The organism is Streptomyces sp. NPDC006430, from assembly GCF_040612395.1.
Lineage (GTDB): Bacteria > Actinomycetota > Actinomycetes > Streptomycetales > Streptomycetaceae > Streptomyces.
Genome location: NZ_JBEXQA010000016.1, coordinates 57,672 through 115,342, shown reverse-complemented (window position 1 = coordinate 115,342; position 57,671 = coordinate 57,672). Strand labels below are relative to the sequence as shown.

43 protein-coding genes (2 of these 43 cut by a window edge) are annotated in these 57,671 nt (G+C 71.6%); 12 read left to right on the top strand and 31 right to left on the bottom strand.

Annotation, left to right across the window (positions count from 1 at the left end; all coding sequences use genetic code 11):
• Together ABZZ20_RS22785 and ABZZ20_RS22780 are read left to right on the top strand one after the other, a co-directional pair.
• Window positions 1–430 carry the final stretch of a DNA topoisomerase IV subunit A gene (locus ABZZ20_RS22785; protein ID WP_356872304.1) on the top strand. 2,027 nt of this gene lie to the left of the window's left edge, so 430 of the gene's 2,457 nt are visible here — the last part of the coding sequence; its start codon lies beyond the left edge, outside the window; its stop codon occupies window positions 428–430.
• 100 nt (window positions 431–530) lie between these two features.
• Window positions 531–2,615, top strand: coding sequence for a restriction endonuclease (locus ABZZ20_RS22780; RefSeq protein ID WP_356872302.1), 2,085 nt, complete (start codon window positions 531–533; stop codon window positions 2,613–2,615).
• Window positions 2,616–2,697: 82 nt separating this feature from the next.
• Here ABZZ20_RS22780 and ABZZ20_RS22775 read toward each other — a convergent pair whose 3' ends face one another.
• A complete protein-coding gene (locus tag ABZZ20_RS22775) occupies window positions 2,698–3,795 on the bottom strand; it encodes a GTP-binding protein (protein ID WP_356872376.1) in 1,098 nt (365 codons plus the stop codon).
• Between the two features lie 71 nt (window positions 3,796–3,866).
• The gene (locus ABZZ20_RS22770; RefSeq protein ID WP_356872300.1) at window positions 3,867–5,033 is read right to left on the bottom strand and encodes a citrate synthase/methylcitrate synthase; all 1,167 of its coding nucleotides are present in this window, start codon (window positions 5,031–5,033) and stop codon (window positions 3,867–3,869) included.
• A gap of 55 nt (window positions 5,034–5,088) precedes the next feature.
• On the opposite strand from ABZZ20_RS22770, the gene ABZZ20_RS22765 reads away from it, so the two are divergent.
• The 4 genes from ABZZ20_RS22765 (at window position 5,089) to ABZZ20_RS22750 (ending at window position 9,922) form a co-directional block, all read left to right on the top strand.
• Window positions 5,089–6,327, top strand: a complete 1,239-nt coding sequence (locus ABZZ20_RS22765) for a citrate synthase (protein ID WP_356872298.1) — start codon at window positions 5,089–5,091, stop codon at window positions 6,325–6,327.
• Window positions 6,328–6,847: 520 nt separating this feature from the next.
• Window positions 6,848–7,342, top strand: coding sequence for a cupin domain-containing protein (locus ABZZ20_RS22760; RefSeq protein WP_356872296.1), 495 nt, complete (start codon window positions 6,848–6,850; stop codon window positions 7,340–7,342).
• A 253-nt stretch (window positions 7,343–7,595) separates the two neighbouring features.
• Window positions 7,596–9,227: a sensor histidine kinase gene (locus ABZZ20_RS22755; RefSeq protein WP_356872294.1), complete on the top strand. Its 1,632-nt coding sequence runs from the start codon at window positions 7,596–7,598 to the stop codon at window positions 9,225–9,227.
• Window positions 9,224–9,922 carry a response regulator gene (locus tag ABZZ20_RS22750; RefSeq protein WP_356872292.1) on the top strand — a complete coding sequence of 233 codons (699 nt, stop codon included), beginning with the start codon at window positions 9,224–9,226 and terminating at the stop codon, window positions 9,920–9,922. Before ABZZ20_RS22755 ends, ABZZ20_RS22750 begins: the two co-directional genes overlap by 4 nt.
• A gap of 68 nt (window positions 9,923–9,990) precedes the next feature.
• Here ABZZ20_RS22750 and ABZZ20_RS22745 read toward each other — a convergent pair whose 3' ends face one another.
• The 3 genes from ABZZ20_RS22745 to ABZZ20_RS22735 all read right to left on the bottom strand — a co-directional run bounded on the left by ABZZ20_RS22745 (window position 9,991) and on the right by ABZZ20_RS22735 (window position 14,331).
• Window positions 9,991–11,583, bottom strand: a complete 1,593-nt coding sequence (locus ABZZ20_RS22745) for a cation acetate symporter (protein ID WP_356872290.1) — start codon at window positions 11,581–11,583, stop codon at window positions 9,991–9,993.
• Window positions 11,580–12,071 (bottom strand): DUF485 domain-containing protein, encoded by a 492-nt coding sequence (locus tag ABZZ20_RS22740; protein ID WP_356872288.1) that lies wholly within the window; start codon window positions 12,069–12,071, stop codon window positions 11,580–11,582. The genes ABZZ20_RS22745 and ABZZ20_RS22740 overlap by 4 nt, the downstream gene beginning before the upstream one ends.
• Before the next feature lie 139 nt (window positions 12,072–12,210).
• Window positions 12,211–14,331, bottom strand: coding sequence for a DNA topoisomerase IV subunit B (locus tag ABZZ20_RS22735; RefSeq protein ID WP_356872286.1), 2,121 nt, complete (start codon window positions 14,329–14,331; stop codon window positions 12,211–12,213).
• Between the two features lie 444 nt (window positions 14,332–14,775).
• On the opposite strand from ABZZ20_RS22735, the gene ABZZ20_RS22730 reads away from it, so the two are divergent.
• Complete coding sequence (locus tag ABZZ20_RS22730) at window positions 14,776–15,009, top strand: hypothetical protein (RefSeq protein WP_356872284.1); 234 nt, start codon at window positions 14,776–14,778, stop codon at window positions 15,007–15,009.
• A 175-nt stretch (window positions 15,010–15,184) separates the two neighbouring features.
• Here ABZZ20_RS22730 and ABZZ20_RS22725 read toward each other — a convergent pair whose 3' ends face one another.
• The 7 genes from ABZZ20_RS22725 to ABZZ20_RS22695 all read right to left on the bottom strand — a co-directional run bounded on the left by ABZZ20_RS22725 (window position 15,185) and on the right by ABZZ20_RS22695 (window position 25,696).
• Window positions 15,185–16,165 carry a serine protease gene (locus tag ABZZ20_RS22725; protein ID WP_356872282.1) on the bottom strand — a complete coding sequence of 327 codons (981 nt, stop codon included), beginning with the start codon at window positions 16,163–16,165 and terminating at the stop codon, window positions 15,185–15,187.
• Between the two features lie 100 nt (window positions 16,166–16,265).
• The gene (locus ABZZ20_RS22720; protein ID WP_356872280.1) at window positions 16,266–17,846 is read right to left on the bottom strand and encodes an RNA polymerase sigma factor; all 1,581 of its coding nucleotides are present in this window, start codon (window positions 17,844–17,846) and stop codon (window positions 16,266–16,268) included.
• 441 nt (window positions 17,847–18,287) lie between these two features.
• Entirely contained in the window at window positions 18,288–19,175 is an 888-nt protein-coding gene (locus ABZZ20_RS22715) for a FadR/GntR family transcriptional regulator (RefSeq protein WP_356872278.1), read from the bottom strand.
• Window positions 19,176–19,380: 205 nt separating this feature from the next.
• Window positions 19,381–21,189, bottom strand: a complete 1,809-nt coding sequence (locus tag ABZZ20_RS22710) for an ATP-binding cassette domain-containing protein (RefSeq protein ID WP_356872276.1) — start codon at window positions 21,187–21,189, stop codon at window positions 19,381–19,383.
• A 227-nt stretch (window positions 21,190–21,416) separates the two neighbouring features.
• Window positions 21,417–22,163 (bottom strand): NUDIX domain-containing protein, encoded by a 747-nt coding sequence (locus ABZZ20_RS22705; RefSeq protein ID WP_356872274.1) that lies wholly within the window; start codon window positions 22,161–22,163, stop codon window positions 21,417–21,419.
• A gap of 69 nt (window positions 22,164–22,232) precedes the next feature.
• Window positions 22,233–24,200 (bottom strand): glycogen debranching N-terminal domain-containing protein, encoded by a 1,968-nt coding sequence (locus ABZZ20_RS22700; RefSeq protein WP_356872272.1) that lies wholly within the window; start codon window positions 24,198–24,200, stop codon window positions 22,233–22,235.
• Window positions 24,201–24,433: 233 nt separating this feature from the next.
• Window positions 24,434–25,696 (bottom strand): DUF4192 domain-containing protein, encoded by a 1,263-nt coding sequence (locus tag ABZZ20_RS22695; protein WP_356872270.1) that lies wholly within the window; start codon window positions 25,694–25,696, stop codon window positions 24,434–24,436.
• Between the two features lie 122 nt (window positions 25,697–25,818).
• Between ABZZ20_RS22695 and ABZZ20_RS22690 the strand changes: the two genes are divergently transcribed.
• On the top strand, window positions 25,819–27,978 hold the full coding sequence (locus tag ABZZ20_RS22690) for a RecQ family ATP-dependent DNA helicase (RefSeq protein ID WP_356872268.1): 2,160 nt from the start codon (window positions 25,819–25,821) through the stop codon (window positions 27,976–27,978).
• 215 nt (window positions 27,979–28,193) lie between these two features.
• The gene (locus ABZZ20_RS22685; protein ID WP_356872266.1) at window positions 28,194–28,823 is read left to right on the top strand and encodes a hypothetical protein; all 630 of its coding nucleotides are present in this window, start codon (window positions 28,194–28,196) and stop codon (window positions 28,821–28,823) included.
• Between the two features lie 192 nt (window positions 28,824–29,015).
• Here ABZZ20_RS22685 and ABZZ20_RS22680 read toward each other — a convergent pair whose 3' ends face one another.
• The 9 genes from ABZZ20_RS22680 to nrdR all read right to left on the bottom strand — a co-directional run bounded on the left by ABZZ20_RS22680 (window position 29,016) and on the right by nrdR (window position 40,079).
• The gene (locus tag ABZZ20_RS22680; RefSeq protein ID WP_356872264.1) at window positions 29,016–29,642 is read right to left on the bottom strand and encodes a hypothetical protein; all 627 of its coding nucleotides are present in this window, start codon (window positions 29,640–29,642) and stop codon (window positions 29,016–29,018) included.
• Between the two features lie 59 nt (window positions 29,643–29,701).
• Window positions 29,702–30,412 (bottom strand): ribonuclease HII, encoded by a 711-nt coding sequence (locus ABZZ20_RS22675; protein WP_356872262.1) that lies wholly within the window; start codon window positions 30,410–30,412, stop codon window positions 29,702–29,704.
• A gap of 614 nt (window positions 30,413–31,026) precedes the next feature.
• Window positions 31,027–32,871 (bottom strand): DUF4173 domain-containing protein, encoded by a 1,845-nt coding sequence (locus ABZZ20_RS22670; protein ID WP_356872260.1) that lies wholly within the window; start codon window positions 32,869–32,871, stop codon window positions 31,027–31,029.
• Between the two features lie 305 nt (window positions 32,872–33,176).
• Window positions 33,177–34,106, bottom strand: a complete 930-nt coding sequence (locus ABZZ20_RS22665; protein WP_356872258.1) for an ADP-ribosylglycohydrolase family protein — start codon at window positions 34,104–34,106, stop codon at window positions 33,177–33,179.
• 11 nt (window positions 34,107–34,117) lie between these two features.
• On the bottom strand, window positions 34,118–34,777 hold the full coding sequence (locus ABZZ20_RS22660; RefSeq protein ID WP_356872256.1) for a histidine phosphatase family protein: 660 nt from the start codon (window positions 34,775–34,777) through the stop codon (window positions 34,118–34,120).
• A gap of 72 nt (window positions 34,778–34,849) precedes the next feature.
• Window positions 34,850–35,455: a YdbC family protein gene (locus ABZZ20_RS22655; RefSeq protein ID WP_356872254.1), complete on the bottom strand. Its 606-nt coding sequence runs from the start codon at window positions 35,453–35,455 to the stop codon at window positions 34,850–34,852.
• Between the two features lie 33 nt (window positions 35,456–35,488).
• On the bottom strand, window positions 35,489–36,349 hold the full coding sequence (locus ABZZ20_RS22650; protein ID WP_356872252.1) for an arylamine N-acetyltransferase: 861 nt from the start codon (window positions 36,347–36,349) through the stop codon (window positions 35,489–35,491).
• Window positions 36,350–36,525: 176 nt separating this feature from the next.
• Window positions 36,526–39,414 (bottom strand): vitamin B12-dependent ribonucleotide reductase, encoded by a 2,889-nt coding sequence (locus ABZZ20_RS22645; protein ID WP_356872250.1) that lies wholly within the window; start codon window positions 39,412–39,414, stop codon window positions 36,526–36,528.
• Between the two features lie 152 nt (window positions 39,415–39,566).
• The gene (gene nrdR / locus ABZZ20_RS22640; protein ID WP_356872248.1) at window positions 39,567–40,079 is read right to left on the bottom strand and encodes a transcriptional regulator NrdR; all 513 of its coding nucleotides are present in this window, start codon (window positions 40,077–40,079) and stop codon (window positions 39,567–39,569) included.
• Window positions 40,080–40,550: 471 nt separating this feature from the next.
• Here nrdR and lexA point away from each other — a divergent pair, with 471 nt between their 5' ends.
• A complete protein-coding gene (gene lexA / locus ABZZ20_RS22635) occupies window positions 40,551–41,342 on the top strand; it encodes a transcriptional repressor LexA (RefSeq protein WP_356872246.1) in 792 nt (263 codons plus the stop codon).
• A gap of 132 nt (window positions 41,343–41,474) precedes the next feature.
• Here the strand turns inward: lexA and ABZZ20_RS22630 are convergent, their stop codons facing one another.
• The 3 genes from ABZZ20_RS22630 to ABZZ20_RS22620 all read right to left on the bottom strand — a co-directional run bounded on the left by ABZZ20_RS22630 (window position 41,475) and on the right by ABZZ20_RS22620 (window position 46,460).
• On the bottom strand, window positions 41,475–43,445 hold the full coding sequence (locus ABZZ20_RS22630) for an ATP-dependent DNA helicase (RefSeq protein WP_356872244.1): 1,971 nt from the start codon (window positions 43,443–43,445) through the stop codon (window positions 41,475–41,477).
• 237 nt (window positions 43,446–43,682) lie between these two features.
• Window positions 43,683–44,366, bottom strand: coding sequence for a GNAT family N-acetyltransferase (locus tag ABZZ20_RS22625; protein WP_356872242.1), 684 nt, complete (start codon window positions 44,364–44,366; stop codon window positions 43,683–43,685).
• Between the two features lie 6 nt (window positions 44,367–44,372).
• Window positions 44,373–46,460, bottom strand: coding sequence for an IucA/IucC family protein (locus tag ABZZ20_RS22620; RefSeq protein WP_356872240.1), 2,088 nt, complete (start codon window positions 46,458–46,460; stop codon window positions 44,373–44,375).
• A 37-nt stretch (window positions 46,461–46,497) separates the two neighbouring features.
• Between ABZZ20_RS22620 and ABZZ20_RS22615 the strand changes: the two genes are divergently transcribed.
• The gene (locus tag ABZZ20_RS22615; protein WP_356872238.1) at window positions 46,498–46,797 is read left to right on the top strand and encodes a hypothetical protein; all 300 of its coding nucleotides are present in this window, start codon (window positions 46,498–46,500) and stop codon (window positions 46,795–46,797) included.
• Between the two features lie 133 nt (window positions 46,798–46,930).
• On the opposite strand, the gene ABZZ20_RS22610 is transcribed toward ABZZ20_RS22615, so the two are convergent.
• Window positions 46,931–48,400: a diaminobutyrate--2-oxoglutarate transaminase family protein gene (locus ABZZ20_RS22610; RefSeq protein WP_356872236.1), complete on the bottom strand. Its 1,470-nt coding sequence runs from the start codon at window positions 48,398–48,400 to the stop codon at window positions 46,931–46,933.
• Between the two features lie 246 nt (window positions 48,401–48,646).
• On the opposite strand from ABZZ20_RS22610, the gene ABZZ20_RS22605 reads away from it, so the two are divergent.
• Window positions 48,647–49,825, top strand: a complete 1,179-nt coding sequence (locus tag ABZZ20_RS22605) for a hypothetical protein (RefSeq protein WP_356872234.1) — start codon at window positions 48,647–48,649, stop codon at window positions 49,823–49,825.
• Window positions 49,826–49,936: 111 nt separating this feature from the next.
• On the opposite strand, the gene hflX is transcribed toward ABZZ20_RS22605, so the two are convergent.
• From hflX to miaA, 6 genes are all read right to left on the bottom strand, one after another.
• Complete coding sequence (gene hflX, locus ABZZ20_RS22600; protein WP_356872232.1) at window positions 49,937–51,442, bottom strand: GTPase HflX; 1,506 nt, start codon at window positions 51,440–51,442, stop codon at window positions 49,937–49,939.
• Between the two features lie 231 nt (window positions 51,443–51,673).
• Window positions 51,674–53,122 (bottom strand): M1 family metallopeptidase, encoded by a 1,449-nt coding sequence (locus ABZZ20_RS22595; RefSeq protein ID WP_356872230.1) that lies wholly within the window; start codon window positions 53,120–53,122, stop codon window positions 51,674–51,676.
• An 87-nt stretch (window positions 53,123–53,209) separates the two neighbouring features.
• Entirely contained in the window at window positions 53,210–55,297 is a 2,088-nt protein-coding gene (locus ABZZ20_RS22590; protein WP_356872228.1) for an HD domain-containing protein, read from the bottom strand.
• 140 nt (window positions 55,298–55,437) lie between these two features.
• Window positions 55,438–56,313, bottom strand: a complete 876-nt coding sequence (gene dapF, locus ABZZ20_RS22585) for a diaminopimelate epimerase (RefSeq protein WP_356872226.1) — start codon at window positions 56,311–56,313, stop codon at window positions 55,438–55,440.
• 43 nt (window positions 56,314–56,356) lie between these two features.
• Window positions 56,357–56,869: a hypothetical protein gene (locus ABZZ20_RS22580; RefSeq protein ID WP_356872224.1), complete on the bottom strand. Its 513-nt coding sequence runs from the start codon at window positions 56,867–56,869 to the stop codon at window positions 56,357–56,359.
• A gap of 131 nt (window positions 56,870–57,000) precedes the next feature.
• Window positions 57,001–57,671 carry the 3' portion of a tRNA (adenosine(37)-N6)-dimethylallyltransferase MiaA gene (gene miaA, locus ABZZ20_RS22575; RefSeq protein ID WP_356872222.1) on the bottom strand. It continues 268 nt past the right edge of the window, so the window shows 671 of its 939 coding nt (coding positions 269–939); the start codon falls outside the window, past its right edge; its stop codon occupies window positions 57,001–57,003.

Here is a 57,671-nt window from a genome sequence, read left to right as displayed (position 1 = left end):
CGACGCCCAGCTGCTGCGCTACCCGGCCGGTCAGGTACGTCCGCAGGGCCGCCCGGCGGGCGGCATGGCGGGCATCAAGCTGTCCGAGAACGCCAAGGTGATCCACTTCTCGGCGGTGGACCCGGCCCGGGACGCGCTGGTGTTCACCGTGGCGGGCTCGCACGGGACGCTCGACGACTCGGTGCTGTCCGGAAAGCTGACGCCGTTCGACCAGTACCCGCGCAAGGGCCGGGCCACCGGTGGCGTGCGCTGCCAGCGGTTCCTGAAGGGCGAGGACCTGTTGGTGCTGGCCTGGACGGGCAACGCTCCGGTCCGCGCGGCGGCGGTGAACGGCACCCCGGCCGAGCTGCCGGCCGTGGACCCGCGCCGCGACGGCTCGGGGGCCGCACTGCCCGCGGTCGTCGCCGCTCTGGCGGGGGCCGCGCTGTAGGACGTACGAGGGCGTTCGGGTGGTACGACCCGCGGGACGTACCACCCGAATGCCGACTAGTGTTTTCCCTCTTGGTGTTGGTGGGGGGAGTGCACAGCTGATGAGTCGTCGGTCGGGCGGATTGATCGGGGACTGGGCCGAGGCCCAGCGGCGACAGCAGCGGACGCAGCTGGTCCAACAGCGGGAGGCCGAGCGGCGACAGCGGGCGTACGAACGGGACGTGGCGCGCAGCGAGCGTGAGCAGCAGGCCGCCTACCGGCAGCACCGCGAGGCGCAGGCACGGCGGCGGACCGAGTTGATCGAGGCGGAGGTCGCCCGGCTGCAGGGCCTGCTGGCCGAGGGCTGCCGGGCGCCGGCGTTCCGGATGGCTTCGCTGGTCCGCTCCGAACGGCTCGAACCCTTCGCTCCGGGCGCCCTGGCGCACCCCGTAGCGATGCCGCAGCTGGAGCAGTTCCAGCAGCAGAGTGGCTGGACGCTCGGCTCGAACCGGCGGGCGCAGGCCGAGCGAGAGGCCCACGCCCGGTACACCGAGGCCTGGCAGGCGGCCCACGCAGCGGAGGCCCGGCGCCGGCAGCAGCTGGCGGAGTACCGCCAGCAGTACGACCGCTGGGCAGCCGAACAGTCGGCCGCGATCCGCCGCCACAACGGAGGGCTCGACGAACTGGCCGGCGCCCTGAGGGCCGGGGACGCCGAGGCCGCGGTCGAATACTTCTGCGCCGCCCTGTACGCCTCCACCGCCTGGCCCGAGGAACTGCCGAGGCAGGTGGCCGCCGCCTACGACCCGATGCTGCGCCAGCTGGTGGTGGACTGGGAGCTGCCGCGGTACGCGGTGGTACCGGAGGCCAAGTCCGTCCGCTATCTGCCGAGTACGGACCAGGACAAGGAGGCGGCCCGCCCGGCCACCCAGCGGCGGGCTCTGTACCGGGACCTGCTGGCCCAGTGCGTCCTGCTGGTACTGCGCGAGTTGTACGCGGCGGACGAGTTCGGCGTGCTGGACTCGGTGGTCGTCAACGGGTTCGTGGACGACCACGATCCGGTGACGGGCCGGGAGGCGCAAATCGTCCTGGCCACGGTGTCGGCGGCGCGCACCGACTTCTCCGGGCTCCGCCTGGAGCAGGTGAGCGCCGTCGACTGCCTGGTGGACGGCCTGCACGGGCAGCTGTCGGCACGGCCCGACCAGCTGACCGCGGTACGCCCCGGACGCAGGCCGGGCGAGGTCGGCGGAGGGGTCGTCAGCCACGGCGGGCACGCCGGCGACGATGAGGACGAGCCGGACCTCTTCTCGATGGACCCGATCGCCTTCGAGGATCTGGTCGCCGAGCTGTTCCGGGCGATGGGCATGGAAGCGGTGACCACGCAGCGGTCGGGCGACGGCGGGGTGGACGTGGAGGCTCTGGACCCGGCACCGATCCGGGGCGGGCGGATCGTGGTGCAGGTCAAGCGCTACCGGAACACGGTGCCTCCGACGGCCGTGCGTGATCTGTACGGCACGGTCCAGGACAAGGGGGCGAACAAGGGGGTACTGGTCACCACCGCGTCCTTCGGACCCACGTCGTACACCTTCGCCAACGGCAAGCCGCTGGAACTGGTTCCCGGGGCCGAGCTCGTGGAGCTGCTCCACCAGTACGGGTTGCGGGGGCGGCTGGGCGGCGGCGCGGCGACTCCCGCGGTCCCGGCGCCACGGGCTCCCGGGCCCGCGGCGGAGCACAACGTACTCGGCATGTACTGGTCCGGGTCCGTCGCACTGGACGTGTGCGCACTCGTCTGCGAGGGCGGTCGGGTGCTCAGCGAGGAGCACTTCGTCTTCTTCAACAACCCGCAGACTCCCGACGGGTCGGTGCGGGCCCGTGCGCACGCGGCGCCCGACCGGGCCGCGCTGGAGGTGTCCTTCGACGCCCTTCCGCAGCCCGCGGACCGTTTGATCCTCGTCGCCGCGATCGACCCGGAAGCCGACCCGCACGCCGACCTGGCCGGGTTCACCGACGCGCACATCCGCCTGCTGTCCGCAGGCGGCGAGGAACTCGGCCGGCTGGACGTCTCCGACGGCCGCGCCGGCGAGACGGCCCTGGTCCTCGGTTCGTTCCGGCGCCGCGCCAACGGGGACTGGGACTTCGTGATCGGCGGCAAGGGCTACCGCGGGGGCCTGGAGGACCTGCTGCGCGAGTACGGGGTCGAGGTCGCCTGAGCAGCGCGGCCTCGGAGCGGGGACGGGGCGGGTGTCCGGCCGGTCGTGTCGGGCTGGGCCGGTGCCGCGTGGGTGCCGCGTCCTACACGTCTTCGCAATCGGGCTCGGCGTAGGGCTCGGGCTCGGTGCCGGCCGCCACGGGGCGGTCGACGTAGCGCAGCACACCCCACATGCTCTCCGGCGGTGCGAGCTGCGGAGCCCGTTCGCGGCAGGCCTCCAGTTCGCGGAGCAGGGCGGGGCCGTCGGTGCCGGAGCCGATCAGGACCAGCTGGCTCCGGCGCGGCTCGCCCCGGCCCCAGGGACCCGGCACGAAGCGGAGGAATCGGCCGACCGCGTGGACCTCATAGCGCTCCTCGTGGCCGGGGACGCCGAAGTGGACGAAGCCCTTGATCCGGTACAGCCCGGTAGGGCGACGGTCCAGGAAGTCGATGAACCTGCGCGGGCTCAGGGCCTGCTCGGACACGAACTCCGTGCTCTCGTAGAGGGTGTGCGCATGTCCGGAGTGGTCCGCCTGGTCATGGTCCGCGGCCTGTGAGAGCAGGTCCTCGAAGGACAGTTGGCCCCGGGTCTCGGTCCACGGGCGCCGGTCGAAGAGCAGCTCCGGGTCGATCCGGCCGTGGTCGGCGGCCACCACTGGCGTGCCGGCGCAGAGCGCGGTCAGCTCGGACTCGATCCTGGCGAGTTCGGCCGTGTCCACCCGGTCGGCCTTGTTCAGCACCACCAGGTCCGCGACGGCCAGGTGGCGGTCGGTCTCCGGATGTGCGGCCCGGGTCGCATCGAACTCCGCCGCATCCAGGACCTGCACCAGTCCGCCGTACCGGATCGACGGGTTCTCGTTGGCCACCAGCATCCGGATCATCTCCTGGGGCTCGGCCAGCCCGCTCGCCTCGATGACGATGACATCGATCCGGTGGACGGGCGCGGAGAGCTTCTCCAGGTAGGCGTCGAGCTCACTGCCGTCGACCGCGCAGCACAAGCAACCGCCGCCGAGCGAGACCATCGAGTCGCCGACCTGACCGGCCACCGACATCGCGTCGATCTCGATCGAACCGAAATCGTTGACGACGACCCCGATCCGAGTGCCTCCCCGATGGGCGAGGAGGTGGTTGAGCAGCGTCGTCTTGCCGGATCCGAGGAATCCGGCCAGGACGACGACGGGAATGGGCTGGACGGACGGCACGGACGGCGTCGCTGGCTGAACGGACGGGAGCGGCTGCACGGGCTGACTGCTGTTCACGCCGCCGATGGTAGTCAGCCGAGCAGCGGAACCGGCTGCGGTGGGGGCGGGCCGACGTACCGGGCGGCCGGACGGATGATCTTCGAATCGGCGGCCTGTTCGAGGATGTTCGCGCTCCAGCCGACCACGCGGGCCGCGCAGAAGGTCGGGGTGAACATCTCGCGCGGCAGCCCGCACAACTCCATGACCACGCCCGCGTAGAACTCCACGTTCGTGTGCAGCTCACGGCCCGGTTTGAGCTCGGCGAGGATCGCCTCGACGTGCCGCTCCACCTCCACGGCGAAGTCCACCAGGGGGCCACCGAACTGGAGGGCGATGTCGCGCAGCATCCGCGAGCGCGGGTCCTCGGTCCGGTACACGGGGTGGCCGAACCCCATGATCCGGTCCCCGGCGAGCACCCGCTCGCGGATCCACGGATCGATGCGGTCCGCCGTGCCGATGGCGTCGAGGGTGTCCAGCGCCCGGCTGGGTGCGCCGCCGTGCAGCGGGCCGGAGAGCGCGCCGATCGCCCCGACCAGGCAGGCCGCCACGTCCGCGCCGGTGGAGGCGATCACCCGGGCGGTGAAGGTCGAAGCGTTGAACCCGTGGTCGACCGTGGCGATCAGGTACTGCTCGACGGCCCGTGCCTTGGCCGGGTCGGGCTCCTCTCCGGTCAGCATGTACAGGTAGTTGGCGGCGTACGGCAGGTCCGCGCGCGGCTCGACCGGTTCGAGCCCCTGGCCCAGTCGGTGCAATGCGGTGAGCAGGGTGGGTACGGCGGCACAGGCGGCCAGCGCGTCGGCGGCCCGCCGCTCGGGGTCGAGGTCGTACACCGGGCGGAAGCCGGCGGAGGCGCCGAGCAGTGAGAGCGCGGTCCGCAACCCGGCGAGCGGGCCGGAGAGGGCTGTCGCCCGGGCGAGTGCGGGCAGGGCTTCGCGCACCGTGTCGGGCAGCCGGCGCAGGGGGCCGATCTCAGCCGCGAAGGCGGCCCGCTCGGCGGCGTCCACCGGCAGGGCTCCGCGGAACAGCAGGTGCCACACGTCCTCGAAGCTGCGGCTGCCGGCGAGTTCGACGGCCGAGTACTGACGGTAGTGGTAGAAGCCCTCACGGCCTCGGACGTCACCGAGTTCGGTTTCGGTGACCACGACTCCCGCAAGACCGCGGGGCACATCGATGGTGGTGTTCATGAATGGACCATCCATGATGGATTGAATCCTTGTCAATATTGATTGAATCAATATATGTAGGGTGTTCGTCATGAACGACGACAGGGACGGCGGGCGCAGGCTCAGCACCCAGGAAGCGGCCAGGCTGCTGGGAGTGAAGCCGGCAACGGTGTACGCCTACGTCAGCCGCGGCCAGCTCAGCAGCCGCCGCGACACCGTCGGGCGGGGCAGCAGCTTCGACGCGGCCGAGGTGGAGGCGCTGGCCCGGCGCACCCGGCGCGAGGCAGCCGCCCCGGCCGGAGACCTCTCGGTTCGTACGTCCCTCACGCTCATCGAGTCCGACCGGTACTACTACCGCGGCGTGGACGCCGTGGACCTGGCCTCGCATTACCCCTACGAGGAAGTCGCCGAGTGGCTCTGGACGGGAACGATCCCCCGCGGGGCCCGGTTCACCGCTCCCCCGGAGGCCCTCGCCGCGGCCCGGCGGGCGGTGGACGCCCTGCCGGAGCACAGCGGGCCGGTCGACCGGCTGCGCGTGGCGGTCGCCGCCGCCGCGGTGGTCGATCCGCTGCGCTTCGACCTCTCCGAGGAGGCCGTACTCGGCTCCGCCCGCTGCCTGGTCCCCACCCTGGTCGGCTCCCTGCCGGTCCTGGGTGCCGAGCCGTGGGCCGGGGACGGGCGCACGGCCCGGCAGCTATGGCCCCGGCTGACGGCGCACGCGCCGGATCCGGACGCCCTGGACGTCCTCGACCTGGCTCTGGGACTGCTGGTCGACCACGACCTGGCGGCTTCGACACTGGCCGTACGGGTGGCCGCCTCGGCCAGGGCCCATCCGTACGCGGCCGTATCGGCCGGGCTGGGAGTGCTGGAGGGTCCTCTGCACGGCGCCGCCGGACGGCTCGCGCACAGGATGCTGACGGAGGTGCTGGAGCGCGGCGGGGCCGCCCCGGTGGTGGCGGAGTACCTGCGGGCGGGACGGCGGGTGCCGGGACTGGGCCACCGGCTGTACCGGGGCGAGGACCCGCGGGCCGCGGCACTGTTCACCCGCCTGGAAGGGCTGACGCAGGCCGCCGGCGCCCTTGGCGCGGCGCGCGAGGTGGCGGCCGTAATGGCCCGGCAGGGCGCAGGACTGCAGGCCAACGTGGATCTCGCGCTGGCGGTGCTGACGGTGTCCTGCGGGATGCCCGCGGAGGCCGGGGAGATGGTGTTCGCCGTGGCCCGTACGGCCGGCTGGATCGCGCACGCGTTGGAGGAGTACCAGGAGCGGCCGCTGCGCATGCGGCCGAGCGGCCAGTACCAGGGGGCACGCCCGCCACAGCCAATGCCGTGACGGGCGGCGGCTCCTTGGGTACGGGCACCCCGGGGCCGGGGGAGGGAGCCCGGGCCGTGCGCCGCAGGGTGTGCTCATGGCTGGAGTGGAGTGCTGACGGTCCTACTGCGGCCTGAGGCCGGTGGCCGGCGCAGGCCGCGCACGAAACACCGAGTTCCGCGTCGGACCTCGCCGTCGGACGGACGTACGTGCGGGCAGCGGACGGTGGTGCCCGGGCGGGGCGGCGGCCCGGGTGTCCGCGGACTCGCGAGCGGTCCGGTCGTTCCGGCGCTCCTGTGGCCCGGGCACCGGCGGGCCCTGGGCCGGGCGATGGCGGTGCTCGCCCTCGTACCGGCCGGCGGCAGGTGAACTTTCCGAGCCGCGGCGAGCCTGCCGGCGCCGCATACGGCGCCACTGCGGCGGCTGGCACCGCCGTCCTGCTGCTGTGAGCGCCCGGCGTCAGTTGTTTGCCCGGGGCGTTTGCGAGTTCGCCTCCGCCTGAAATCCTTCTTCCCCGCAACCGAGCCCGGGAGATGAAGACGTGTCCTTGATCATTCCTTCCTTCGACGACTCCGTGATCGTGCGTGCGGCCGATGCCGAGACTGTCGGTGCCGGCCCGGTCACCCTGCGCCTGCTCGCCGACAGCAGTTCCACCGGCGGCGCGCTGTCCACCCAGCGGGTGACCCTGCTTGACGGTGCGAACGGCGCCGCTCCCCACCACCACTCCCGTTCGGCCGAGCTGTTCTACCTGCTCGACGGCACCGCCCAGTTGCTGTCGGGCGAGCAAGTGGTGACAGCAGGGCGCGGCGACCTCGTCGTCGTGCCGCCCGGCCTCGATCACGCCTTCGCTGCGGCGCCCGGGGAGAACGCGGACATCCTGATCGTCATCACACCGGGCGTCGAGCGCTTCGAGTACTTCCGCCACCTGGAGCGCATCGCCTACGGGAAGGTTCCGCCGGAGTCCCTCCTGGACGTCCAAGAGCTCTACGACACCTACTTCACGAGCAGCGAGACGTGGAACCTGGCACGGAAGTGACCGGGGCGGGGCTTCCCGGGACGGCTCGGGGCGCCCCGCCTCCCCACCGGGCGGTGCGGCGGTGTTCCACCGGAGGCGCTCGGCCGCCGGCCCGGTCCGTGGACGTACGCACGATGGCGGAGCCGGCAGGGGTCGCCGTCCGTGGTGACGTTGCCCGGGGCGGGCCGATCCGACCTGGTGTGCGACCGGCTCGGCGGAGGTATTGCGTTGGAGACATTCCGCTTGGGCCGAAGCCGACCTACGGTTGCTGGTCATGCGGTTCCACCTCATGAGCGCTCGGCGCCTCGGGCTGCCCAGACGGGCCGTCTCTCAGATCCTGCTCACCCAGCTGGCCATCGCCGCCGGGGTCGCCGTGCTGGCCACCGGCCTCTTCCTGGCGCCGCTCGGGGCGCAGCTCGACGACCAGGCCATGCGCCGCGCCTTGGCCATCGCCCAGAGCGCGGCGGCCGACCCGTCGCTGGCAGCCGATCTCCTGGACACCGATGCATCGGGCGGCGGCCCGGGGGTGGACAGCCCCGTGCAGGCTTCGGCCGAGCGGATCCGCCGGGCCACGGGTGCGGAGTACGTGGTCGTGATGGACCTGAACGGAATCAGGCGCTCGCACCCCAACGCCGACCGGATCGGGCTACCCGTCTCCACGGATCCGAGCGATGTCCTCGCGGGCCGCGAAGTGATGGAGATCGACGAGGGCACCCTCGGCCGCTCCGCGCGCGGCAAGGTCCCGCTCGTCGCAGCCGACGGCGAAATCGTCGGCGCCGTCTCCGTGGGCATCGCCTACGACAGCGTCCGTGACCGGCTGCTCGGCGCCATCCCGGGCCTCCTCGCCTATGCGGGCGCCGCCCTGGCAGCGGGTGCGCTCGCCGCCTACCTGCTGTCCCGCCGGATCCAGCGGCAGACCCATGACCTGGCCTTCTCCGATATCGCCGGCCTTCTCGCCGAGCGCGAGGCGATGCTGCACTCCATCCGCGAGGGCGTGATCGCCCTCGACCGCGACGGCCGGGTCCGACTGGTCAACGACGAGGCGGCCCGGTTGCTGGGGCTCGCTGCACATTCCGTCGAAACCCTCGCGGGGCGTCCCCTGAACGAGGTGCTGGGCGCGGGCCGCACCACCGACGTCCTCACCGGCCGGGTCACCGGCTGCGACCTGCTCGCCGTCCAGGGTTCCCGGGTGCTGGTCGCGAACCGGATGCCGACGGAGGACGGCGGCGCCGTAGCCACCCTGCGCGACCGCACCGAGCTGGAGCACCTCGGTCGCGAGCTGGACTCCACCAAGGGCCTGATCGACGCACTGCGCGCGCAGGACCACGAGCACGCCAACCGGCTCCACACCCTCCTCGGCCTGCTGGAGCTGGGCCTGCACGAGGAGGCAGTGGAATTCGTCACCGAGGTCGTCGGTGTGCACCGCAGCACCGCCGAACAGGTCACCGAGAAGGTCCAGGACCCTCTGCTGGCCGCCCTCCTGGTGGGCAAGGCAACCGTCGCGGCCGAGCGCGGGGTCCCGCTGCGCCTGGCCGACACCACTTTCCTGCCCGACCGCCTGGTCGACCCGGGCGGCCTCGTCACGATCACGGGCAACCTGGTGGACAACGCCCTGGACGCCGCCGCGGGCTCCACCACGCCCCTGGTGGAGGTCGAATTGCGCTCCGAAGGCCGTACGGCCATCCTCCGGGTGCGGGACAGCGGCCCCGGCGTCCCGGCCGGCCGCCGCGAGGAGATCTTCACCGAGGGCTGGTCGACGAAGCAGCCCAAGGCCCACCGCGAACGCGGTCTGGGTCTCGCGCTCGTCCGCCGCCTCGCGGAGCGACAGGGTGGCACGGCCCGGGCCGGCGAAGCAGCGGACGGAGGGGCGGAGTTCTCCGTCGTACTCCCGGAGGCCCTGCGATGAACGAGACCCCGATTCACGTATTGGTCGTCGACGACGACATGCGTGTTGCCCTGATCAACGCGGCGTACGTGGCGAAGGTTCCCGGATTCCACGTCTGCGCCCAGGCCCATTCGGCGGCGGAGGCCCTGTCGTACATCGACGCCCACCCCGTGGACCTGATTCTCCTCGACCACTACCTCCCGGACGAGAATGGCCTGGGCCTGGTACGCCGACTGCGCCAGCTCGGCCACCGCACCGATGTGATCATGGTGACGGCCGCGCGCGACCTGGCCACGGTCCAGGCCGCCATGCGCCTCGGGGCCCTCCAGTACCTGGTCAAACCGTTCACCTTCGCGGGCCTGCGCACCCGGTTGGAGGCTTACGGCTCCCTACGTCGCGCCCTGGAGACGGGTGGCGAGGCCGAACAGGCCGAGGTGGACCGCATCTTCGGCGCTCTCGCCGCGGCCGGCGCCCCCAACGAGCTGCCCAAGGGGCACTCCCCCACCACCGCGGAACTGGTCCGACAGGTCCTGCGCTCGGCCGAAGGCCCCCTCTCCACCCAGCAGATCGCCGACCGCGGCGGCATCAGCAGGCAGACCGCCCAGCGCTATCTGAAGCTTCTGGAACGCACCGCCCGCGTCACCCTGTCCCTCCGCTACGGCGAAACGGGCCGCCCGGAACACCGCTACTCCTGGCTCCCGTCCGACGCCGCGTAGTGCTGTGACCGGAAGGGTTCACCGACCCGCGCCGCCCGGCCACAGCACCAACCGGAACGGGAGCACGGTCAGACGGCCCCGGCTCCGGTCAAGGAGCGGACCTCCGTCTCCGCGTGCTTCGCCGCATCCGGCTCCTCCTTCGAGGTGACCGTCCCCATCCAGCCCGCCAGGAAGCCCAGCGGGATCGAGATCAGGCCCGGGTTCTGCAAGGGGAAGAACTGGAAGCTCACGCCCGGGAAGAGGGAGTCCGGGCTACCTGAGACCACCGGCGAGAGGAGGACCAGCACCACCGCGGGGATCAGCCCGCCGTAGACCGACCAGACCGCGCCCCGTGTGGTGAAGCCGCTCCAGAACAGCGAATAGAGAAGCACCGGGAGATTGGCCGAGGCCGCCACCGCGAAGGCCAGACCCACCAGGAACGCGACGTTGAGGTCCTCGGCGAGCAGCCCCAGGGCGATCGCCGCCGCCCCGATGCCGACGGCCGCGACCCTCGCCACCGCCACCTCACTTCGCTGGCGTGCGTGGCGGCGCTTGAGCGAGGCGTACAGATCGTGAGCGACCGAGGCCGAGGACGCCAGCGTGATCCCGGCGACCACGGCCAGGATCGTGGCGAAGGCGATCGCCGCCACGAAGGAGAACAGCACGGCGCCTCCGGCCGAGCCGACCCCGCCGCCCAGGAAGGCCGCGAGCAGCGGAACCGCCGTGTTCCCCGAGGCGTTGGAGGCCCGCACCTCGTCAGGGCCCACCAGCGCGGCGGCCCCGAAACCGAGCACGATGGTCATCAGGTAGAAGCCGCCGATCAGCGCGATCGCCCACACCACCGACCGGCGGGCCGCGCGCGCGGTCGGCACCGTGTAGAAGCGCGACAGGATGTGCGGCAGACCGGCCGTCCCGAGCACCAGCGCGAGGGCGAGGCTCATGAAGTCGAACCGGGCGGTCCAGTCGGCGCCGTACTTGAGCCCCGGGCTCAGGAACTGCCTCCCGTGCCCGCTGCGCTCGGCGGCGCTGGTGAGCAACTGGTCGAAGTTCCCGTGGACGCGTAGCAGTACGAGCACGGTGAGGGTGACGGCCCCGCCCATGAGCAGCACGGCCTTTACGATCTGGATCCAGGTGGTGGCCCGCATCCCGCCGAAGGACACGTAGACCACCATCAGCGCCCCGACGCCGATGACGGTCAACCTCCGGGCCGCGGTCCCCGAGTCCCCGAGCAGCAGGCCCACGAGACTGCCGGCGCCGACCATCTGTGCCACGAGGTACAGCACCGACACGGTGACCGAGGAGATGCCGGCGGCGATCCGGACCGGCCGCTCGCTCATCCGGGCTGCGACCACGTCGGCGAGGGTGAAGCGCCCGCAGTTGCGGACCAGTTCGGCGACGAGGAACAGCACGACGAGCCAGGCGACGAGGAAGCCCACCGAGTACAGCAGCCCGTCGTACCCGAAGAGTGCGATCAGGCCTGAGATGCCGAGGAAGGAGGCGGCGGACATGTAGTCACCGGCGATGGCGAAACCGTTTTCCATCGGGGAGAACAGTCGGCCGCCCGCGTAGAACTCCTCGGCCGAGCCTCGCCGGTTGCGGCTGACCCAGGTGGTGATGCCCAGGGTGACCGCGATGAAGAGGCTGAACAGGACCAGCGCGAGGGTCTGGTGCTCGGTGGTCACCGGCCGGCCCCCCTGGTCCGCATCCGCTCCTGGCCGCGCTCCTGCTCGAAGATCGTCCAGCGCAGGTCCAGCGCGGCACGGTCCCTACGCAGCCGCGCGTGCCGAGCGTACGCCCACGTCAGCAGGAAGGTGCTGAGGAACTGACCGAGGCCCGCCAGAAGGGCCACGTTGACCGCCCCGACGACCGGCCGGGCCATGAAGCCGGGTGCTGCGGTGGCGGCGATCACGTAGGCGACGTACCAGATGAAGAATCCGGCGGTGGCGGGGACGACGAATCCGCGGTAGCGGCTGCGTACCTCCTGGAAGGCGGCGCTGCGCTGCACTTCGAGGTAGATGTCGGACGCCACGGGCTCGGCTCGGCCGTCGGCGGCCGGGCGTGGGGGCGCCGGGTCCTCGCCCTCGTCCTCCCCCCAGCCGACGGCGAGCGCGTCGTACCAGGGGTCGTCGAACCGGATCGTTCCGGCATCGGGACCTTCGTGCTTGTCCACCGAACTCTCCTTGTCCGCAGCCGCATTGGCCGCGTGCCCACAAGGATGTGCGGTATGGACGCTTACCGGACTGGTGTCCCGGTGCTCTTCACTCCAAAAGGTGATGGAGCGAAGAGCACCGGTGAGCCGGTGAGCCGGGTCAGGCGTCGATGCGCGAACGGTCCAGGGTCGCCGCGGAGCTCGTGATGAACTCCTTGCGGGGCGCCACCTCGTTGCCCATCAGCAGGTCGAAGATCTGCTCGGCCGAGTCCAGGTCGCCGATGTTGATGCGGCGCAGCGTACGGAAGCGGGGATCCATGGTGGTCTCCGCCAGCTGGTCCGCATCCATCTCGCCGAGACCCTTGTAGCGCTGGATGGAGTCCTTGTAGCGAATGTTCTTGCGCTGGAATTCGAGCAGCGTCTGACGGAGTTCGTTGTCCGAATAGGTGTAGACGTACTTGTCCTGGCCCTTCTTGGGCTGGACGAGTTCGATCCGGTGCAGCGGCGGCACCGCGGCGAATACCCGGCCCGCCTCGACCATCGGTCGCATGTACCGCTGGAAGAGCGTCAGCAGCAGGCAGCGGATGTGCGCGCCGTCCACATCGGCGTCGACGAGCAGGACGATCTTCCCGTACCGGGCGGCGTCGATGTCGAAGGTACGGCCCGAGCCGGCTCCTATGACCTGGATGATCGCGCCGCACTCGGCGTTCTTGAGCATGTCGGAGACGGACGACTTCTGAACGTTCAGAATCTTGCCGCGGATCGGCAGGAGTGCCTGGAACTCCGAGTTCCGCGCGAGCTTGGCGGTACCGAGGGCGGAGTCCCCCTCGACGATGAAGAGCTCGCTGCGCTCCACGTCGTCGCTGCGGCAGTCGGCCAGCTTCGCGGGCAGCGAGGAGGTCTCCAGCGCGGTCTTGCGGCGCTGCGCCTCCTTGTGCTGGCGGGCGGCGATGCGGGTCCGGGCCGCCGCGACGATCTTCTCCATCACGGCGCGGGCCTGCTGCTTGTCGTCGCGCTTGGTGCTGGTCAGGAAGGCCTTGAGCTCCTTGGTGACCACGGCAGCGACGATCCGGGCGGCTGCCGAGGTGCCGAGCACCTCCTTCGTCTGCCCCTCGAACTGCGGCTCGGCCAGCCGGACGGTGACGACCGCCGTCAGTCCCTCCATCGCGTCGTCCTTGACGACGTCGTCCTCGGCGACCCGCAGCAGCTTCGCCGAGCGCAGCACCTCGTTCACCGTCTTGGTGACCGAGCGCTCGAAGCCGGTGATGTGGGTGCCGCCCTTGGGGGTGGCGATGATGTTGACGAAGGACTTGACCGTGGTCTCGTACCCGGTGCCCCAGCGCAGGGCGATGTCGACACCGAGCTCGCGGGTGACCTCGGTGGGGGTCATGTGGCCGCGCTCGTCGAGGACGGGGACGGTCTCCTTGAAGGTGCCCTGGCCGGTCAGGCGCAGGACGTCGCAGACGGCCTTGTCCTGGGCAAGGTAGTCGCAGAACTCGCTGATGCCCCCGTCGAAGCGGAAGGTCTCCTCGGTCTTGCCCGCCCCGTCGATGCCCCGCTCGTCGCGGACGACCAGGGTCAGGCCGGGCACGAGGAAGGCGGTCTGGCGGGCGCGCTGGTAGAGCGTCTCCAGGGAGAGCCGGGCGTCCTTGAGGAAGATCTGCCGGTCGGCCCAGTAGCGGACCCGGGTGCCGGTCTTGCCCTTGGCGACCCGCTTGATCTTGCGCAGGCCGTTGGCGGGGTCGAACGGGCTGTCGGGGCCCTGCTCCGTGAACATGCCCGGGACGCCGCGGCGGAAGCTGATCGCATGCGTGGAACTGTTCCGGTCGACCTCGACGTCCAGGCGGGCGGAGAGGGCGTTGACCACGGAGGCGCCGACGCCGTGCAGGCCGCCGGAGGCCGCGTACGAGCCGCCTCCGAACTTGCCACCGGCGTGGAGCTTGGTCATGACGACCTCGACGCCGGACAGCCCGGTCTTGGGCTCGACGTCGACGGGGATGCCGCGCCCGTTGTCCCGGACCTCGACCGAGGCGTCCTCGTGGAGGATCACCTCGATGTGGTCACAGTAGCCACCCAGGGCCTCGTCAACGGCGTTGTCGATGATCTCCCAGAGGCAGTGCATGAGGCCCCGGGAGTCGGTGGACCCGATATACATGCCGGGGCGCTTGCGGACGGCCTCGAGGCCTTCGAGGACGAGCAGGTGCCGCGCGGTGTAGTTGGAGCCGTCCCGGTCTGCTCCGGACAGCAGCGCGCTGGAAGGCACGGACGTGTCGGCGGTCACGCAGTTCGCTCCTCGCTGAATTTCTTTTTCTGGCCCGTCGGGCGCAGGGTGGCTCGGTTGCCGCTCGAAGGGTACCGAGGCCTGGTAGAGCCGATGCAACGCCACCCTCGCGCTTCATCAGCCTAGTGCAGGTCCGCACGGATGTTCGATCCCCCGGGGGAGTGAAGCAAACATCACGTTCCCTTCCAGGCATGAACCATTTAGGGTTCGGGCACGTCCTCATGCACAGCCGGCACTCACGCCGGGGAGGACGGAACTGCGACAAGCTAACGACTGACAACGCGAAACCGTAAAGCAACGCAATACGGCTCCTTCGCCGCCAACCGGCAACAGCCGGCCAGCTTCGGAAGGAAGTTTCGAGGAAAAGCCGCGAGCGGGAACGTTTTCGGCCTGGTTGGATGTTGACCCTGGTACGACAGCTCGTCGAGCTAGAGAAGAGGCGACGTGACTACTGTTCTGACACCCGCGACCCCGCTGACGGCCGCTGACCGATGCGACCGTTGCGGCGCCCAGGCATATCTGCGCGTCGTCCTGCTGAGCGGCGGTGAACTCCTGTTCTGCGCCCACCACGGGCGTAAGTTCGAGCCGGAACTCAAGAAGATCGCCGCGGATATACAGGATGAGACCGAGCGGCTCACGTCCGCTCCGACGGCCAGTGCCGACACCGAGGACCGCTGACACAGGCCTACACCTCGCATCCGACGAGCCAGGACCGGCCAGGCCGGTCGACGGGCGGCACCTCTGCGACCCAGGGGTACCGCCCGTCCTCATGTCCGGAGCCCCGGCGCCCTCGCGGGCCCAGGGCCTCCGCCGCATCCGGGGTCGAGCAGGGGCCCGGGTCCCGAGCACCTGCTCACGGCACTAGCGGCTCCCGTGCCGGTGCGGGGCTCCTGAGGCTGCCGCCAGTCCCTCCCGTCACACGCCCCCGTACGGGCCGTGTAGCCACCCTGGAGCCTCCCAGGGCACCCTCCGTGACGTCCTGGCCGACGCTTCGCCGCGCGGTCGTCTCCGGGGCCGTCACGAAGCCCGTGAGTGGCGCGATCTTCGTGTACACCCCCGGGCTGTCGGAGCGCCCGCATCCACGCCCCCAGGACACCAGTCCGATGAGCCGGCCCTGGGCGACCAGCGGCCCGCCGCTGTCCCCCTGACAGGCGTCCTTGCCGCCGTCCCGATGCCCCGCGCACACCATGGAATCGGATCGGTACTGTCCGTCCGCGTCTCCCGGGTAGGCGCGCCGGCAGACCTCGTCCTCCAACACCGTGACCCGCGCGGCACGCAGCGCGTACGCGTAGTCGCCGAACCCACTGGTATCGCCCCACCCGTAGACCGCGGCTACGCCGCCCGCCGCGTAGCCGGGATGCCCCTCCCCGGCCATGGGGAGCACGTAGTGCGCGGGAACCGCCTCGTCCAGTTCCAGCACGGCGAGGTCCCCGGCGTTGCTCCGTGCGTCGTACGCGGGGTTCACCTGGGCCGAGCGGACCGCGATCTCCCGGCCGTCGTCCGCCTGCAGCTCCGTACGCCCGATGATCACTCGGAAGTCGGGAACGGACTCCAGCGGGCCCCCCAGCACCTGGCTGCCCAGGCAGTGGGCCGCGGTCAGCACCTTGGTCGGGCCCACGATGACACCCCCGCAGAACTGACCGCCCCGCGTACCTCCGAACCGGTCACGGCTGGCGAGCGCCACCACCCAGGGGCTGTCGGCCGCCTTCACCGGCTTCCCGCCGATCACCACGCTGTCCGCGGCTGCCAGCGGCGCCTGGGCCAGCGGCGCCGTGGCCGCCCCCGCCACCAGGGTCAGCGCGCCCGCCAGAGCACGGGAAAAGGGACGACGCATGAGGCCTCCTGACTCTGAGCGTGCATGACTACACCCAGAGTGGGACGCCCGGTGGCCGTGCGCACCCTCTCGCGGCCACCGCCGTACGTTCCCGGCCCGGTCAGTCCAGGTAGTCGCGCAGGACCTGGGAGCGCGACGGGTGGCGCAGCTTCGACATGGTCTTGGACTCGATCTGACGGATCCGCTCGCGCGTGACGCCGTAGACCTTGCCGATCTCGTCGAGGGTCTTCGGCTGCCCGTCGGTGAGGCCGAAGCGCATCGAGACCACGCCGGCCTCGCGCTCACTCAGCGTGTCGAGGACCGAGTGGAGCTGTTCTTGCAGGAGCGTGAAGCTCACCGCGTCGGCCGGCACGACCGCCTCGGAGTCCTCGATGAGGTCGCCGAACTCGCTGTCGCCGTCCTCGCCGAGCGGCGTGTGCAGGGAGATCGGCTCGCGCCCGTACTTCTGGACCTCGATGACCTTCTCCGGGGTCATGTCGAGTTCCTTGGCCAGCTCCTCCGGAGTGGGCTCGCGGCCCAGGTCCTGGAGCATCTGGCGCTGCACCCGGGCGAGCTTGTTGATGACCTCGACCATGTGCACCGGGATGCGGATGGTGCGTGCCTGGTCGGCCATGGCACGGGTGATCGCCTGCCGGATCCACCAGGTCGCGTAGGTGGAGAACTTGTAGCCCTTGGTGTAGTCGAACTTCTCGACCGCACGGATCAGGCCCAGGTTGCCCTCCTGGATCAGGTCCAGGAAGAGCATGCCGCGGCCGGTGTAGCGCTTGGCCAGTGAGACCACGAGACGGAGGTTGGCCTCCAGCAGGTGGTTCTTGGCGCGGCGGCCGTCCTCGGCGATGATCTCCAGCTCGCGCTTGAGCTTGGGGGCCAGCTTGTCGGAGTTGGCCAGCTTGTCCTCGGCGAACAGGCCCGCCTCGATGCGCTTGGCGAGTTCGACCTCCTGCTCGGCGTTGAGGAGGGGGACCTTGCCGATCTGCTTGAGGTAGTCCTTGACGGGGTCGGCGGTGGCGCCGGCCACGGCGACCTGCTGGGCCGGGGCGTCGTCCTCGTCGTCGGAGATGACGAAGCCCTTGCTCTCGCCGCCGTCCTCTTCCTCCTCGGCCTCCGCCTTCACCACGCCCGGGCCCTCTTCGAGGGACTCGTCCTCCCCGGCCTCGTCCGCGTCCTTCTTGGAGGCGGTCTTCTTCGCGGCCGTCTTCTTGGCCGCGGTCTTCTTGGCGGGTGCGGCCTTCTTGGCCGCCGTCTTCTTGGCCGCCGTCTTCTTCGCGGGGGCCTCGGTTCCGGGCTCCTCCACGAGAGCGTCCACGGGCTCCGGGTCCACCGTGTCGGCCGCAGGTGCCGCGGCGGCGACGGTCTGCGCAACCGTCGTCTTCGCCGCGACGGTCTTGGTGGCCGTCCGCTTGACCGGGGTCTTCGCTGCGACGCTCTTGCGGGTGGTGCGCTTGGGCGACTCCGCGGCACTGACCATCAGCGTCACACCCTCTTCCTCGAGGATCTGGTTGAGGCTGCGCAGAACATTCTTCCACTGGGTCGCAGGAATCTGGTCAGCCTCGAAGGCCCGACGCACGTCATCGCCGGCGATCTGCCCCTCGGCCTTGCCCCGCTCGATGAGCGCCATCACAGACTCGGATTCGGCGATCTCCGGCGGGAGCGTACGGGATGTGCTGGCCGACACGAACAACCTCTCGGAAACGATGGAAACGGCTTCCGACCCCGGCCGGGTGGTGCTGGACCGGAGCCGACGACCACCGACTGGGGATGGGCCGGGGGCGCGGGCAGGGGCCGGGGAGCTGCACAGCACCCGCAAGGGCTGCTGTCTTCCCTCCGTCGGCCATCACCTCTCTAGGTCATCGCTTGACCTCGCGGAGTGTTACGCCCAATCTTCGTGGCCCGAGTCACACCCGGGTCCAACCGGTGCCGCTCACGGGGTCGTGCGCACGGGCCGGACGCACCCCATACGCTCTCTTGCGGGGTCGGCCCCCGCCGGCGCCGGGGTGGGCGGACCCGCCCCCAAAAGCCCTGGTCACGCTGGTGTCGCCGGGTCCTCCCCCGGACTCCGTCCGGGGGTACCCCAGGACCCGGCGACACGTGCGAGTACCCCGCGCCCCCGTCCGTCCACGCTTCAGTGCTCGCGCGGGGCGGGCACCACGCGCTCGACCTCCGGATGCACCATCAACAGCTGCCGCATGGCGCTCTCGGCGCCCGTCGCGTCGCCGGCGGCGAGCGCTTCGACGATCCGCCCGTGGTGTGCGACGCACGCCTCGCTGGGGCGTTCGCAGGCGATGACGGGGCTGCCGGAGACCTGGAGGGCGGCGGAGACGATGCCCGAGAGGTGCTCCAGCATGCGGTTGCCCGCGACCTGGATCAGGAGCGAGTGGAACTCGTTGTCGGCGCGCGCGAAGGTGATCGAGTCGCCCTGTCCGAGGGCGTGGCCCATGATCTCGACCATGTCGGCGAGGCGCTGCTGGATGTCGGGGCGACCGTGGCCGGCGGCGAGGCGGGCGGCGAGCGGCTCGATGGTCCAGCGGAGCTCGTTCAGCTCGCGGCGCTGGTCGTCCCGCTGGGGGCCGAACGCACGCCACTCGATGATGTCGGGGTCGAGCAGGTTCCAGTCGGCGACCGGCCGGACCCGGGTGCCGACGTTGGGGCGCGCGCTGACGAGGCCCTTGGCCTCCAGCACGCGCAGCGATTCGCGGACCACCGTGCGGGAGACCTCGAAGCGCTGGCCGATCTCCTCGGGGACCAGCGGGCGGTCTGCGCCCAGATCGCCGGAGACGATCATCTGGCCGAGCTGCTGGACGAGTTGGCCGTGCAGTCCGCGGCCGCGGCTGCCTGCCGCTCGGCGGCCGACACGGCCCAACTCGACGTCGGCGCCGTCCCAGTGGGGCGCTCCGGTGCGGTCGGACCCGGAGGTTTCCGCGTAGGGGTAGCGGTCGAGTTCGCCCGGGCCGGCGAGGCCGGAGTCGGCATGGCGGGCGGCGGTCATCATGGTGTGCGCAAGGGTACTCACGAATCCTTTGTCGGCCGTGCTTCCAAGAGCCTTGAGGTCTTTGGTGAAAAGCACACGAAAGGGTGATCGGTGCCACCCACGCAATTGACGACTTATCGTAAGGAACCGGGCTCTTTGTGTGGAGTTGTGGTCTGGTTCACCTGATGCGGACCACATCGATCCGGTTGAGACCTTGTCCAGCACTGGAACGATCACCAACGATCCCTTACCAACGGGTGCGACTGCGCAGTCCTGTGAACCCATAGGCGCACAACAGGACCATCAGCGACAACACCAGTGCGGTACCGACGGGTTGGGCCATCACCCGTAGGGCGCCGAGGACCAGACGGTCCGCCTCCGGGGGCCACTGGGCCCAGGCCAGACCGCGCAATCGGGCCGCCAGTCCGCTCGCCGGGTACGCGGAGGGACCGTCCAGCACCTTGCGTACGAGTGGAACGACCATCACCGGTACGGCGAGCACCGCGGCCAGGCCCGCGGTCGCGGACCGGAAGATACCGGAGGCCAGCACGCCGGCCCAGGCGCAGCCCACGAGCAGTCCTGCCCAACTCACGGCCGGGGAGATCCATTCCACGGGTGTGCGCAGCGGGCCGCGGTCGAAGACGAGCTTCAGGGCGGCGGCGTCGGCGGTGACCGCGAGTGCGCCGAACACCAGGGCAAGGCCGGCACAGACGGCAAGTTTGGCGGCGAGCAGGCCCATCCGGCGCGGCACGGTGCCGCGGTCGGCGGCGAGCGCCGGGTAGCGGTACTCCTCACCGAAGGCCAGGGCGCCGAGCAGTCCCGCGCCCAGGGCGGCCGGAGGCAGGGGCAGCAGTTCGGGCCAGGCGGCGAGCAACCTGTTCTGCGGGGTGCCGCCGGCCCGGGCCAGGACCAGGGCGGTGACGACGGAGACTGCCACGACGAGGGCTGCGGTGACGGCAGGCACGGCCGTACCGAAGACCCGGCGCAGCTCGTAGCGCAGGGGCCGTAGCGGACCGCCCACCCGGCGCACCGTCGAAACCGGCCGCCCCCCGTCAGCAGCCGCCCGGCTGGCACCGGGGGCGGACGGGGACCCCGCTCCGGCCGGGGCGACAGGGCTCCGGGGATCCGGCCCCGGTTCGGTGCGCGCCTGCGGGAGCGGCGCAGCGGGCGGGCGCAGCGCGCCCGCGTCCCCGGTCTCGTCGGCGAGCTGGTGGACCAGCACGCCGTGCCGGAACGCCGCCTCGCCGACCTCGGCGCAGCTGGTGCCGTACACCGACAGGCGGCTGCCGCTCTCCGCGACGATCTCCACCGCCCGCTGGGCGGCCCGGGCCTCGCGGCCGAGCACGTCGGCCAGACGAGCGGCGTGCGGGGTGCGCACGGCGACCCGGGGCCGCAACCGGGTGCGGGCGAACTCTGTGACGTCCTGATCGGCCACGAGGCGGCCCGCCTCGATGGTGACGACCCGGTCCGCGGTGCGGGCGGCCTCCTTCGCGTCGGCGGTGGTGAACAGAACCGCGCCGCCGCGGGAAGCGTGACCGCGCAGCAGCTCGTACAGCCAGCCGCGTTCGCGGGGCGAGAGACCGGCGGCGGGCTCGTCGAGGAGCAGCGTGCACGGATCGGCGAGCAGGGCAGCGGCCAGCCCCAACCGGCGGTCCATGCCGAGCGAGAGGGATCCGAGCCGCTGGTCGCGCAGACCCGCGATGCCGACGACCTCCAACATGGTGTCGGCTCGGGAAGCCGGCACCCCGACGGCGGCGCACAGCATCCGCAGTTGGTTGCGGACGGTCCGCGACGGGTTGCCGGGGACGCCCCCGAGCAGTACTCCGACCTCACGGCCTGGATGGGCGATCCGGTGCAGCGGACGGCCGCGGAAGTAGGTGACGCCACGACCCGGTTCGAGTTCGAGCATCAGCCGCAGGGCGGTGGTCTTGCCCGATCCCGGTTCGCCCAGGAGGGCGGTCACATGCCCCGGGCGGGCCTCGAAGGTGAGGTCGTCCACGAGGGGCGGGAGGTCTCGACGACGGGGTGTGCTGGTGAGTCCGATGGCCTGGAGCATCGCTTCTCTCGCGGGGGGTGAGACCGCTCTGCGGCAGCATGAGTACCACCGGAAAGATAACGCGATATGTCAGATTTTCTGCGCAACCGGCGCGCGGTGGTCTCCGTGTCGACGGCAGCGCGGCTCCCGATCCGGACGGCATCGCGGATGACCACGCTGACGGCCGTACGAGCGACTGGGCTCGTGGCCGTGCGAACTGCTGGAGCGACTGCCGGGGGGCCCGGGCTTCAGACTTCCGGCCGCAGCATCGGCGGATTGAGCAGGGTCGCCCCGCCGGCCCGGAACAGCTGGGCGGGTCGGCCTCCCTGACGGGTCGTCGTCCCCCCGGCCGGCACCAGGAACCCGGGGGTCCCGGTGACCTTGCGGTGGAAGTTGCGGGGGTCGAGGGCCACCCCCCACACGGCCTCGTACACCCGGCGCAGCTCGCCGACCGTGAACTCGGGCGGGCAGAACGCAGTGGCCAGGGAGGAGTATTCGATCTTGGACCGGGCCCGCTCCACGCCGTCGGCGAGGATGCGGGCGTGGTCGAACGCGAGCCCGGGGGCCGCCTGGCCCTCGACCGCCAGCAGCTCGTCGACGGGGGCCCAGCGCGCACTGTTGGCGTCGCCGCCCGCGCGAGGTGCGGGCAGGTCCGGAGCCAGCACCAGATGCGCCACGCTGACGACGCGCATCCGCGGGTCCCGCTTCGGATCCCCGTACGTGGCCAGTTGTTCGAGATGTGCCCCGTTGCCCGTACCCGGCTGTGCCGGATCGTGGGCGCACAGGCCGGTTTCCTCGGAGAGTTCCCGGGCCGCAGCCGCACCCAGATCCTCGTCTGCGCGTACGAAACCGCCGGGTAGGGCCCAGCGTCCCTGGAACGGCTGCTCACCCCGCCGGACGACCAACGCACAGAGCGCGTGGCGCCGCACGGTGAGCACGACCAGGTCGACGGTGACAGCGAAGGGCGGAAAGGCCGACGGGTCGTAGGGAGGCATGCCGCGATCATAGTCGTCTGCCTGACGATAAACAGAGCTTTGGTGATCCCGAAGGCGGCAATCGCCAGGCTACCCGCCGAGTTGGAGCGCATCGGCGGCCTCCTCCACCATGCCGAGGCCGAGCCGGCTGATCCGGACCGCGAACGGTTTCCCCGCGACCCGGAGGTCCGAGAGCCGCAGGGCGCCGAGCGGAGCGCCGGTCAGCGGGACGAGGGCGACCGTGCCCGCAGGAGCGTCGGGGCGGATTCCGGCGAGGGCCGTCAGCGCGTGGACCCCGGCGGCCGCGGCCACCGCCGCGGGGCGACAGGCTGCCGGGTGCGGGAGCGGCGCACTGCCCGCGGTGCGCTGCTCGGCGGCGTACATCTCGGGCAGCCGGTACCCGAAGCTCTCCGCCGCGTCCAGCAGACCCCGTAGCAGTCCGGCGGCCTCCTTCTCGAAGCCGGCCCGGGCCAGCCCGACCACCGCCACGGCGCTCTCGTACGGCCGCACCGCGCCCGAGCGGTGGCCGAAGGGGTTGTGCCCCGGTTCCCTGGCGGCCATGCCCCGCAGTCCCCAGCCGGAATCCATGGCGGGGGCCCTGAGCAGCCGGGCGAGTTGTTCGGTGCGGGTGCGGTCCAGCAGACCCGGGGCCAGCCGGGCGCCGCCGAGCAGGCCGGTGTCCAGAAGATGGGCGGCGGCTCCCGTCAGCCGGGGTAGCGGGCGCCCGTCGGGGTGTAGGGCCGCCGCGGGCCGTCCGCCGTCCGGGCCGTCCACCCAGAACCCGTCCTGGAAGCGTCTGCGCAGTGCGGCTGCCCATTCCCGCCACTCCTCGGCGCCGGGCCGCCCGCACCCGCAGAGGAGATCGGCCCCGAGCAGCGCGGCCCGGTGGGCGTGGGCCTGGGTTTCGCATCGTCGCGGCCCGCGGTCCGGGTCGGCGAGGAAACCATCCTGTCCCAGGGCGCTGCGCAACCAGTCGAGGCACCGCTCGGCCGCCGGGAGGAGCCGGGCCACCTCCTCTTCGGGCATCCCCCAGAGCCGGGCCTCGGCAAGTACCGCGGGGAAGGCGAGCGTCGCCTCGATGCCCGTGCATCCGGGCGGCAGCTGCGGGCCTGCCGCGCGCAGCTGCCCCGGGATCTTCCCGGCCTCGGGCCCGCGGCCACCGGTCTGGGTCCGGGCCAAGGTGCGCAGTGTGGCCCCCGCGAGCCCGGTCCCGAGCGGCAGCGCCATCCGGGCGGCCCACAGGGACTCCGCCGGGGCCAGTCCGAGCCGCCAGGGCACCCCGGCCGCGACGAAGGCATCGGCCGGATCCCCGCGATCCCGCATCAACAGCGCACCGAGGTCCTCGATGCTGGTGCGGAACCATGCTTCGACCCGCGCGTCGTCCCCCTCGGCCCGGGCGGCGGCCAGCGGGTTGGCCACCCGTCCGGCAGGAGCCCGCGCGGTGCGCTCCTGCCTGGTCCGCAGTTCGATGGTGCGGGACTCGCCTGGCCCCAGTTCGAGCTGCCAGCGCAGCAGCCCCGCGGAGGCGAGCACATCGTCCGGGGGCGGCTCGGCCGCGGTGACGGCCTGCGCCTCCCCGCTGCTCCAGCGCAGCCCGGCCGCGTGCACCCCGGCAGGCAGCTCGGGACCGGCCCGGCCGGCGGCCACCGCGGCGAGCTCGGCCAGGTCGGTGCCGAGCGAGACCTCCACGGGAAGGCGCACCGGTCGGGACGTGTAACTGCGCAGGGTGATCCGCTCGGTGCCGTCCGCGTGCCGGACCCGCTCCACTCCGATGTCGGGGTCGGGGCCCGCTTCCGCTCCGGTGCGGACCGTCGCGGTGAAGGCGGCCCGATCGGAGCCGAGGCTGCGTCCCTGGACGGCGACCGGGTCCCGGCCTCCGACCCGCAGCACGCAGCGGGAGAGCAGCCGCCGTCCGGAGCGGTAGATCCCGTCGATCCCCCGCCCGGTCAGCTGGCCGTGCTCGGGAGAGATGACCAGGCAGGGCGCGGCGACGCAGATGAGGGCGCCGTGCACGGGCGGCAGCTCGGGCCGGCGGGCGGGAGGTACGGGGTGAGCCATGGGTCGCCTTGTCTGGGCTGTCTGCGCTCCGGCCGGATTCGCTGGGCGGCGGCGTGGCCGGGCCCCCGCCACCCTCCAGCTGAACGCCCCCACCCCCGTCAGGGTCACGGGCCGCGGCGGCGGCTGAGCCCGCCGTAGGCCGTGCCGGTGACGCACCCGCCGCCGCAGGGCGGTGACCACGGCACCGCGGATGCGCCGTACGGAATGCACCCGGTTGCGGCCCCGGTCCCGGCTCACTGGTCGCTCCCCGCGGTGCGGCGGGTCCCGCGGCGGGCCTTCTGATCCCGGCGACCCGGCGGGCGGGTGGTGGCCGCCACGCGCTTGCGGCGGGGCTCCCGGCGCCGACGCTCCTCCCGCAGGCAGGCCCGCAGCCCTTCAGGGTCGATGCCTTCGTTGCAGGCGTGGTGCAGCAGTTGGGCGAAGCGGTACTCGGCATCAGCCCGGAGCGCCAGCCCGAGGACGATCCGGGCGGTCGGCTCGTCCCCGGTGGACCACGAGACCCAGCCGGCCAGGGTGAGCGGGGGCGCCGCGTGCTCGCCGTAGGCCCCGACGCAACGCCGGGCCAGAGCCCGCCACAGGCGCAGGGCCGGAGCAGCCTCCTCGCCCTCCATCCATTCGGCCGCGATGTCCCGGACCTCTCGGTCCTGGAGGCCGAGGATCAGGGTGGCGGCCTCGTCGTCGCCGAGCAGCGCATCGTCCCAGTCGTCGGCGCCGGGGCCACCCTCGACGGGTGGCGCGAGGGTGAGCCGCCGCATCAGGGCGCGGGCCAACGCGACCGTCTCCGTGCCGACCTCCTGCCGGGTGGCCCCGTCGAGGATCTTGGGCACGAGCGCGGCGGCCGCCAGGTCCAGGGCACGTTCCATCTCCACCGCCGCACCACCGCGCAGCGGCGCCAGCCGGTTCTCGATCTCCCGGAGGGAGCCCCTGACCTGCAGCCCGGCGAAGGTGGCGGTCGCCGCCATCACCGAGGTGCCCGTCGCGGCGAGCAGGCCGCCCTCGGCCGGGCAGCACCGCTCGTCGGGGCAACAGTAGGACCAGTACCGGCCGTCGGAGAGGCACAGCGCCTCCAGTACGGGCACGTCGAGCACGCCGCAGGCCAGCCGGATCCGCTGGGCCAGGGGCCGCAGCCGGGTCATCACCCGCTGACCGCTTTCGCCGGCGCTCGGATCCTGACACAGGAAGACGACGATGCCGTCGGGCTTGCCGCTGCGCCGCTCGCTGCCCCGGACCAGGCACTCGGCGGCCTGCCGGGCGGTGTCCTCCCATTCCGCGGGAGCGGTGGGAATGCCGACGCGGAGCCGGCCGCCGAAGCGCCCGCCCTCGCCGTGCACGGCGACCATGACCAGGGAGTCGGTCGGATGGAAGCCGAGCATGTAGGGCAGCGCGTCGGCCAGTTCGGCCGGGCTGCGCAGGGTGATCCGGGGGACCGCAGCGGATCCGGAGGGGCTGATGGAGGGCCGGTCGGACGGGGTGCGTGAGTCGTGGTTGCTCGTCATGACCCGACGGTCCCGCACCCCCTCGAATCCGAAAACCCCTGTGGATAACTGTTGACTGTTCAATATCCACAGGGCGAGAGCCCCATTGGCGCAATGTCAGAGCTATCGGGTTGCATGGGGGCATGAACGCAGACCTGAGGTCCTCGGCCGACTCCGTACTGGCCCGACTCGTGGGCGATCCCACGGGCACCGCCCGACTGCGCGAGGACCAGTGGCTCGCGATCGAGGCCCTCGTCGCGCACAAGCGGCGGGCGCTGGTGGTGCAGCGCACGGGCTGGGGCAAATCCGCCGTGTACTTCGTCGCCACCTCCCTGTTGCGGGCGCGGGGCGCCGGTCCCACCGTGATCGTCTCCCCGCTCCTCGCGCTGATGCGCAATCAGGTCGAGGCCGCCGCCCGCGCCGGGATCCACGCCCGCACCATCAACTCCGCCAACCCAGAGGAGTGGGAGGGGATCCAGGCCGAGGTGGCGGCGGGCGAGGTCGACGTGTTGCTCGTGAGCCCGGAGCGGCTCAACAACCCGGACTTCCGCGACCAGGTGCTGCCCAAGCTGTCCGCCGCGACCGGCCTGCTCGTCGTCGACGAGGCACACTGCATCTCGGACTGGGGACACGACTTCCGCCCCGACTACCGCCGGCTGCGCACGATGCTGGCCGATCTGCCGCCCGGCGTCCCCGTACTGGCCACGACCGCCACGGCCAACGCCCGCGTGACCGCCGACGTCGCCGAGCAGTTGGGCACCGGCGCCGGCACCGACGCGTTGGTGCTGCGCGGCCCGCTGGACCGCGAGAGCCTGAGCCTCGCGGTGCTGACCCTGCCCGACGCGGCGCACCGGCTGGCCTGGCTCGCCGACCACCTCGGCGAACTCCCGGGCTCCGGCATCATCTACACGCTCACGGTCGCCGCCGCCGAGGAGGTCACCGCGTACCTGCGCCATCGCGGACACACGGTCTCCTCGTACACCGGCAAGACGGAGAACGCCGACCGTCAGCAGGCCGAGGACGATCTCCAGGCCAACCGGGTGAAGGCCCTGGTGGCGACCTCGGCGCTGGGCATGGGCTTCGACAAGCCCGACCTGGGCTTCGTGGTGCACCTGGGCTCGCCGTCCTCCCCCATCGCCTACTACCAACAGGTCGGCCGCGCCGGCCGCGGCGTGGAGCACGCCGAGGTGCTACTGCTACCCGGCCGGGAGGACGAGGCGATCTGGCAGTACTTCGCCTCAGTGGCCTTCCCTCCGGAGCAGCAGGTCCGTCGCACCCTCGAAGTCCTGGCCCAGGCGGGCCGACCGCTGTCGTTGCCGGCCATGGAGCCACTGGTCGACCTGCGTCGCACCCGGCTGGAGACGATGCTCAAGGTCCTCGACGTGGACGGAGCGGTACACCGGGTCAAGGGCGGCTGGACCTCGACGGGCGAGCCATGGGTCTACGACGCCGAGCGGTACGCCTGGGTGGCCCGCCAACGCGCCGCCGAGCAGCAGGCGATGCGGGACTACGCGATGACGACGGAGTGCCGGATGGAGTTCCTGCGCCGCCAGTTGGACGACGAGGAGGCCGCACCCTGCGGCCGCTGTGACAACTGCGCCGGCGCCCGGTTCACGGCTGACGTCTCCACCACCGCGCTCGACACGGCCCGCGGAGAACTCGGCCGCCCCGGCGTGGAACTGGAGCCGCGCAAGATGTGGCCGACCGGGCTCGCCGCCGTCGGCGTGGACCTCAAGGGCCGTATTCCTGCCGGGGAACAGGCGGCCACCGGCCGCGCGCTGGGCCGACTGTCCGACATCGGCTGGGGCAATCGACTGCGGCCGATGCTCGCGGAGCACGCTCCGGACCAGCCGCTTCCTGACGATGTGACGCAGGCCGTGGTCGCGGTGCTCGCCGACTGGGCGCGGGGTCCGGGCGGTTGGGCGTCCGGAGCCGTGGACGCGCCCGCGCGGCCGGTGGGCGTAGTCTCCCTCCCTTCCCGCAGCCGGCCTCAGCTGGTCGGTTCACTGGCATCGCGGATCGCGGAGGTCGGGCGGATGCCACTGCTCGGGGCGATCGCTTACACGGATCAGGCCCCGCAGTTCGGCCTGCCCTCCTCCAACAGCGCCCAGCGGGTGCGCGCACTCCACCAGGCCTTGACCGTGCCCCCGGCGCTGGCGGCGAGTCTGGCGGAGGCAGCGGGTCCCGTACTCCTCGTGGATGACCGCGCGGAAAGCGGCTGGACCCTCGCAGTGGCCGCTCGGCTTCTGCGGCGGGCAGGTGCGAAGGGTGTGTTTCCGCTGGTGCTGGCGCTTCAGCCGTAGCCGAATGCGTCATCTTCGGCGTGGCGGGGCAAGGATATGAACGGCATACCGGCGAATTCCGGTCGGCGGCGGCAATTGCTCGTTGCCGCATGCTCTCGGGCCACGCGAGAATTGGACTGCTCCCGCTCGGCTCGACGGCGCTCTCCTGGGCCGCGCCGTGCCGTGCCCACACTCCAGCTGTGCCCGTCCGCGGGCGTGTACCCGAAGGGAGGACCGTGACCTTCGGATTCGCCCCGTCCTCGACCACGTCACTGACGACGGCAACCGGCGGCGCCAGCCGGCACGGCAGACTGCTGGAACCCGCCCAGTGGACGGCGGCGGGTGTCCCCTTGCTCCGCAATCCGCGCGAGGTGGTCAGCGGACTGCACTCCCGGCACAGTCCGGTGCCCTCCATGGCGGTGATCGCCGTCCTCGGCCCAGAGGAAGAACTCGTCGCGAGCGCCTCCTTCATCCACCGGTCCGCCTCGGCCGACGGCTGGGAGTACCGCAACGCCCTGCTGGCCGGATTGCGCCGGGTCATGCCGCACGACCTGCGGCGCCGCACCCCGGTGCGGACGGCGGTGCTGCTGTACTGCCGCGAGGGCGACGAGCGGTGGACCGAGGAGGACGGCGCTTGGATGTGGGGGCTCCGGGATGCGTGCACGCTCCACGGGCTGCGCTGCGGCGCGTACATCACCCTGACCCGCGGCGGCTGGCAGGTACTGGGCGAAGGCCGGGGCGGCCGGCGGCCCAGCTCGGACTCCCGGCCCGAGCGTCTCGGCGACGTGGTGGGCGAGTTCCCTCCGGTGGCCCTGCGCACCGGCGGCGGCGCGACCGAGGTCCTGCGCCGTACCGCCGCGCGCTGAGGTCCGTCGGCCAGCCCCCGCGGCACCGTGCACACGGACGGACGCGCGTCGCCGCGCGCTCAGCGTCACCGCGCGCAGGGGGCCCTCGCAGCCGTACAACCCGGAACGGGGGTACGGCGGGTCAGGCCACGGGCTTCAGCGGGGCCGGCTCCCGGCCAGCCCCGCCCCTTGCCCGTGCCGGGGTACGGGGCGTCAGACGCCCGCACCCAGCACGGAGTTGATCTGCTGCACGTCGCCGCACACGATGAGCAGCGCACCGGCCCGTGTGAGCGCGTCCGGCAGAGCGGCAGCCATTGCCCCGGCCCCTCCGCCGTTGGCCGCGAAGACCACGACGGGACGGCCCGCAGCACGCTTGGCCTGCGCCGCGTCCGCGTAGAAGACGTCGTCCCCGGCGTCGTGTAGGGCCCAGTACGCGGCCTCGCCGAAGGACAGCTCGTGCGCGGCCCACGGGTGCGGGTCGCCGGTGGTGAGCACCAGGATGTCACCGGGCGCGCGCCCGGTGTCGAGCAGCAGGTCCACGGCCTCTTCGGCCGCGTCCAGCGCGCCCTCGACGGAGGCCGGGATCAGCTGGATCTGCGGCACCGCCGCGGAGACGGACGGTGCGGTGGAAGCCGCGGGAACGGTTCCCGGGGTGGCCTGCGGCGCGCGCTGGGCGGGCGGTGCGGGCCGAACGGGACCGGGGCGCCCGGGCCGCGGAACGGCGGCGGGACGCGGACCAGGTACGGGACGGGGGGTCTGCGCGGTGCGGCTGGCGGCCGGCGTGACGCGGGGACCCTGGGCACTCTCGTGAATCTGAGGCTCCTCGGGGGTGAGAGGCATGAGTTGATGTCTATCAAACACCGGTACGAAACGTACCGGTGGGTGGCACGTGGGTGCGATTAGAAATCGAAGCCGAGTTGGCCTCCGTTTTCCAGCTCCATCGATTCCTCGCTGCGGCGCACCTTCTTGAGATGACGCCACCGGGGCAGCGCGTCGAGGTACGACCAGGAGAGCCGGTGGTACGGGGTGGGCCCCAGTTCCTCAAGTGCGGCCCGGTGCACGGGGGACGGGTATCCGGCGTTGTCCCCGAAGGCGAAGTCCGCGAAGTCGCCACCCGGCCCACCGAGTTCGGCCATCATCCGGTCGCGCCTGACCTTTGCGATCACCGAAGCCGCGGCCACGGCGACGCAGGACTGGTCGCCCTTGATCACCGTACGAACCCGCCAGGGCCGGCCGAGGTAGTCGTGCTTGCCATCGAGAATCACCGCGTCGGGCCGCACGGGCAGCGCCTCCAGGGCGCGCTCAGCGGCGAGCCGCAGAGCGGCGGTCATCCCGAGTTCGTCGATCTCCTCCGGGGAGGAGTGCCCCAGGGCATACGCGGTGACCCAGCCCTCGAGCACGTCGAGCAGCGCGTCACGTCGTTTGTGGGTGAGCAGTTTGGAGTCGGTGAGCCCCGCGGGCGGCCGGCGCAGACCGGTGATCGCCGCGCACACGGTGACCGGACCGGCCCAGGCCCCTCGTCCGACTTCGTCGACCCCGGCGATGACCTTGGCGCCGGTGGTTGCACGGAGGGAGCGCTCGACGGTGTGGGTGGGTGCTTCGTACGGCATGGCGCCAGCAAGGTTACGCCGCCCCGCGCCGCCTGCACACCCCGGCCCGGGCGGAGTCGGCGCGGCGTCCCACACCCTGAGCAGCGCCGCCATCGGCCGATCGACCGTTTCCGTGACGTCGGGATCCATTCATTCGCTCCCGCACACCTTCTATCGGCTCCTCATCACCGACCCTGCGATGCCGAAGACAAGCGGAGCCATTCCATCCGATCTTCCACCCCCCCAGTGGAATCGAGGCTGGGCCCGCCAGTCGATCGACCGGCGGGCAGGCCCCGGCTGCCGGCCCGAACGGCGCCGCAGAACCGTCCCTCACGGACACGGTCGCATGTGCGAAGCATGGCGTGTAGCGTCCGTTCCACGCGCGAATCCCTCACGTCCCGCATCCGCACACACAACCGGAGGAGGGCGCCCCGGAACGATCGACGGCCGGCGGTCTCGCCGATCGGCGGCAACCGCTGCGTGCCCGGGCCGCCGCGTCCTCCCGGTGAGCGCGTTCCCGCCGACGGCCCCGGCGCTCGACCGTTCCAAGGCCACGTCGGGAATCGACCGTTCCAAGGCCACGTCGGGAATCGCCCGTTCGGGTTCCGGACCCGTCTGCGCCCCGCTGCCGGGGGCTACTCGACGCGGCTGTCGAAGGTGCCCAGACGCGAGCAGACCTCGTACGAGGCCGTCACCGGGCGGTCGCGGAGGATCTGCCTGGCCCGGTACTCGCCGAGGCTCATCGCGTACCAGGGGAGCCGGCCGTCCTCGGACAGCTCGTTGTTGATCGCGCGCAGGGCGCACGATCGCTGGGGTTCGGGCAGCCGGTCCAGGGCGGGCACGGCGTCCGCCGAAAGGGACTGGAAGTAGGCCAGGTCGATCTTGTCAGCCTGTTGGAACCGCGCGACGTTCTTCTCGGCGACCAGCCCGTCCGGGGACAGCAGTCCGAAGGCCAGGACGGCGGCCGCCGCGCTTCCGGCGAACGCGCGCGGCAGCCATCGCGCGCCGAACACCCCGGCCGCCATGATCAGTACGATGACCAGCCCGAGCCAGAGCTCCATCGCGGCCACCGACACGCGCAGCCGGGTCAGCCCGTACGCGTCCACGTACAGGTCCATCCGGCGGAGTGCGGAGGCGACCACGACGAGGGTCAGGGCGCACAACGTCCCCAGCACGGCGCGGACGAACCGGCGGTCGCCGGCTCCTGCGCGCGGGGCCCAGCGCAGGGCGAGGGCGATCACGGCGAGCGTGAGCAGGGTGGCCCAGAGCAGTTGCCAGAAGCCCTGGCGGGCGTATTCGGCGTAGGACAGCCCAGTGCTCTCCAGGACCTTGTCGTAGCCGCCGAACAGGACGGCCAGCTGTACGGCGTTGAAGCCTGCGAAGAGCAGGTTGAGCACGATGAGCGGGAGCGCCCATTCCGCGCGGGAGCGGGGCTTTCCTGGAGCCACCCGGATCCGGTCCCAGCGCGAGGGCGCCGCGGCGGCACGGGCGGCGGCCAGGGCGAGGACGGTTCCGAGCAGGAAGAGCAGGAAGCGCACCGGCCCGTCCCCGACGGAGACCTCGGGCGTCAGGCCGCCCAGGAGATCTGCGAAGGCGGCGTCGGCGGAGGCGAACAGGGCTCCGAAGAGCACGAGCAGGACCACGGCCACCAGGGCCGCCTTGACCAAGGGCATCCAGCGGTCCCGGTCCACCCCGCTGCTGCGCGAGCGCAGCCCGGTCCAGGCCCAGCGGATCCCGAGGACGGCGGCGTCGATGAAGCCGAGCGGGCTGAGCAGCACTCCGGGCCAGGTGCGGCTGCCGTGCAGGGCCAGCGCACCCAGCAGGACGGCGGCGAGCAGCGCGAGGGTGGACGGCCAGCCTGCGTCGCGCAGCGCGGGTACGGCGAGCAGTGCGACGCAGCCGATCGCCCAGGCCACGGTCCAGGGGCGGGCGGTACGTCGGGACGTACGGGCGGCGGCGTACGCGGCGGCGACGGCGGGGACGACGGCGAACAGCAGGCCGAGGCCGAGGCCGTCGCCCAGGAAGAGGGCCGCGGCTACACCTGTGGCGAGGACGGAGACCAGGACGGCGGTGGGGACGGGTGCGGCCTCGGCGGGCCGGGCGGCTTCGGCCCAGGCCAGCGGTGCGATGGACCAGGCCCCGGACGTGGCGCGCTGCTGGCGGACTTGGTAGGCCTGCCACGCCTGGGGGTCCCAGCCGGGTGGCGGCCCGCCGTGAGCCCCGACTCGGACAGGTTCGCCCGGGACCGGTACGCCCGGGACCGGCCCGGCGACCGAGCCGGCCGTCATCCCCGCGGCTGCCGCCGCGGAAGGGGCCTCCGGGCCGGCGCCTGCGGCAGACCCCGCGACGGCGCCGGTGCCCGGTCCTGCGTGCGGACCGGCTGCGTCACCGGGCCCGCCCCCCGCTGGAGCCGGCTTCGCAGCACCGGACGGCACACCCTCGGCCGTACCGTCGGCCGGCCCTTCGGTGTTCTCTGACATCGGGTTCCCCTCCCCTGCCGGCCGCCTCCGCGGTCACGACGGAGGCGGCGAAGCGGACAGGGTAGGCCGGTGACGTGCGGGTTCAGCCATAGTGGGAGGACCCCTGTGGCAGGACCGTGACAAACCTGCCGGAGCAAGCACCGCCCGACCACAGACGTCTCTCCGCCGCGGCCGCACCGGGCGGACACCGGGATCCGGGCCCGAAGGGCCGTGCACCACGGTCCGCAGCGGCACGCTCAGCCTCACGACCCTCACGGGCTCCTACGGCCCTGAGAGCCCCGGCGGAAGCTGACCGGGCCCGCCCGTCAGGGCGTCGGCCGGTTCGCCGCCGTCTCGGGCAGCCACGCCGGCAGTGCCTCCGTACGCGCCAGCCAAGCGGCCGGCAGCACCTCGTCGCCGCGCGCCCCCAGCACCCCGCCGACGATCGCGCAGGTCGTGTCCACGTCCCCGCCCACCTGGGCCGTGGTCCAGAACGCCCGCTCGTAGTCGTCCAGCGACCGGGCCGCTGACCACAGGGCGAAGGGCACGGTGTCGTGGGCGCTGGTGCGCCGCCCGCAGCCCAGCACCGCCGCGACCGTGGTCGCGTCGCCGTAGTCCAGCATGTCCCGTGCCCGCCGCAGCCCCGCGCCCACGGCGCTGCGCGGCACCAGGGCGATCACCCCGTCCAGCAGGTCGGCCGCCTTCGGCGGACCGGTCGGATCCGCCGCCAGCGCGGCGGCGGCGGCGACGGCCATCGCCCCGCAGACCGCCTCGCGGTGCTGATGGGTGGTGTAGGCGGAGATCTCCGCCTGGTGCGTGGCCTGCTCGGGATCGTCTGCGTACCAGGCGCCCAGCGGAGCGATCCGCATGGCCGCGCCGTTGCCCCAGGAGCCCTGCCCGTTGAACAGTTCGGCGGCCAGCGTCCGCCAGTCCTCGCCCTCCCGGACCAGACGCAGCATCCGGTTCACGGCGGGCCCGTAGCCGCGGTCGAAGTCGTGGTGGTGGGCGAAGGAGCTCGCCAGGGCGTCCTGGTCGATGCGTCCGTGGGTGGCGAGAACGGCGACCACCGAGCAGGCCATCTCGGTGTCGTCCGTCCACTGCCACGTCTCGGTGCCGGCAGGCAGCTCACGGCGCTTGAGGAGGGGGTAGTTCACGGGGACGAAGTACTGGGAGCCCAGGGCGTCACCCAGAGCCAGCCCGCGGAGGCTGGCCATGGCGCGTGCGTAGCGCCTTTCGGAAGAGGAGTCAGCGGTCATCCCACGTCACTCTAGCCGTCCAGGTCGTAAGGCTCCGGTGTGGTCCACCGCTCAAATGGGCGGTCCAAACGGTAGCGGCCGTCCGTGCCCAGCAACAACATCCGGAATTCGCCGTTCCCAGGGTTGGACAAGGCCTCGAACTCGGCCACCGACCAGTGGAACCACCGCATGCAGAACAGCCTCATGGTCAGCCCGTGCGTCACCAGCAGCACGTTCTCGGGATGGTCCGGTGCCTCGAAACTGCGGTAGAGGCTCTCCAGGAAGGAGCCGACCCGGTCGTACACGTCCGCACCCGACTCGCCCTGCGCGAAGCGGTAGAAGAAGTGCCCGTACGCGTCGCGGTACGCCTTCTGCAGCCGTACGTCGTCCCGGTCCTGCCAGTTCCCCCAGTCCTGCTCGCGCAGCCTCGGTTCTTCGCGCATCCGGACCCGCGTCGGGTCGAGCCGTAGCTCCCGGAAGGTCTGCAGGGTCCGCCGGTACGGGGACACGTACGCGCTGATGCGCTCGTCGCCGAAGATCTCACGCAGCCGTACGCCGGTCTCCGCGGCCTGCTCGTGCCCCAGGCGGGTCAGTCGCAGGGCATGGTCCGGCTCGCGTTCGTACACCGTGTCATCGGCATTGCCCTCCGATTCCCCGTGCCGGACAAGGACGATGCGCCGTGGTCGTACCATTCCACGACCCTATTCGGCCATCGGTGGGCCGAGCACCCGGGCACGCCGGTCGACCCGCCGATCGTCGTACGGTCATACCGTCCAGGACGGTTCGAGGTCGACGACATCACCGGTGAGGGCTTCCACGTCGGCCTCGGTCTGGGCGCGCAGCGAGAGCCGCTCGACCCGCTCCTGACGGTACTTGCCGTGCTCGGCCGCGGCATGCCACATCGACAGCACCAGGAACTCCCGGCCCGGCGCCTCCCCGAAGAGGCCCCGGATCATGCCGGGTGAGCCGGCCATGGCCGGGTTCCACACCTTCTCCTGCATCAGGGCGAAGTGGTCCACGCGGCCCTCTCGCACCCGGGTGTGGGCCACGCGCACGACGTCCGCATCGGTGAAGCGCGGTTCGAAGCCGGTCTTCACGTCGAAGCGGTGGTCGAAGAGCGTGACCCGCGCATTGGTGAAGGTGCCGGTCTGCGCGGCGGCCAGCCGGTCGTGCGAGCGGGCCATGAAGGAGTCGTAGAAGGAACGGCTCTCCCAGAACGCGAAAACATGCGCGACCCCCTGCCGCCCCCGGCTCCATCCGCCACCCTGTCCCCGGAATCCCGGCTCGCCAGGCAGCCCCGCCCACTTGCGCTGCCCGCGCTCGAACCCGCGTCGGTCCGTCACCGTGCAGCGAATCCACTTGACCAGCACCGCGCCATCGTACGGGGCCCGGCGCGGCCTCGGTCAGTCCCCGAGGCAGTTCATCCGCTCCAGTTCCTCCGCATCCCGCCCGGACAGTCGAAGACCGAACTCCCGGTCGAGCAGGGCGAGCAGTTCGTCGGGGGCGACGAGCTCCCGCTCGATCCGCCCGTCGGGATGCAGGCGGGTGAGCTCCCGTCCGACGAGCGCCGTGCGGACGGCGTCGCCCGGGTACTGGACGATCACCTGTCCGACGAAGGCGGAGTTGGGGTGCGAGGAGCTGTAGTGGTTCAGCAGGACGTAGTCGACGGGGTAGTAGTGTTGCGGGGAGAACGCGTACAGATCGCGCCGGACCCCGCCGCGGTGCAGGCACAGCACAAGGATGCCGCCCGCCTCCTCCCGGACGGTGTACGTCCACTCCCCCTGCGGCAGTTCGGCACCGGGCCGCGTCAGCGGGACGGGCTCGCGCGGACCCTGGTACCCGAACCCGGCATCGCACAGCCACGGTTCACCCTCGACCGTGACGACGAGGACTGCGTGCGTCACCGCGAGAAGTGTGTCTCCCCGCGTACGGTTGCGGGCTCCGCGCCCGGAGACGTCGAAGCCGATCCGCTCCAGGGCAGCCGCCAGCAGCGAGTTCTGCTCGTAGCAGTAGCCGCCGCGGCGGGAACGCACGAGCTTGTCCTCGATGGCCTTGACACCCAGCTCGATGGGGCGGCCGAGCAGCACGTCGAGGCTTTCGAAGGCGATGGCGCCGGTGTGGGCCCGGTGCACTGCGTACAACGTCGCAAGGTCCGGACGGAGTTCCCCGTCCTCCCCGATCGGCCCGTCGTATCCGATCCGCTCCAGATAGGCGCCGAGATCCAGCTCGTCACCGCTCCACATGTCTCCCCCGCTTCCGCGCACGGAACAACGGTCACCCGATCGTGCCGTTGCCCTCCTGGATCAGCATGGCGGCCCCGCACGCCAGCCCTCGCCCCTCGCCCCGACTCGCCGACGTATCAAACGCCCAGGGCGGTGAAGCCGAACCACTCGGCTTCACCGCCCTGGCCATTGCATTCACCCCCGAAGGGGGCCTTGAATCAGCTGCAGCCGCTGGTGGAGCCGCAGCCCTCGCAGATGTAGCAGGAGCCTGCGCGCTGCATCTTCGTACCGCAGGAGAAGCAGAGCGGGGCGTCGGCGGACACGCCGAGCTGCATCTCGACCAGTTCGGCGCTGGAGTGCGCCGTCCTCGGAGCCTGGACCTCGACGACCGCGGCCGGCTTCGGGGGCGTCGGGACGGCGGCCAGCGGAGCCGATTGGGCGAGGGACTCCGTGTCGAGCTCCTCGTCGAGGGGCTCGTACGAGCCGGTCTCCAGGTGCCGCTGACGCTCCTCGGCAGTGTGGATGCCGAGCGCCGAGCGGGTCTCGAAGGGCAGGAAGTCGAGCGCCAGGCGACGGAAGATGTAGTCGACGATCGACTGCGCCATCCGCACGTCCGGGTCGTCCGTCATGCCGGCCGGCTCGAAGCGCATGTTCGTGAACTTCGAGACGTAGGTCTCCAGCGGAACGCCGTACTGCAGACCGACCGAGACGGCGATCGAGAAGGCGTCCATCATGCCCGCGAGGGTCGAACCCTGCTTCGACATCTTCAGGAAGACCTCGCCCAGACCGTCGTCCGGGTAGGAGTTCGCCGTCATGTAGCCCTCGGCGCCACCGACCGTGAAGGAGGTGGTGATCCCCGGGCGGCCCTTGGGGAGGCGCTTGCGGACCGGGCGGTACTCGATGACCTTCTCGACCGCGGCGCGGATGGTCTCCTCCGTCTTGGCGGTGACCTCCTCCTTCTCCTCTTCCTTCTTCTTCGCGGAGAGGGGCTGGCCGACCTTGCAGTTGTCGCGGTAGATGGCGAGCGCCTTGACGCCCATCTTCCACGCCTCGAAGTAGATCTCCTCGATCTCCTCGACGGTCGCCGACTCCGGCATGTTGACCGTCTTCGAGATCGCGCCGGAGATCCAGGGCTGGATCGCGGCCATCATCCGGACGTGGCCCATCGGGGAGATGGAGCGCTCGCCCATGGCACAGTCGAAGACCTCGTAGTGCTCGGTCTTCAGGCCGGGCGCGTCGATCACGTTGCCGTGCTCGGCGATGTGGGCGACGATCGCCTCGATCTGCTCTTCCTGGTAGCCCATGCGACGCAGGGCCTGCGGCACGGTGCCGTTGACGATCTGCATCGAACCGCCGCCAACGAGCTTCTTGAACTTGACCAGGGCCAGGTCCGGCTCGACACCGGTGGTGTCGCAGGACATCGCGAGACCGATGGTGCCGGTGGGCGCGAGGACGGAGGCCTGGGAGTTGCGGAAGCCGTTCTTCTCGCCGAGGCGCACGACGTCCTGCCAGGCTTCGGTGGCCGCGGCCCAGATCGACTTGTCCAGGTCCTCGGTGCGCGGAGCGACGGCGTTGGCGTCGGCGTGCTGCTTCATGACGCGCTTGTGCGCCTCAGCGTTGCGGGCGTAGCCGTCGTACGGGCCGACGATGGCGGCCAGCTCGGCGGAGCGCTTGTACGCGGTGCCGGTCATGAGCGAGGTGATCGACGCGGCGAGGGTGCGGCCGCCGTCGGAGTCGTACGCGTGGCCGGTCGCCATCAGCAGGGCGCCGAGGTTGGCGTAGCCGATGCCGAGCTGGCGGAAGGCGCGGGTGTTCTCGCCGATCTTCTGCGTGGGGAAGTCCGCGAAGCAGATCGAGATGTCCATGGCCGTGATGACGAGCTCGACGACCTTGGAGAAGCGCTCGGCGTCGAAGGACTGGTTGCCCTTTCCGTCGTCGTCGAGGAACTTCATGAGGTTCAGCGAGGCGAGGTTGCAGGACGTGTTGTCCAGGTGCATGTACTCGCTGCACGGGTTGGACGCTGTGATGCGGCCGGACTCGGGGCAGGTGTGCCAGTGGTTGATCACACCGTCGTACTGGATGCCCGGGTCGGCGCAGGCCCACGCGGCCTCGGCCAGCTTGCGGAAGAGCGCCTTGGCGTCGACCTTCTCGATGACCTCGCCGGTCATGCGGGCGCGCAGGCCGAACTCGGTGCCGTTCTCGACGGCCGTCATGAACTCGTCGTTCACACGGACGGAGTTGTTGGCGTTCTGGTATTGGACGGACGTGATGTCGTCGCCGCCCAGGTCCATGTCGAAGCCCGCGTCGCGCAGGGCGCGGATCTTCTCCTCTTCCTTCACCTTGGTGGCGATGAAGTCCTCGACGTCCGGGTGGTCCACGTCCAGGACGACCATCTTGGCCGCGCGCCGGGTGGCACCGCCCGACTTGATCGTTCCGGCGGACGCGTCGGCGCCGCGCATGAAGGAGACCGGACCGGAGGCGTTGCCGCCGGAGGAGAGGAGCTCCTTGGAGGAGCGGATGCGGGAAAGGTTCAGGCCGGCGCCGGAGCCGCCCTTGAAGATCATGCCCTCTTCCTTGTACCAGTCGAGGATCGACTCCATGGAGTCGTCGACCGCCAGGATGAAGCAGGCGGAGACCTGCTGCGGCTGGGGCGTACCGACGTTGAACCAGACCGGCGAGTTGAAGCTGAAGATCTGGTGCAGGAGGGCGTAGGTCAGCTCGTGCTCGAAGATCTCCGCGTCGGCGGGGGACGCGAAGTAGTCGTAGTCCTCGCCGGCCTTCGTGTACGTCTTCACGATGCGGTCGATGAGCTGCTTCAGACCGGTTTCGCGCTGCGGGGTGCCGACCGCGCCGCGGAAGTACTTGCTGGTGACGATGTTGACCGCGTTCACCGACCAGAAGTCGGGGAACTCGACGCCACGCTGCTCGAAGTTCACCGAGCCGTCGCGCCAGTTGGTCATGACGACGTCACGGCGCTCCCAGCTCACCTCGTCGTAAGGGTGCACGCCGGGGGTGGTGTGGATGCGCTCGATACGCAGGCCGCTCTTGGCAGCTTTGGTCCCCTTGGCGCGGGAACCTCGTGCCGAGCTGCTCGCCGTCTCTGTCATGCCGCCTCCCATATGCGGGCAAAAACGCCCTAAAGTGCCAGCGCTATTCCGCCGCACGGTCTGTCTTGTATCTACGTTTCTTCTCCCCCGGCTACCGCCGGGAGGTACCCCCGGGCTGAGCCGACGCACCGCGCTGCACTGCGGCCGTCGGGTCAGTCGGCGGCGGAGGCGGGCACGGGGACCGCAGTGGTCCCCCTGGGCTCGCACTCCTCGGGGTGAGGCCGCTGCTCGCGCAGTTCCGCGATGGCGGTCTCGAAGTCTTCAAGGGTGTCGAACGCTTTGTACACGGACGCGAACCGCAGGTACGCGACCAGGTCGAGCTCCTGCAACGGGCCGAGTATGGCCAGACCCACGTCGTGGGTGGTCAGCTCGGCACTCCCGGTGGCGCGCACCGCCTCTTCGACACGCTGGCCGAGCTTGGCGAGGGCGTCCTCGGTGACCGGCCGCCCCTGGCACGCCTTGCGCACGCCGGAGATGACCTTGGTACGGCTGAAGGGTTCGGTCACCCCGCTGCGCTTGATCACCATCAGCGAGGCCGTCTCCACCGTCGTGAAGCGACGGGAGCAGTCGGGGCACTGACGGCGCCGACGGATCGACGTGCCGTCGTCCGTGGTGCGGCTGTCGACGACGCGGCTGTCGGGGTGCCTGCAGAAGGGGCAGTGCATGGTTCCCTCACCCTCCCTCTTGGCACGACTGAATCACCTCGCGGGGCCCCTCAACGGCAGCGACTGGTCTCTGCCGGGGGCTCGCGAAGCAGCCACCAGCATATGCGATGCCGAGGGCCTCGGCGGACCGAGGACCACAACTTCTGGGCGGCCACGCTTATCCAACCACTAGATCTTGGGTTGCAGTGAATTTGGTCCGCTCCGCGTGTCGCCAGGCCCGAAGACCGGACGCGGGCATTCCCGGTGCCACACTGGGCACGAGACCGGAGGCTGGCGATCCGACCGGGAAGGGTACCGTAAACAGCGAATGCGGGACCGAACCCGCGTTCGGCGGACCGCTCGTCTATATACACCCCGCGACGTGTCCACGTCGGATGATCTGCGATTTTTCACTCGAACGTGTGTTTGGCGCAACCTTTCGAAAGCAACTACCGTTGTCCAGCTAGGGAGAACATTTCGAGAGGGGCCGACGTGACCACCACCGCAGACAGTGCCGCCATCACTGCCCAGAACCGCTCCCAGAGCCGACTCGAGCCGGTGCATGCCATGAATGACACAAGCCTGACCCCGGAGGCGGAGCCTGTACGCCCCGCGCGCTCGCTGCCAGGTCGACCTCCAGGCATCCGCGCCGACAGCTCCGGACTCACGGACCGACAGCGGAGGGTCATCGAGGTCATTCGCGACTCGGTGCAGCGGCGGGGATACCCGCCGTCGATGCGGGAGATCGGCCAGGCGGTCGGCCTGTCCAGCACGTCTTCGGTCGCGCACCAGCTGATGGCCCTGGAGCGCAAGGGCTTCCTGCGCCGAGACCCGCACCGCCCCCGGGCGTACGAAGTACGCGGCTCCGACCAGCCCAGCTCCCAGCCCACGGACACCACCGGCAAGCCCGCCGCCTCGTACGTTCCCCTGGTAGGCCGGATCGCGGCCGGCGGCCCGATCCTCGCCGAGGAGTCGGTGGAGGACGTGTTCCCGCTCCCCCGCCAGCTCGTCGGCGACGGAGAGCTCTTCGTCCTGAAGGTCGTCGGCGACTCGATGATCGAAGCCGCCATCTGCGATGGCGACTGGGTCACGGTCCGTCGTCAGCCCGTCGCGGAGAACGGCGACATCGTGGCCGCGATGCTCGACGGCGAGGCCACGGTCAAGCGCTTCAAGCGCGAGGACGGCCATGTCTGGCTGCTCCCGCACAACTCCGCCTACCAGCCCATCCCCGGCGACGAGGCCACCATCCTCGGCAAGGTCGTCGCGGTACTGCGCCGGGTCTGAGCCCGCGCCCCTTTCCAGCTCCGGGACCCACTGCGCCGGTCCCGGAGCTGTCTTCTGCCTCCGTACGGTCCGACTCCCGCCCCTGCTGTACACCCGTGCCGGTAGCGGCGCGGGTGCACAGCCGGGCGGCGGCTACTTCCCGTCCGCCTGGGCGGCCTCATCGATGGCGGCTAGCGAGCGTCGCGCCTGGTTGCGGTCCGTCGTGTACCAGAAGTCCGGCAGGGTCGCCCGCAGGAAGGTGCCGTACCGGGCGGTGGCCAGCCGCGGGTCCAGGACGGCGACGACACCGCGGTCTCCGGTGGCCCGTACGAGGCGGCCCGCGCCCTGGGCCATGAGCAGCGCCGCGTGCGTCGCCGCGACGGCCATGAATCCGTTGCCGCCGTGTTCCTCGACCGATTTCTGCCGGGCACTCATCAGTGGGTCGTCGGGGCGCGGGAACGGGATCCGGTCCATGACCACGAGCTGGCAGCTGGGGCCCGGCACGTCCACTCCCTGCCAGAGGGACAGCGTCCCGAACAGGCAGGTCTTCGGGTCTGCGGCGAACGCTTTGATCAGCTCGCCCAGCGTCTCCTCACCCTGGAGGAGGATCGGGTTGTCGAGTCGCCCGCGCAGCTCCTCGGCTGCCGCCTTGGCGCCCCGCATGGAGGAGAACAGCCCGAGGGTGCGGCCACCGGCCGCGTCGATCAGTTCGGCGAGCTCGTCCATCATGTCGCCGCGGGTACCCTCGCGGCCCGGGGTGGCCAGGTGCTTCGCGACGTAGAGGATGCCCTGCTTGGGGTAGTCGAACGGCGAGCCGACGTCCAGGCCCTTCCAGGTCGGTGCGTCGTCCCCTTCTACCCCCTCCGGGGACAGGCCCAAGGAGGCCGCGACCCCGTTGAAGTCCCCGCCCAGTTTGAGGGTCGCCGAGGTCAGCACGACGGACCGGTCCTCGAACAGCTTCTCGCGCAGCAGCCCGGACACCGACAGCGGTGCCACCCGGAGGGTGGCTCCGAAGCGGTCGTGGCGCTCGTACCAAACGACGTCGTACTCGGAGCCGAGCAGGATCCGCTCCGCCACTCCGTGCACGCTCTCCACCGCGGCCAGGGCCTGCTTGCGGACGGCGTCCTCGTCGTGCACGGACTTGTCACGGGTGGCGCCGATCGCAGTGATGACGTTGCGCGCGGCGTCCCGCAGGGCCGCCAGCGCATAGCCGAGGTCCTCCGGGATCTGTTCCAGCCGGCCCGGAAGGGCCAGCTCCATGACCCGCTCGAAGGACTCGGACGCCGTCTGCAGCGAGTCCGCGGCCTTCTCGTCGACCAGCTTCGCCGCGCGCTTCACGGCGCGGTTGACCTGGCCCGGGGTGAGCTCGCCGGTGGCGACCCCGGTCACCCGGGAGACCAGCTCGTGCGCCTCGTCCACGATCAGCACCTCGTGCTGCGGCAGCACCGGGGCGCCCTCGATGGCGTCGATGGCCAGCAGCGCATGGTTGGTGACGACCACGTCGGCGAGCTTGGCCCGCTCGCGGGCGGCCTCGGCGAAGCACTCGGCGCCGTACGCGCACTTCGTCGCGCCAAGACACTCCCGGGAGGAGACCGAGATCTGCGACCAGGCCTTGTCGGAGACGCCCGGGGTCAGGTCGTCACGGTCGCCGGTCTCGGTCTCGTCCGCCCAGTCACGCAGGCGCAGCAGGTCCTGGCCGAGCTTGCTGGTGGGGGCGGCCGCCTCGAACTGGTCGAAGAGGCCCTCCTCCTCGTCCTGCGGTGCGCCCTCGTGCAACCGGTGCAGGCACAGGTAGTTGGACCGGCCCTTGAGCATGGCGAACTGCGGACGGCGGCGGAGCTGCGGATGCAGCGCGTCCACCGTCCGGGGCAGGTCGCGCTCGACGAGCTGCCGCTGGAGGGCGAGGGTGGCGGTGGCCACGACCACGCGCTCGCCGTGCGCGAGGGCCGGCACCAGGTAGCCGAGGGACTTGCCGGTGCCGGTACCGGCCTGGATGAGCCGGTGCGTATTGTCGTCGATCGCTTCGGCGACGGCTTCGGCCATGGCCACCTGGCCGGGCCGCTCCGTGCCGCCGACGGCGGAGACGGCGGCGTGCAGCAGGTCGGGGAGGGAGGGCTTCGTCATAGCACTGCCAACCCTACGGGGCGCCACCGACAGGGACCGCCACGGCGAGGATTCACGGCCGGGACTTCCGGTGAATGGGGGCCGGTGGAGTCGGGCACGGCGGCGAAATTCGCCACGGAACTCCTCGAAGATCGGGAACTTTGCTGCGCGACGCAGAGTTTTCAAAGGGTGAGGCGCGAACCGAGAAACGTGCAGCTGCGGGATCCGGGGATGCGGTGCAGCCGTCGGGCGCGGCAATCAGATGAGATTGCGCAGGGCCCGTTCCCGGACCATCAGGACAGCGCGCTTCTCGGGGAGGTCGATCTCCGCGAAACAGCGGAAACCGGAGTTGAGGAAGGCTGATACGGAGGGGGCGTTACGGATGTCCGGTTCGGCGATGACGCGCGTGCAGCGGGGACGGTTGTCGAGCACCAGGTTGGCGACGGCGCGCAGCAGTACGGTGCCCAGCCCGCGGCCACGGTTCGTGCCGTCTCCGATGAGCAGGTGGATACCCGTGTCGTGGGGGCGCGCGGGGTAGTGGCGGGCGAGCGGGTCGAGGTCGGCCCGGTAGATCTCCCAGTAGCTCATCGGTGTGCCGTCGAGGAGTCCGAGGCAGGGGACGCTGTGGCCGTTCCCGTTGAGCTGGGTGCGCACGTGGGCGGCGGTGACGGTGGCGGGACCGGTGAGCTCCCAATAGGCAGCCACCTCGGGATCGTTCATCCAGCCGGTGAGCAGCTCCAGGTCACGGCCGAGTCGTACGGGCTCAAGGCGGAAGGCGCCGGCCGAGGTGGCGGTGGTACCCCATCCGGCCGGGGAGTCGAGCAGTTCGGCTTCGGCGAGCAGGGGCAGCAGCTGGGCGGTGAAGCGGGTCCCGGCACCGCGGGTTTCGGCGAGGGCGCCGAAGGAGTCGAACGCGGCGGTAGCGGTAGCGGTGTAGGGCATCGGCACTCAATCGTGGAGGGGGTTGGTGAAGGTGACGTAGACGGACTGCGAATCGACGGGGCCGACCAGCTCGTCGAGGCCGCCCAGGCGGGTGAGTAGGTTCGCCTTGCAGCGCAGGGTGGGTGAGTCGAGCAGCCGAGCGGGAAGCGGTCCGAGGCCGGAGGCCTTGCCGAGGAAACGGCGGAAGGCGGCGAGCAGGACGCGTTCGTCGGCGAGTCGCTGGGATCCGAAGGCGCCGATGAGGCCCAGCACGTTGTTGATGCCGAGGTAGTACGCGAAGCGTTCGTCGGTGACGGCGTCGGAGACGAAGGTGTCGCTGGCGCTGCCGATGCCGGGCAGCCGGTGCTCCAGTTCTGTGCGGTGGGACGCACGGAAGTAGTAGCCCTGGTTGTCGCGGTAGCGGCCGCCGACAGGCCAGCCGGCCGGGTCGAGGACCACCAGGGTGTTCTGCTGGTGTGCTTCGAGGGCGATCCCGGCGAGCGCGTCGAAGGCGAGGACGGGCAGGACGACGTGGTCGAGGTAGCGCAGGAACCACTCGGCGGCGACGGCGGAGGTCGAGCGCCCGGTGGTCGCGGCGAGCCGGGAGACGGTCTCGGCGAGGCGGGAGCGCATGGTCGTCCGGCCTGACCACGGGCGGGGCGCGGTGAGTGCGGCGATGCAGAGGGCGTCGTCGTGGGAGCGGAAGGGGTTGTGGCGCAACACGGTGTCGAGTCCGGGGACAGGGGTGCCGTCCGGGGCGTCGACTGCGATCCAGGCGGGGTCGCGCACGATGTCGAAGCCGGGGTGGTCCGCCTGCCACTGCTCCGCGAGGCCGGTGCGGAGCAGCCGGTGCACTTCGACGCCGCGGTGGAGTTCCTTGCGGAGGTTCTCGCGACGGGAGTTGGTGATGCGTAGGCCCAGGGAGAGTTTGAGCATCGCGGGGGCGCCGGGACGGTGGACGGTGCGGACGGAGGAGGTGGGGTACCAGCGTTCACCGTACGGGCCCAGGTCGTGCAGGAGTCCGGCGTCGCGGAGGGCCGCGACGGCGGGTCGTTGGAGCAGGTCGCGGGCCTGCCAGGGGTGCAGGGGAAGGGGGGTCGTGCCGTCGGGCAGCGGGAGTCCGGGGGCCAGTCGACCGAGGAGCCGGGCGGCGGAGACGGGGCGGCCGCGTTCGGTCCAGGCGGAATCGGTGGTGAGGGCGGACGGGGCGACGGCGAACCAGTGCAGGGGGAAGGAGCCGTGGAGTTCGGGTGAGAAGCGGCGCACTTCGGTCTCGGAGAGCCCTTCGCGGCTCTTCGGGTCCGGCTGAAGGGGGTGACCGAGCAGGAGTGACTGTTCGGCGGTGAGGAAGAGGTCACCGGCGACCGGTGCGGGCGGGGTGGGGCGTGCGCGCCGGTCGGCGATGAACTCGGCGGTGCGGCGGACCGAGTCGGCGACCCGGCCGACGAGTTCGGCGCCCCCGCGGCCGCCGCTGTCGCCCTCGCGGGCGATCAGTGAGGCGAGGGTGACGGCGTCCAGCGCCGGGGCATGCGCGGGTGCGCCTTCGAGCCGGGCGGGGGCGAAGCGGTGCCAGCCGGTCGGTGACCAATAGCGGACGGCGACGAGCAGCGCGGCGCCTGATGTGGGGAGGGGGATGCGTAGCAGGGTTCCGGCGGGCCCGTCGGGACGGCGGATGCTCCTTTCGCGGACCCAGCACCGCAGCAGGTTCTCCACCGCTGCGGCCTCGGCGGCGACGGCTGGGTCCGGGTGGTCCAACAGATCGGGCAGCATCCTGGGTTCGGGTCCAGCGGGACCTGCAGAGCCGATCCGGGACCGAAGCGTGCCGTCCTTCTGCCGCGGAACGGTGGCTCCGGTGGCGGGCGCAGCCCCCGCGCCCGGTGGCTGCGGGGCCGCCCGCTCGGTGCTGGTGCCGGTGCCGATGCCGGCGTCGGCGTCGGTGCCGGTGCCGGTGCCGGTGCCGGTGCCGTCTGGCCGGTCGGCTTTCCCGCCCGCTCCTGAGGCCTGCCACGGGGTGGACTGTTGTGCGGCCCACGTCGGCTCCGGCGAAGGCCTGTCCGGCCCGCCTGCCAAGGGCGTCGGGCGGGCGGTGGCATGCAGGGCCGGGTCCGACGCCACCGGGTCCAACGCCGCCGGGTCCGTTGCCTTCTCTGTTGTGCTCTGGGTCGCCCTCTCCCTCTCCGGCTCGATCGCCCTCTGCGTCGCCTTCTCGTCCTCTGGGTCCGGCTCCGGCTCCGGCGAAGGTCTGGCGGCGGTGTCGGGGAGGGCGTGGTCCACCGCGGGCGGTGGAATCGAGGTCAGCTGGCTGGCGTCGGCCGTGGCCGCGGTCGGCGGGGCCGGAGGTTCGGTCCCTACGACGCGTGCGCTGGGTGCCGGTGGGCCCATGGGCCGGGTCCGCTGCGCCGAGGCTTCGTACGTACCCGCCGTTCCGGTGGCCGCAGGATCCGGAGCGTGACCCGGTCCGCTGGCGGACGGGGCCGGTACGGGGTGCCCCGCGGCGGCGGACGATGGCACCGGGACATCGGAGCCGGGAGTCACGGGGGTGACGGGGTGCTGCGGGTCGGGCATCGCGGGTCCTTGGGGTGCGGTCAGTGGGGCCGGCGGGCTGCGGCGGCGGGGATGGCGTCGGCCAGGCGATCGAGGACGGCCGACGCCTGCTCGTCGGTGAGGGTCAGCGGGGGCAGGAGGCGGATGACGCTGGAGTGCCGGCCGCCGAGTTCGACGATCAGACCGCGGTTCAGGCACTCCTGGCGGACGGCCGCGGCGAGGGCCTGGGCGGCGGCCCCGGTATCGGGGTCGACGAGTTCTACGCCGAGCATCAGACCGCGGCCCCGGACGTCCCCGATGCAGGGATGGGCGGAGCCCAAGTCGCTCAGGGCCGCGAGCATCCGCTCGCCCAGGGATCGGGCGCGCTCGGCAAGGCGGTTCTTCCGGACGAAGGCCAAGGTGGCGGTTCCGGCTGCCATGGCCAGCTGATTGCCGCGGAAGGTACCGGCGTGGGCTCCGGGCGTCCACGCGTCCAGACCCGACCGGTACACGATCACCGCGAGCGGAAGGCTGCCGCCGATCGCCTTGGACAGCACCATCACGTCCGGAACCACGCCGGCGTGGTCGACTCCCCAGAAGGCACCGGTGCGGCCGACGCCCGTCTGCACCTCGTCGGCGATCAGTGGGATGCCCCGGGCCTCGGTGATCTCGCGCATCCTGCGCAGCCAGGCGTCCGGGGCCGGCAACACCCCGCCCTCTCCCTGCACCGGCTCGACGATCATCGCGGCGGGCGTCGGCACTCCGCCCTTGGGGTCGTCCAGCAGACTCTCGGTCCAACGGGCCCCGAGCCGGGCGCCCTCGGGGCCGCCGACTCCGAACGGGCAACGATGGTCCTGGGGGAACGGTAGCCGGGTCACCCGTACGTCGGTCGCGCCGCCCGAGACGCCCAGGGCTCCGGCAGTCATGCCGTGGTAGGCGCCGGTGAAGGCCAACAGCCCCGAGCGCCCGGTGGCGGTGCGAACCAGTTTCAGCGCGGCCTCGACGGCGTCCGTGCCCGCCGGCCCGCAGAACTGGATGCGGGCGTCGGCGACCAGGGCGGGCGGGAGGTTGTCGAACAGTTCCGTGGTGAAGGCGTCCTTGACCGGGGTCGCGAGGTCCAGGACGTGCAGCGGAGCCCCGGAATCGAGGACGCTCCGGATGGCTTCGAGGACCACCGGGTGGTTGTGCCCGAGGGCGAGGGTGCCGGCACCGGAGAGACAGTCCAGGTAGCGTCGCCCGTCCGCGCCCTCGATCGTCAGGCCTCGGGCGCGCACCGGGACGATGGGCAGCGAGCGCGCGTACGTCCGTGCGGCGGACTCCCGCGTCGACTGCCGGCGCAGGATGGCCTCCGCCGCGACCGGCCCGCCAGATCCGGCGCCGCAGGGGCCCGTCCCCTCGGCTCCCGGCCCGCCGGGCCACGGGCCCCGGCTCCCTTGCGGCGGTACCTGCGCGGCGGCCTCGCCCTGCTCGGTCAAAGCCACGAGTGTCGGACCTCCCGCACGGATTGCGCTACCGGATTGCGCCTCGAACATGAACGCTGCTCCCCCGTCCCCCGTACGTACCAACGACGGTGACGGCGACGGATCACGGGTGGTCCCAAGATCCTTGCCCGGTGGCAATGTGAGGGTGTGTTCCGGTCCCGGAACCGCAGCCCCGGGCTGTGCCGTCCCCAACGGCAGCGGCATAGTGGGGTGCTGCACTCGACGGCACGCACCCCGCGCGCCTCACGCACCTCAACTGCACCGTCCCACGCCCAGATCACCAGGGGGATTCACGACATGCGACCGAACCGACGACCGGTCACCGCGATCCTGTGCGCGGCGGCACTCGCGATAACCGCCGCGGCCTGCGGACCCGGCGACGGGGAGGCCGGCGGCGACGCCAAGCCGACCGTGGCGGCGAACCTGCCGTCCGGAGCTGACGGGATCAAGATCCCGGACCAACTCAAGGAGAGGCTCAAGCAGCACGGCATCGACCTGGAGAAGTGGAAGGGGGGTGCGTGGAAGAACTGGAAGAAGGAGGACTGGCTCCGCGAGGCCGGGGACTACGTGAACCCGATCATCGAGGACCTGTGGGACCCGGACCGGATGCGTGAGGCCGACAAGACCCCGCAGCCCCCGGCCATCGACCCGGACGCCGGCAAGGACCAGGGCGTCACCGACCCGCCCCCGGCGCCGGTGACCGCCAGGGCGGCGAACGCGCCGTACCACACGAGCGTTCCGGTGTCCGGCAAGGTCTTCTTCGACGGCCCCGAGGGCTCCATGGTCTGCTCGGCGACCGTGGTCAAGGACCCCGCCCACCCCGGCAAGTCCAACCTGGTCTGGACTGCGGGCCACTGCGTGCACGCGGGCAAGTCCGGCGGCTGGTACCGCAACATCGCCTTCGTCCCCTCCTACAACAACGCGGGCAAGCCGGCGGCGCAGCTCAAGGGTGCCCCGCGCGAGCAGGTGGCTCCGTACGGCGTGTGGTGGAGCGATTGGGCGCAGACCTCGGACCAGTGGATCGCGACCGGCGGTCCGACCGGTGGCGCGGGCGCCCCGTACGACTTCGCGGTATTGCACGTGACCCCGGAGAAGAGCACCGGTAAGTCCCTGGAGGAGACGGTGGGTTCGGCGCTACCGGTGGATTTCAACGCCCCGGCGGTGCCGAAGTTCGCGGGCGTCACGGCGACGGGCTACCCGGCAGCGGCCCCGTTCGACGGCCAGAAGGCGTTCCAGTGCTCGGACAAGCCGGGCCGGCTGTCGCTGATCGCGAACGCTCCGGTGATGTACCGCATCGGTTGCACGATGACCGGTGGTTCCTCCGGCGGCGGCTGGGTGGCCACGGGCAGTGACGGCAAGCCGGCGCTGGTGTCGAACACCTCGATCGGCCCCGCCAAGGCGGGCTGGCTGGCCGGACCCCGGCTGGGTCCGGAGGCCAAGGGGATCTTCGACGCAGTCAGCGCCAAGTTCAAGTAGGACCGCCTCGGGCGTCACGGACGGCACAGACGGCACAGACGGCACAGACAGTGCACATGGCTGAGGGCCCCCGCATCGCAGGGGCCCTCAGCCATGTCGACCGTGTACGCGTTACCGCTTCGCGGGGACGTACGGGGCCAGGTCCGCCGCCAGTTCGTGGTGGACCCGCGCCTTCAGCAGGGTTCCCTCCGGGGTGTGGTCCTCGGAGATCACCTCGCCCTCGGCGTGTGCCCGGGCGACCAGCCCGCCGTGCGTGTACGGCACCAGGGCCTCCACCTCGACCTCGGGCCGCGGCAGTTCGGAGTCGATGAGCCCGAGGAGCTCCTCGATGCCCTGCCCCGTCCGTGCCGAGACGGCGATGGAGTGCCGCTCGATCCGCAGCAGCCGCTGCAGTACGAGCGGATCCGCGGCGTCGGCCTTGTTGATCACCACGATCTCGGGCACGTTGACCGCGCCGACCTCGCGGATGACCTCGCGAACCGCCGCCAGCTGCTCCTCCGGAGCCGGGTGCGAGCCGTCCACAATGTGCAGGATGAGGTCGGAGTCGCCGACCTCCTCCATCGTGGAGCGGAACGCCTCGACCAGGTGGTGGGGCAGGTGCCGGACGAAGCCGACGGTGTCGGCCAGGGTGTAGATCCGGCCGCTCGGGGTCTCGGCCCGCCGTACGGTCGGGTCGAGAGTGGCGAACAGCGCGTTCTCCACCAGCACGCCCGCGCCCGTGAGGCGGTTGAGCAGTGAGGACTTGCCCGCGTTGGTGTAGCCGGCGATGGCGACCGAGGGCACCTTGTTGCGGCGCCGTTCCTGCCGCTTGATGTCGCGGCCGGTCTTCATCTCCGCGATCTCCCGGCGCATCTTCGCCATCTTCTCGCGGATCCGTCGCCGGTCGGTCTCGATCTTGGTCTCACCGGGGCCTCGGGTGGCCATGCCGCCACCGCCGCCGCCACCCATCTGCCGGGACAGCGACTGGCCCCAACCGCGCAGCCGCGGCAGCATGTACTGCATCTGCGCGAGCGCGACCTGCGCCTTGCCCTCTCGGGACTTGGCGTGCTGGGCGAAGATGTCGAGGATCAGGGCGGTCCGGTCGACCACCTTGACCTTGACGACGTCTTCGAGGGCGATGAGCTGGCCGGGGCTGAGTTCACCGTCGCAGACGACGGTGTCGGCGCCGCTTTCGAGCACGATGTCGCGCAGTTCGCGGGCCTTGCCCGAGCCGATGAAGGTGGCCGGGTCCGGCTTGTCACGGCGCTGGATCACGCCGTCGAGCACGAGGGCACCGGCCGTCTCGGCGAGGGCGGCGAGCTCCGCGAGGGAGTTCTCGGCGTCCTGCACCGTGCCGGAGGTCCAGACGCCGACCAGCACGACGCGCTCCAGGCGCAGCTGCCGGTACTCGACTTCGGTGACGTCTTCGAGCTCGGTGGAGAGGCCGGCCACTCGACGCAGCGCCGCGCGCTCGGAGCGCTCGAACTGGTCGCCGTCCCGGTCTCCGTCGATCTCGTGGCTCCAGGCGACGTCCTCTTCCATCAGGGCGTCGGCCCGGAGGCCCTCGGCGAAGCTCTGCGAGTCCGGCACGTCCTGTGCGTCTCGCGCGTCCTGGGAAGGGGAAGAAGAGGAGGTCATTGGATCCTTACGTCGATATCGAATGCGGCTATTGCCACGAGTGACATAACACTGTCACGTCCAACGCGCCGCATCGCCGGGAGATTCCCCGCCGTGCGGCCCCGTCGATGGTGACATGCCCACTCCCCGGCGGTCACACCCTTTTCCCGGCGTGCATGCGGTGTCCCGGGGGTCGGCCGGCGTCCGGGCGGGCACCAGGGGCCGTTGGGCGTCGGGGCGGCCCCGCGGGCCTCACGCCGCCTTCTTCGGCCCGCCCCACTCCGGGTGCCCGGGCATCGCCGGGGTCGTCTTCCCGTACAGCCACGGCGTGAGGAAGGCCTTCAGGTCCCGGCCGGCCTCCTGCGAAGCCAGCCGTACGAAGTCCTCCGTGCCCGCGGTCCCGTCCTTGTGCTCCCCCACCCAGCGCCGCTCGACCCGGTCGAAGGCCGCGGCGCCGATCTCCTGCCGCAGCGCGTACAGCACCAGCGCGGCCCCGTCGTAGACCACCGGCCGGAACAGTCCGATCTTCTCACCGGGAGGGGCGGGCTTGGGTGCGGCCGGGGGCCCGCCGGCCGCCCGCCACTGGTCCGAACGCTGGTACGCCTCGCGCATGCGCCGCTCCAGGGAGTACTTGCCGAGGCCGTCCGCGTACAGGGCTTCGTACCAGGTGGCGTGCCCCTCGTTGAGCCAGAGGTCGGACCAGGTCCGTGGGGTGACGCTGTCGCCGAACCACTGGTGGGCGAGTTCGTGGACCATCACGGACTCGACGTACCACTCGGGGTAGACGTCCCCCGAGAACAGGCCGTTCTCGAAGAGCGACAGGGTCTGCGTCTCCAGCTCGAAGCCGGTCTTCGCCCGCGCGATCAGCACCCCGTAGTTCTCGAAGGGGTACCGGCCGATCCGTTGTTCCATCCACTGGACGTGTCCGGCGGTCTTCTTCAGCCAGGGCTCCAGCCGCTGCCGGTCCGCGGCCGGCACCACGTCGCGCAGCGGCAGCCCGTGCGGACCGGTTCCCTTCACCACGGCGGAGTCGCCGATGGAGACCTGCGCGAGCTCGGTGGCCATCGGGTGCAGCGTCCGGTACGTCCAGGTGGTCGCGCCTGCGGCCCCGCGGGCCGGCAGCGCGCCCGTCACCCCGTTGGCGACGGCGGTGAGGCCGTCCGGGGCGGTGATCCGGAAGGTGAAGTACGCCTTGTCCGCCGGATGGTCGTTGCACGGGAAGACCCGGTGGGCGGCGTCCGCCTGGTTGGCCATGGCCAGGCCGTCCTCGGTGGGCACCCAGCCCCCGTCGGCGATGCCGCGCGGATCGCTGGTGTGCCGGATCGCGATGTGCAGGGGCACATGGGCCGCGACCGGGCTCGCGGGGGTGAGCACCAGGTCCTCCCCGGCGCTCTCGAAGCGGGCCGGCTCTCCGTTGACCTCGGCGGACGCCACCGTTCCGTGAGTGAAGTCCAGGTTGATCCGCTCCAGCGGCTCCAGGGCGCGGGCGTCGATGACGGTGACCGCGTCGAGCGGGCTCTTGTTGTCCTTGTACGTGAAGGACAGGTCGTACGAGAGGACGTCGTACCCGGGGTTCCCGAGCTCCGGGAACAGCGGGTCGCCGATGCCCAGCGGCTTCGGTGGGGGCAGCACTGCGGCAACGAGGGTGAGGGAGGCCGCGGCGAGCAGGGCGGCGCGCAGGCGCGGGGAGGTGAGCTGCATCCTCCACCGCTTACCAGCGCCCGCCGCGCGCTCGGGTACGGCGCGCGACGGGTCCACCCGAACGGGACCCTCCGACAGGTGGCCGGGCTACGCGCGGCTGACGTCGTAGACGCCCGGCACGTCACGCATCGCCCGCATCAGGGCCGGCAGACCGGTCGCGTCGGGCAGCTGGAGGGTGTACGTGTGGCGGACCTTCTGCTCGACGGGCGGTTCCACGGTCGCGGACACGACCTCGACCCCTTGGCGTGCGATGGCTTCGGTCAGGTCGGCCAGCAGGTGCGGGCGGCCGAACGATTCGGCGACCAGGGTCACCCGGCAGTCGGTCGTGGCCCGCCAGTGCACGGCGACGGAGGTCCGGCCGAGGGCGCGCATCTGGGCCACCGAAGCGCAGTGGATGCGGTGGACGGTGACGGCGCCGCCCCGTACGACGAACCCGGCCACCGCGTCCGGCGGCACCGGCGTGCAGCAGCCGGCGAGCCGTACGGTGGCGTCCGGCAGGTCGGCGACCGCGTTGCCGCCACGGCCGCGGGCCCCGACCACGGACAGCGGTGCCCGGGCGGCCGTGGTGGTGGGCTTCGCGGAGTCGGGGTGCGCCTCCAGCCAGCGGCCAATGGCGATCCGGGCGGCGGGGGTCCTGGCGTGCTCCAGCCAGTCTGCGGCCGGCCCCGAGGAGGCATCCTGGGCGAGCAGGAGCTGCACGGTGTCGCCGTCGGACAGCCGGGAGGCCAGGGAGGTGAGGCGCCCGTTGACCCGGGCGCCGATGCAGCCGTGGGCCGCCTCGCCGTACTGCGCGTAGGCGGCGTCGATACAGCTGGCCCCGGCCGGCAGGCTGAGCGTGCCGGAGGACCTGCCGTCCTCGCGGAACACGGTGATCTCCCGGTCCTGCGCCAGTTCGGCGCGCAGGACGCTCCAGAAGGTGTCGGGGTCGGGTGCGGACCGCTGCCAGTCGAGCAACCGGGACAGCCAGCCGGGCCGCGTCGGGTCGACTCGCTCCTCGTCACAGTCGGCGGGGTCCGACGCAGCGGTGGCGTACGGATTGCCGAGGGCGACGACGCCGGCCTCGGCGACCCGGTGCATCTGGCGGGTGCGGACGATGACTTCGGCCACGTACCCCTCGGGCACGGCGACGGCGGTGTGCAGGGACTGGTACAGGTTGAACTTGGGCGCGGCGATGAAGTCCTTGAACTCCGAGACGACCGGGGTGAAGCAGGTGTGCAACTCCCCCAGCACGGCGTAGCAGTCGGCGTTCTCGCCGACCAGCACGAGGATGCGGCCGAAGTCCGAGCCGCGCAACTCGCCCCGCTTGCGGGCGATCCGGTGCACGGAGACGAAGTGCCGCGGCCGTACCTGCACCTCGGCAGCGATGCCGGCGTCCCGCAGGACGGTCCGTACGGAGTCGGCGATGGCGGGCAGCGGGTCGCGCTCTCCGGCGTGGGCCGCGATGAGCGCGCGGGTGTGCTCGTACTCCTCGGGATGGAGGATCGCGAAGACGAGGTCCTCCAGCTCGGTCTTGAGCGCCTGTACGCCCAGCCGTTCGGCGAGCGGGATGAGGACGTCGCGGGTGACCTTGGCGATTCGGGCCTGTTTCTCGGGGCGCATCACACCGAGGGTGCGCATGTTGTGGAGCCGGTCGGCGAGTTTGATGGACATCACGCGGACGTCGTTGCCCGTGGCGACGAGCATCTTGCGGAAGGTCTCGGGCTCGGCGGCGGCCCCGTAGTCGATCTTCTCGACCTTGGTGACGCCGTCGACGATGAAGCAGACCTCGTCGCCGAACTCCTCCCGGACCTGATCGAGGGTCACCTCGGTGTCCTCGACGGTGTCGTGGAGGAGCGAGGCCGTCAAGGTGGTGGTTTCGGCGCCGAGTTCGGCGAGGATCAGGGTGACGGCGAGCGGATGTGTGATGTACGGCTCACCGCTTTTTCGCATCTGGCCACGGTGCGAGGACTCCGCGAGCACGTACGCGCGGCGCAGGAGGGACAGGTCCGCGTCCGGGTGGTGGGCGCGGTGCGCCTCGGCGACGTGGCCGATGGCGTCGGGGAGCCGGTCTCGGGACGTGGGCCCGAGAAGGGCCGCGCGCCCGAGTCGTCGCAGGTCAAGGCGTGTCCGGCCCCGTCTGCGGAGTTCGGGGCGCGCTTCGGGACGTGCTTCGGGGTTCGTGGCCTCTGCACTCATGGGCACCTCCGGCGGCTTCGACCGGCGGTGGTGGGCATGGGGTGAGCCCTCAGGGCCGGTGCCTGATGCTACCGACCCCACCACGTGGCGCAGTCCGCCTCTCGCTGAGCGTGAAACGGATCACCCATTAGAGGGAAGCTTCAGCCGAAAGCTGTTTCGGTGAGCCAGGTCGCGTCGAACTCGCCCGCGGCCACGATGACGGCCGGTCCGGTCATGTCGATCTGCCCGTCCGGGTGTTCGGTGATTCCGAGGGTGCCGCCGGGGAGGTCAACGACGTACGTGACGGACTGTCCGGTGACGGCCGGGTCCGCTCCGTCGCGGCGGATGGCAGCGACGGCGACGGCGCAGGCGCCGGTGCCGCAGGAGCGGGTCTCGCCGGAACCGCGCTCGTGGACGCGCATGGCGACGTGACGCGGGCCGCGGTCGACGACGAACTCCACGTTGACACCCGTCGGGTAGACCTCGGTCGGGCTGAACGGCGGCGGCTCGAGCAGGCTCCCGGCGTGATCCAGGCTTTCAACGAACGCGACGGCGTGCGGGTTTCCCATGTTCACGTTGCGGGCGGGCCAGGCCCGGTCGCCGACGCGCACGGTGACCTGGTCCTCGGGGAGGACGGCGCGCCCCATGGCGACCGTCACGTCGCCGCTCTTGTCGAGGTGCACCCGCTTGACGCCGCCCCGGGTGGCGACGGCGAGGTCGCCGGGCTCGACGTGACCGGCGTACTGGAGGTAGCGGGCGAAGACGCGGACGCCGTTGCCGCACATCTCGGCGATGGAGCCGTCGCTGTTGCGGTAGTCCATGAACCATTCGGCCTCGTCCGCCATGGGCGCCGCCTCGGGGTGTGCAGCGGAGCGGACGACGTGCAGCACCCCGTCCGCGCCGATGCCGGCACGCCGGTCGCACAGCTTCGCCACGGCCGCCGCGGGCAGCTCGATGGTGTTGTCCGGGTCCGGGACGATCACGAAGTCGTTCTCGGTGCCGTGGCCCTTGAGGAAGGAGAGGCTGGTCTGCGTCACCCGCCCATGGTAGCGAGCAGGCGTTCGGACCGGTCGGAGGCGTCTACCGGAGCCGGGCGACGCGGTACACGGCCAGCGCTACGACGGCCAGCGCGACCAGGGCGTACAGCCCGGCCATGCGCCAGTCGGGGCGGCGCCCGCTGCCCCGCGCCGGGAGCCCGGGCCAGGTGTAACCCACGCGGCGCGCGGCCATCATGCCCCATCCGCCGGCGCAGGAACTGATGAGGAAGCCGAGCATCGCGACCACGGCTCCGCCGTCGCCGAACTCGAAGGCGAGCGGGAAGGCGAACATCAGGGAGCCGGCGGCGGCCAGCATCACGATCGGGGCGATCTGCCAGATGCGCAGGCGACGCTGCGGGCGCAGCTCGACCTCGAACTCCGGACCGGAGGCGGCCTCCGCCCCGGCGGATTCCGGCGCGTCGGGGCCGTCCGTGGTGAGCCGTGCGGGGTCGGCGGGCAGGCCGAGTCCGTCGGGCACGGGAGACCCGTCGAGGAGCGTCGGATCCGCTTCCCGCCTTGAGTCGTCCCGCCCGGTGTCGCGAGGGCCGGCCTCCATCGCCACGCGCCCTCCCCACTCGGACTTCGTACGCCGCCGTTCACCGCCGGTGACCGCACCTGCGGAGTCTGATGATGGCACGGCCCGAGGCCCCGAACGGGCGCACGGGGCGTCCCGATGCCATCACGTGATCAGGCTGTAACCGCTCGTTCGACCAACGACTGCGCAAGTCCGGGGAGTTCCCCCCGGTCAGCGGCGGCGCCACTGAGCCAGTGCACACGGGGGTCGCGGCGGAACCAGGAGTCCTGGCGGCGGGCGAACCGCTTGGTGGCGCGGACGGTCTCCGCACGGGCCTCGTCCTCGGTGCACTCGCCGGCGAGGGCGGCCAGAACCTGCTGGTAGCCGAGCGCCCGGGAAGCGGTGATCCCGTCGCGCAGGCCCCGTGCTTCCAGTGCGCGGACCTCGTCCACCAGGCCCGCCTCCCACATCCGGTCCACGCGCTGCGCGATCCGCTCGTCGAGCTCCGGTCGGGCCACGTCGACGCCGATCTGGACGGTGTCGTAGACGGACTCGTGGCCGGGCAGATTGGCCGTGAACGGCTTCCCGGTGATCTCGATCACTTCCAGGGCCCGGACGATGCGCCGGCCGTTGCTGGGCAGGATCGCCCGGGCGGCGGCCGGGTCGGCGGCGGCGAGCCGGGCGTGCAGAGCGCCGGGGCCGCGCAGCGTGACCTCCTCCTCCAGCCGGGCCCGGACCTCCGGGTCGGTGCCGGGGAACTCCATGGCGTCGAGGGCGCCGCGTACGTACAGCCCCGATCCGCCGACCAGGACCGGCGTACGGCCCTGCGCGAGCAGCTCGTCGA

Excerpts from the sequence above, each read along its gene's own strand:
- ABZZ20_RS22755 (WP_356872294.1), top strand. The coding sequence starts at position 7,596 with ATGCGGTTCCACCTCATGAGCGCTCGGCGCCTCGGGCTGCCCAGACGG.
- hflX (WP_356872232.1), bottom strand. The coding sequence starts at position 51,442 with ATGACCTCCTCTTCTTCCCCTTCCCAGGACGCGCGAGACGCACAGGAC.
- ABZZ20_RS22625 (WP_356872242.1), bottom strand. The coding sequence starts at position 44,366 with ATGCCCTACACCGCTACCGCTACCGCCGCGTTCGACTCCTTCGGCGCC.
- ABZZ20_RS22690 (WP_356872268.1), top strand. The coding sequence starts at position 25,819 with ATGAACGCAGACCTGAGGTCCTCGGCCGACTCCGTACTGGCCCGACTC.
- ABZZ20_RS22770 (WP_356872300.1), bottom strand. The coding sequence starts at position 5,033 with ATGGATGGTCCATTCATGAACACCACCATCGATGTGCCCCGCGGTCTT.
- ABZZ20_RS22750 (WP_356872292.1), top strand. The coding sequence starts at position 9,224 with ATGAACGAGACCCCGATTCACGTATTGGTCGTCGACGACGACATGCGT.
- ABZZ20_RS22695 (WP_356872270.1), bottom strand. The coding sequence starts at position 25,696 with ATGACGAGCAACCACGACTCACGCACCCCGTCCGACCGGCCCTCCATC.
- ABZZ20_RS22725 (WP_356872282.1), bottom strand. The coding sequence starts at position 16,165 with ATGCGTCGTCCCTTTTCCCGTGCTCTGGCGGGCGCGCTGACCCTGGTG.
- ABZZ20_RS22605 (WP_356872234.1), top strand. The coding sequence starts at position 48,647 with ATGCGACCGAACCGACGACCGGTCACCGCGATCCTGTGCGCGGCGGCA.
- ABZZ20_RS22705 (WP_356872274.1), bottom strand. The coding sequence starts at position 22,163 with ATGCCTCCCTACGACCCGTCGGCCTTTCCGCCCTTCGCTGTCACCGTC.
- ABZZ20_RS22665 (WP_356872258.1), bottom strand. The coding sequence starts at position 34,106 with ATGACCGCTGACTCCTCTTCCGAAAGGCGCTACGCACGCGCCATGGCC.
- ABZZ20_RS22660 (WP_356872256.1), bottom strand. The coding sequence starts at position 34,777 with ATGGTACGACCACGGCGCATCGTCCTTGTCCGGCACGGGGAATCGGAG.
- ABZZ20_RS22710 (WP_356872276.1), bottom strand. The coding sequence starts at position 21,189 with ATGCTCCAGGCCATCGGACTCACCAGCACACCCCGTCGTCGAGACCTC.
- ABZZ20_RS22670 (WP_356872260.1), bottom strand. The coding sequence starts at position 32,871 with ATGTCAGAGAACACCGAAGGGCCGGCCGACGGTACGGCCGAGGGTGTG.
- ABZZ20_RS22610 (WP_356872236.1), bottom strand. The coding sequence starts at position 48,400 with ATGTTCGAGGCGCAATCCGGTAGCGCAATCCGTGCGGGAGGTCCGACA.
- ABZZ20_RS22780 (WP_356872302.1), top strand. The coding sequence starts at position 531 with ATGAGTCGTCGGTCGGGCGGATTGATCGGGGACTGGGCCGAGGCCCAG.
- ABZZ20_RS22590 (WP_356872228.1), bottom strand. The coding sequence starts at position 55,297 with ATGAGTGCAGAGGCCACGAACCCCGAAGCACGTCCCGAAGCGCGCCCC.
- ABZZ20_RS22645 (WP_356872250.1), bottom strand. The coding sequence starts at position 39,414 with ATGACAGAGACGGCGAGCAGCTCGGCACGAGGTTCCCGCGCCAAGGGG.
- ABZZ20_RS22580 (WP_356872224.1), bottom strand. The coding sequence starts at position 56,869 with ATGGAGGCCGGCCCTCGCGACACCGGGCGGGACGACTCAAGGCGGGAA.
- ABZZ20_RS22675 (WP_356872262.1), bottom strand. The coding sequence starts at position 30,412 with ATGCCGTACGAAGCACCCACCCACACCGTCGAGCGCTCCCTCCGTGCA.
- ABZZ20_RS22595 (WP_356872230.1), bottom strand. The coding sequence starts at position 53,122 with ATGCAGCTCACCTCCCCGCGCCTGCGCGCCGCCCTGCTCGCCGCGGCC.
- ABZZ20_RS22630 (WP_356872244.1), bottom strand. The coding sequence starts at position 43,445 with ATGACGAAGCCCTCCCTCCCCGACCTGCTGCACGCCGCCGTCTCCGCC.
- ABZZ20_RS22700 (WP_356872272.1), bottom strand. The coding sequence starts at position 24,200 with ATGGCTCACCCCGTACCTCCCGCCCGCCGGCCCGAGCTGCCGCCCGTG.
- nrdR (WP_356872248.1), bottom strand. The coding sequence starts at position 40,079 with ATGCACTGCCCCTTCTGCAGGCACCCCGACAGCCGCGTCGTCGACAGC.
- ABZZ20_RS22765 (WP_356872298.1), top strand. The coding sequence starts at position 5,089 with ATGAACGACGACAGGGACGGCGGGCGCAGGCTCAGCACCCAGGAAGCG.
- ABZZ20_RS22680 (WP_356872264.1), bottom strand. The coding sequence starts at position 29,642 with ATGCCTCTCACCCCCGAGGAGCCTCAGATTCACGAGAGTGCCCAGGGT.